General features: G+C 50.0%; 49 protein-coding genes and 1 tRNA gene (1 of these 50 only partly in view). 36 read left to right on the plus strand and 14 right to left on the minus strand.

The annotated features are described in order from the left end of the window. The first annotated feature begins 76 nt into the window (after window positions 1-76). From AC566Q_RS03095 to tldD, 25 genes are all read left to right on the plus strand, one after another. Window positions 77-1,027, plus strand: coding sequence for a type IV pilus biogenesis protein PilM (locus AC566Q_RS03095; protein WP_499613550.1), 951 nt, complete (start codon window positions 77-79; stop codon window positions 1,025-1,027). Continuing rightward, window positions 1,024-1,635, plus strand: a complete 612-nt coding sequence (locus AC566Q_RS03100; protein ID WP_499613553.1) for a hypothetical protein — start codon at window positions 1,024-1,026, stop codon at window positions 1,633-1,635. The genes AC566Q_RS03095 and AC566Q_RS03100 overlap by 4 nt, the downstream gene beginning before the upstream one ends. Then, window positions 1,632-2,279: a hypothetical protein gene (locus AC566Q_RS03105; RefSeq protein WP_499613555.1), complete on the plus strand. Its 648-nt coding sequence runs from the start codon at window positions 1,632-1,634 to the stop codon at window positions 2,277-2,279. The genes AC566Q_RS03100 and AC566Q_RS03105 overlap by 4 nt, the downstream gene beginning before the upstream one ends. Continuing rightward, entirely contained in the window at window positions 2,269-2,625 is a 357-nt protein-coding gene (locus AC566Q_RS03110) for a general secretion pathway protein GspB (RefSeq protein ID WP_499613558.1), read from the plus strand. Before AC566Q_RS03105 ends, AC566Q_RS03110 begins: the two co-directional genes overlap by 11 nt. 1 nt (window position 2,626) lies before the next feature. Then, a complete protein-coding gene (mshL, locus tag AC566Q_RS03115) occupies window positions 2,627-4,309 on the plus strand; it encodes a pilus (MSHA type) biogenesis protein MshL (protein ID WP_499613560.1) in 1,683 nt (560 codons plus the stop codon). 2 nt (window positions 4,310-4,311) lie between these two features. Then, a complete protein-coding gene (locus AC566Q_RS03120) occupies window positions 4,312-5,235 on the plus strand; it encodes an ExeA family protein (protein WP_499613563.1) in 924 nt (307 codons plus the stop codon). Next, entirely contained in the window at window positions 5,232-6,347 is a 1,116-nt protein-coding gene (locus AC566Q_RS03125; protein ID WP_499613566.1) for a tetratricopeptide repeat protein, read from the plus strand. The genes AC566Q_RS03120 and AC566Q_RS03125 overlap by 4 nt, the downstream gene beginning before the upstream one ends. Continuing rightward, on the plus strand, window positions 6,344-8,137 hold the full coding sequence (locus AC566Q_RS03130; protein WP_499613568.1) for a GspE/PulE family protein: 1,794 nt from the start codon (window positions 6,344-6,346) through the stop codon (window positions 8,135-8,137). Before AC566Q_RS03125 ends, AC566Q_RS03130 begins: the two co-directional genes overlap by 4 nt. Further along, window positions 8,130-9,353 (plus strand): type II secretion system F family protein, encoded by a 1,224-nt coding sequence (locus AC566Q_RS03135; protein WP_499613571.1) that lies wholly within the window; start codon window positions 8,130-8,132, stop codon window positions 9,351-9,353. Before AC566Q_RS03130 ends, AC566Q_RS03135 begins: the two co-directional genes overlap by 8 nt. A 2-nt stretch (window positions 9,354-9,355) precedes the next feature. Beyond that, entirely contained in the window at window positions 9,356-9,871 is a 516-nt protein-coding gene (locus tag AC566Q_RS03140; RefSeq protein ID WP_499613574.1) for a hypothetical protein, read from the plus strand. A 33-nt stretch (window positions 9,872-9,904) separates the two neighbouring features. Further along, window positions 9,905-10,549 carry a pilus assembly FimT family protein gene (locus AC566Q_RS03145; protein WP_499613577.1) on the plus strand — a complete coding sequence of 215 codons (645 nt, stop codon included), beginning with the start codon at window positions 9,905-9,907 and terminating at the stop codon, window positions 10,547-10,549. 68 nt (window positions 10,550-10,617) lie between these two features. Then, the gene (locus AC566Q_RS03150; protein WP_499613579.1) at window positions 10,618-11,112 is read left to right on the plus strand and encodes a prepilin-type N-terminal cleavage/methylation domain-containing protein; all 495 of its coding nucleotides are present in this window, start codon (window positions 10,618-10,620) and stop codon (window positions 11,110-11,112) included. A gap of 28 nt (window positions 11,113-11,140) precedes the next feature. Then, window positions 11,141-11,689 carry a type IV pilin protein gene (locus AC566Q_RS03155; protein ID WP_499613582.1) on the plus strand — a complete coding sequence of 183 codons (549 nt, stop codon included), beginning with the start codon at window positions 11,141-11,143 and terminating at the stop codon, window positions 11,687-11,689. Next, window positions 11,679-12,245: a type IV pilus modification PilV family protein gene (locus tag AC566Q_RS03160; RefSeq protein ID WP_499613585.1), complete on the plus strand. Its 567-nt coding sequence runs from the start codon at window positions 11,679-11,681 to the stop codon at window positions 12,243-12,245. The genes AC566Q_RS03155 and AC566Q_RS03160 overlap by 11 nt, the downstream gene beginning before the upstream one ends. Then, a complete protein-coding gene (locus AC566Q_RS03165) occupies window positions 12,242-13,102 on the plus strand; it encodes a PulJ/GspJ family protein (RefSeq protein ID WP_499613587.1) in 861 nt (286 codons plus the stop codon). Before AC566Q_RS03160 ends, AC566Q_RS03165 begins: the two co-directional genes overlap by 4 nt. Before the next feature lie 28 nt (window positions 13,103-13,130). Next, complete coding sequence (locus AC566Q_RS03170; protein WP_499613590.1) at window positions 13,131-13,517, plus strand: type II secretory pathway component; 387 nt, start codon at window positions 13,131-13,133, stop codon at window positions 13,515-13,517. A 13-nt stretch (window positions 13,518-13,530) separates the two neighbouring features. After that, a complete protein-coding gene (locus AC566Q_RS03175; protein WP_499613593.1) occupies window positions 13,531-18,600 on the plus strand; it encodes a LamG-like jellyroll fold domain-containing protein in 5,070 nt (1,689 codons plus the stop codon). A 280-nt stretch (window positions 18,601-18,880) separates the two neighbouring features. Continuing rightward, a complete protein-coding gene (locus AC566Q_RS03180) occupies window positions 18,881-19,924 on the plus strand; it encodes a rod shape-determining protein (RefSeq protein WP_073316955.1) in 1,044 nt (347 codons plus the stop codon). A 38-nt stretch (window positions 19,925-19,962) separates the two neighbouring features. Next, window positions 19,963-20,826, plus strand: a complete 864-nt coding sequence (gene mreC / locus AC566Q_RS03185) for a rod shape-determining protein MreC (RefSeq protein ID WP_499613597.1) — start codon at window positions 19,963-19,965, stop codon at window positions 20,824-20,826. Beyond that, on the plus strand, window positions 20,819-21,298 hold the full coding sequence (gene mreD, locus AC566Q_RS03190; protein WP_499613600.1) for a rod shape-determining protein MreD: 480 nt from the start codon (window positions 20,819-20,821) through the stop codon (window positions 21,296-21,298). Before mreC ends, mreD begins: the two co-directional genes overlap by 8 nt. Then, window positions 21,295-21,879, plus strand: a complete 585-nt coding sequence (locus tag AC566Q_RS03195) for a Maf family protein (RefSeq protein WP_499613603.1) — start codon at window positions 21,295-21,297, stop codon at window positions 21,877-21,879. Before mreD ends, AC566Q_RS03195 begins: the two co-directional genes overlap by 4 nt. After that, complete coding sequence (gene rng / locus AC566Q_RS03200; RefSeq protein ID WP_499613606.1) at window positions 21,876-23,342, plus strand: ribonuclease G; 1,467 nt, start codon at window positions 21,876-21,878, stop codon at window positions 23,340-23,342. Before AC566Q_RS03195 ends, rng begins: the two co-directional genes overlap by 4 nt. Next, the gene (locus tag AC566Q_RS03205) at window positions 23,339-27,226 is read left to right on the plus strand and encodes a YhdP family protein (protein ID WP_499613609.1); all 3,888 of its coding nucleotides are present in this window, start codon (window positions 23,339-23,341) and stop codon (window positions 27,224-27,226) included. Before rng ends, AC566Q_RS03205 begins: the two co-directional genes overlap by 4 nt. After that, the gene (locus AC566Q_RS03210; RefSeq protein WP_499613612.1) at window positions 27,213-28,046 is read left to right on the plus strand and encodes a carbon-nitrogen hydrolase family protein; all 834 of its coding nucleotides are present in this window, start codon (window positions 27,213-27,215) and stop codon (window positions 28,044-28,046) included. The genes AC566Q_RS03205 and AC566Q_RS03210 overlap by 14 nt, the downstream gene beginning before the upstream one ends. Continuing rightward, window positions 28,030-29,472: a metalloprotease TldD gene (tldD, locus tag AC566Q_RS03215; protein WP_499613615.1), complete on the plus strand. Its 1,443-nt coding sequence runs from the start codon at window positions 28,030-28,032 to the stop codon at window positions 29,470-29,472. Before AC566Q_RS03210 ends, tldD begins: the two co-directional genes overlap by 17 nt. On the opposite strand, the gene yjgA is transcribed toward tldD, so the two are convergent. Then, window positions 29,469-30,020: a ribosome biogenesis factor YjgA gene (yjgA, locus tag AC566Q_RS03220; RefSeq protein WP_499613618.1), complete on the minus strand. Its 552-nt coding sequence runs from the start codon at window positions 30,018-30,020 to the stop codon at window positions 29,469-29,471. The genes tldD and yjgA overlap by 4 nt on opposite strands. A gap of 70 nt (window positions 30,021-30,090) precedes the next feature. Here yjgA and pmbA point away from each other — a divergent pair, with 70 nt between their 5' ends. The 3 genes from pmbA (at window position 30,091) to AC566Q_RS03235 (ending at window position 35,410) form a co-directional block, all read left to right on the plus strand. Next, on the plus strand, window positions 30,091-31,422 hold the full coding sequence (pmbA, locus tag AC566Q_RS03225) for a metalloprotease PmbA (RefSeq protein ID WP_499613621.1): 1,332 nt from the start codon (window positions 30,091-30,093) through the stop codon (window positions 31,420-31,422). Window positions 31,423-31,571: 149 nt separating this feature from the next. Continuing rightward, on the plus strand, window positions 31,572-32,510 hold the full coding sequence (locus AC566Q_RS03230) for a choice-of-anchor A family protein (protein ID WP_499613624.1): 939 nt from the start codon (window positions 31,572-31,574) through the stop codon (window positions 32,508-32,510). Between the two features lie 77 nt (window positions 32,511-32,587). Continuing rightward, window positions 32,588-35,410: a tetratricopeptide repeat protein gene (locus AC566Q_RS03235; RefSeq protein ID WP_499613627.1), complete on the plus strand. Its 2,823-nt coding sequence runs from the start codon at window positions 32,588-32,590 to the stop codon at window positions 35,408-35,410. 136 nt (window positions 35,411-35,546) lie between these two features. Here AC566Q_RS03235 and arcA read toward each other — a convergent pair whose 3' ends face one another. From arcA to trmB, 6 genes are all read right to left on the minus strand, one after another. Then, entirely contained in the window at window positions 35,547-36,254 is a 708-nt protein-coding gene (gene arcA, locus AC566Q_RS03240; protein ID WP_070178677.1) for a two-component system response regulator ArcA, read from the minus strand. A gap of 140 nt (window positions 36,255-36,394) precedes the next feature. Next, window positions 36,395-37,990 (minus strand): sensor histidine kinase, encoded by a 1,596-nt coding sequence (locus tag AC566Q_RS03245; RefSeq protein ID WP_499613631.1) that lies wholly within the window; start codon window positions 37,988-37,990, stop codon window positions 36,395-36,397. A gap of 198 nt (window positions 37,991-38,188) precedes the next feature. After that, on the minus strand, window positions 38,189-38,521 hold the full coding sequence (locus AC566Q_RS03250) for a hypothetical protein (RefSeq protein WP_499613634.1): 333 nt from the start codon (window positions 38,519-38,521) through the stop codon (window positions 38,189-38,191). Further along, the gene (glgA, locus tag AC566Q_RS03255; RefSeq protein WP_499613637.1) at window positions 38,521-39,945 is read right to left on the minus strand and encodes a glycogen synthase GlgA; all 1,425 of its coding nucleotides are present in this window, start codon (window positions 39,943-39,945) and stop codon (window positions 38,521-38,523) included. The genes AC566Q_RS03250 and glgA overlap by 1 nt, the downstream gene beginning before the upstream one ends. A gap of 64 nt (window positions 39,946-40,009) precedes the next feature. Beyond that, on the minus strand, window positions 40,010-41,098 hold the full coding sequence (locus AC566Q_RS03260; protein ID WP_499613640.1) for a methyltransferase: 1,089 nt from the start codon (window positions 41,096-41,098) through the stop codon (window positions 40,010-40,012). Further along, window positions 41,095-41,814, minus strand: a complete 720-nt coding sequence (trmB, locus tag AC566Q_RS03265; RefSeq protein ID WP_499613644.1) for a tRNA (guanosine(46)-N7)-methyltransferase TrmB — start codon at window positions 41,812-41,814, stop codon at window positions 41,095-41,097. The genes AC566Q_RS03260 and trmB overlap by 4 nt, the downstream gene beginning before the upstream one ends. Before the next feature lie 136 nt (window positions 41,815-41,950). Here trmB and AC566Q_RS03270 point away from each other — a divergent pair, with 136 nt between their 5' ends. Continuing rightward, the gene (locus tag AC566Q_RS03270) at window positions 41,951-42,463 is read left to right on the plus strand and encodes an NUDIX hydrolase (RefSeq protein WP_499613647.1); all 513 of its coding nucleotides are present in this window, start codon (window positions 41,951-41,953) and stop codon (window positions 42,461-42,463) included. Here AC566Q_RS03270 and AC566Q_RS03275 read toward each other — a convergent pair. Continuing rightward, entirely contained in the window at window positions 42,452-43,135 is a 684-nt protein-coding gene (locus AC566Q_RS03275) for an alpha/beta fold hydrolase (RefSeq protein WP_499613650.1), read from the minus strand. The genes AC566Q_RS03270 and AC566Q_RS03275 overlap by 12 nt on opposite strands. A 99-nt stretch (window positions 43,136-43,234) precedes the next feature. Here AC566Q_RS03275 and mutY point away from each other — a divergent pair, with 99 nt between their 5' ends. From mutY to AC566Q_RS03305, 6 genes are all read left to right on the plus strand, one after another. Further along, on the plus strand, window positions 43,235-44,275 hold the full coding sequence (mutY, locus tag AC566Q_RS03280; protein ID WP_499613653.1) for an A/G-specific adenine glycosylase: 1,041 nt from the start codon (window positions 43,235-43,237) through the stop codon (window positions 44,273-44,275). 28 nt (window positions 44,276-44,303) lie between these two features. Beyond that, window positions 44,304-44,579 carry an oxidative damage protection protein gene (locus AC566Q_RS03285; RefSeq protein ID WP_499613656.1) on the plus strand — a complete coding sequence of 92 codons (276 nt, stop codon included), beginning with the start codon at window positions 44,304-44,306 and terminating at the stop codon, window positions 44,577-44,579. A 129-nt stretch (window positions 44,580-44,708) separates the two neighbouring features. Continuing rightward, a tRNA-Phe gene (locus AC566Q_RS03290) sits at window positions 44,709-44,784 on the plus strand. Window positions 44,785-45,269: 485 nt separating this feature from the next. Next, a complete protein-coding gene (gene istA / locus AC566Q_RS03295; RefSeq protein ID WP_105935683.1) occupies window positions 45,270-46,790 on the plus strand; it encodes an IS21 family transposase in 1,521 nt (506 codons plus the stop codon). Window positions 46,791-46,805: 15 nt separating this feature from the next. After that, window positions 46,806-47,579, plus strand: coding sequence for an IS21-like element helper ATPase IstB (gene istB, locus AC566Q_RS03300; protein WP_276309522.1), 774 nt, complete (start codon window positions 46,806-46,808; stop codon window positions 47,577-47,579). A gap of 187 nt (window positions 47,580-47,766) precedes the next feature. Beyond that, on the plus strand, window positions 47,767-49,176 hold the full coding sequence (locus AC566Q_RS03305; protein ID WP_458730159.1) for an IS66-like element ISAma4 family transposase: 1,410 nt from the start codon (window positions 47,767-47,769) through the stop codon (window positions 49,174-49,176). A gap of 100 nt (window positions 49,177-49,276) precedes the next feature. On the opposite strand, the gene AC566Q_RS03310 is transcribed toward AC566Q_RS03305, so the two are convergent. The 6 genes from AC566Q_RS03310 to AC566Q_RS03335 form a co-directional block, all read right to left on the minus strand. After that, a complete protein-coding gene (locus AC566Q_RS03310; RefSeq protein ID WP_499613659.1) occupies window positions 49,277-50,311 on the minus strand; it encodes a DNA cytosine methyltransferase in 1,035 nt (344 codons plus the stop codon). Window positions 50,312-50,317: 6 nt separating this feature from the next. Continuing rightward, window positions 50,318-52,126 (minus strand): ATP-dependent nuclease, encoded by a 1,809-nt coding sequence (locus AC566Q_RS03315; protein WP_499613661.1) that lies wholly within the window; start codon window positions 52,124-52,126, stop codon window positions 50,318-50,320. A gap of 326 nt (window positions 52,127-52,452) precedes the next feature. Next, the gene (gene tnpC, locus AC566Q_RS03320) at window positions 52,453-54,009 is read right to left on the minus strand and encodes an IS66 family transposase (protein ID WP_499611566.1); all 1,557 of its coding nucleotides are present in this window, start codon (window positions 54,007-54,009) and stop codon (window positions 52,453-52,455) included. 23 nt (window positions 54,010-54,032) lie between these two features. Next, window positions 54,033-54,368, minus strand: a complete 336-nt coding sequence (gene tnpB, locus AC566Q_RS03325; RefSeq protein ID WP_499611571.1) for an IS66 family insertion sequence element accessory protein TnpB — start codon at window positions 54,366-54,368, stop codon at window positions 54,033-54,035. Then, complete coding sequence (gene tnpA / locus AC566Q_RS03330) at window positions 54,368-54,652, minus strand: IS66 family insertion sequence element accessory protein TnpA (RefSeq protein ID WP_126874056.1); 285 nt, start codon at window positions 54,650-54,652, stop codon at window positions 54,368-54,370. The genes tnpB and tnpA overlap by 1 nt, the downstream gene beginning before the upstream one ends. A gap of 69 nt (window positions 54,653-54,721) precedes the next feature. Continuing rightward, complete coding sequence (locus AC566Q_RS03335; RefSeq protein WP_499613664.1) at window positions 54,722-56,356, minus strand: IS1634 family transposase; 1,635 nt, start codon at window positions 56,354-56,356, stop codon at window positions 54,722-54,724. Between the two features lie 366 nt (window positions 56,357-56,722). Here AC566Q_RS03335 and AC566Q_RS03340 point away from each other — a divergent pair, with 366 nt between their 5' ends. After that, window positions 56,723-57,671 carry the 5' portion of an Hsp70 family protein gene (locus tag AC566Q_RS03340; protein ID WP_499613667.1) on the plus strand. The gene runs 572 nt beyond the window's last position, so 949 of the gene's 1,521 nt are visible here — the first part of the coding sequence; it begins with the start codon at window positions 56,723-56,725; its stop codon lies off the right edge, out of view.

Raw genomic sequence — 57,671 nt, forward strand, 5'->3', positions numbered from 1 at the left:
GTGGTATCCGGCACTGGTACTTTGAGCTAAACTCTGTTGTAATTTAACTAATAATTATACGAAGTTATAAAAATATATGCGCATTGGTTGGCGTTCTTTCCTCAAACAAAAATTCCAAAAAAAATCTGGCTATCATGCAATCGGCATTGCAGTGTCGCTGGATTCGGTAACGTTTTGTGCGCTTAAAAAACAAAACGGCGAAGTTACCCTGGCGTTTGAAGAGACTGTCAGCTTTTCTCACTGGGGCGCTCACCTTGCCAAATGGGTCGATAAACACGGCCTGGCCGGCACCCCCGCTTATGTGGCGTTTTCAATTCATTGGTATCAGATTCTGCAAATTGACCGTCCCACAGTGGAAGCCGATGAAATCACCGCGGCATTGTCCTGGTCGGTAAAAGAACTCACCGGCAGCGATAAAGAAATGGCCATCGATTACACCGATTTACCGGTGCCGCTGGCCGGCAATGCCAGAATTAACGTGTTTGCCTTACCCAAAGACGATGTCGGGAATGTCAGCGAAGCAGTATTTAACGCAGGTCTGGTGCTCCAACTAATTACCGTTGAAGAACTTGCTACCTGCGAATTAGTCCCGGTGCAATCCGACCCCATCCTTACCGTGGTGCAGGAAGCCGGAGAGGAAATTTGTCTGAATATCATCAAAGACGGCCAACTGTATTTTAGCCGCCGACTCAAAGGCTTTGAGAACCTGGGTAGCTTTACTGAAGACGAGCTCAGAATGGGCATCGGTGAGTCGTTAAGTGTGCAGATTCAGCGCTCTATGGATTTTTATGAAAGCCAGTTACGCCAAGCTCCGGTAAGACAGATTATGATGCGCCTCGATACGCCTCACCGGGATGCCCTGGCCAACCAGATTGAGCAGGTAGTGAGCGCCACTGTCAGTGAGCTCATTCCCGCAGTGACCGCAGCCGAGCCGGGCATGTCGGTAACGCGGGTGAATTACTCAAGCCTCGGCGCAGCGATTTGCGGATCTGGGGAGCCACAGGCCAGAAACGAGGCTGCGGCATGAAGAACAGAATTAACTTTTATTCTGCCGAGTTTGCACCACGCCTCGACTTGCTCTCGCTCACCAGTGTGCTACTTGCATGGGGAGCAACCCTTACTGTATTGCTACTGATTTGGGCCGGTGTCGCCTGGTACGGCGCTTCTAAACGTACCGAGCTGGCAGTGGTACAGGACCAGCAACAGCAGTTATCAGCTACAGTCAACAATCTTAAAACCACGCTTGAGCAACGCAAGCCGGATGCCGGGCTTTCCCGCACGCTGGAACAACGTCAGCAGGAACTGGCAAATCGAGAACTGCTGGTGCGCGAACTCAGCCAGCGCGAACAAATTAAGCAGCAGGGCTTTGCCGGGATGCTCGATAGCCTGGCTCAGAAAGATGGTCAGGATATCTGGCTCGATACCATTGAAGTCAGCGAAAACATGATGGTACTGCAAGGGCAATTGAGTACCCCGCAGGCGATGCCCAAGTGGTTGCAACGTTTGGGACAGACTACTGCTTTCTCGGGCCGCACCTTTGATTCCACCCGACTGTACCGGGACGACGAGCAACTGCGCTTTGAATTAAACATGGCCCGGGTGCCGGAAACAACGCAACAAGGTGGTCTGCGGTGACTTTTGACCAGTACGAAGAAAAATTTGCCGCGCTGAGTCAGCGCGAAAAGGTGTTAATCTTTGCCTCGGGAATGGTGGTAGTCCTTGCCGTGCTGGTTTTTTTGCTGATTGAGCCTGGCATTAAGGAAAACGGTAAAACGAGCAGTAGTATTGAGATTGCCCGCAACGAAGTCACCACACTTAAAGAGCTGCAACTGGTTTATGAGCAGGCGCTGGCCGAAGATCCTGATGCCAGCCTGAAGCTGCAGATCGCCCAGGTAGATAAGCGGATGGTGCGCCTGGAGGAAAACTTTGCTGCACAGCTGGCTGATTTAATCCTGCCCCGGCAAATGCCCGCGCTCATCGAGCAGGTGTTTTCCCAGGCCGATGGGCTAAAACTCATCGAAATGGCCTCAGTCAGCCCGGAAAATATTTTTGCCGATAATCCGGCTATGGCAGAGGTCCCGCTTTATCAGCACGGCGTTACGCTGACCTTCGAAGGCCGTTATTTTGCGGTACGCGATTTTCTGGCCCGTCTGGAGCAATTGTCAGACAAACTGTACTGGCGCTCCATGGCCTATCATGTAAAGGAATATCCCACTGCTGAGGTAACCCTACAGGTTTACACTCTGAGTACTGAAAAGGCGTTTATAGGTGTTGAATAAAGTGTACCCTTTGTTGCTGATATCCATGCTTACAGGCCCTACGGGAGCGCAGGTGCTTGAGGATCCAACACGCCCGGCACGCACTGCCCCTCAGGCCAGTGCGGAGGTAGCATCTGCAGTAGTTGAATTGCAACTGGAAGCCGTGCTACAGCTAGGCGCGAGCCGGACCGCGGTGATAAACGGTAAAACGGTTAAACAAGGGCAGACAATAAAGGGCGCAGTAATCAAAGAAATCAATCCACGTAGCGTAGTGATGGCGCGTGATGAAAACGGGGTTTGGAAAACAATGACGTTATGGGTCAGCCAACGGGGCAACGTGAAAACCAATGCAGCAGAGAATTATTAAAATGAGTAGCATGACTAAACGTTTGATATACATCGCTCTGGCTATGGCACTGGCGGGCTGTCAGTCGACACCCGAAGAATCCGTGGTAGAACAATCATTAAAACAGCAACTGGCTGAACAAATTGCACATGAACAAGCCGAGCAGAAAAAGGCCAAAGCGTCACCGGATTCATTGCAGGACGTACCGGACAGTGTAACCAATCTACTTGGCGATGTGGCAACCACTGGTGAGCGCCCCTCGTTGTTCGGCCCGGAAAAATACGACATCGAAGCCGACGGCGTAGGCGTAAGAGCCTTTTTTACCGGCCTGGTGGCAGATACCCCCTACAGCGTGGCCATTCATCCGGACGTCAGCGGTGAAATCTCCCTGAGCTTAAAACAGGTCTCCATGGAGCAGGTGATGGAGCTGTTGGGCGACCTTTACGGCTTTGATATCAGTCGCAAGAGTAATGTGTTCAGAGTGCTGCCCGCCGGCATGCGCACTGAAACACTGGCCGTAAATTACCTGCTGATGAAGCGGGACGGCTCGACACAAACCAGCATTATCTCTGGCGGCGTTTCCCAGGCCGATAACAACGGTAACGGAAATTCTAATAGCAATTTTAACAATTTCAGCGGTAATTCGGCCAACAGTAACAATCTGGGTAACCAGTTTGGAAACAATATTAATGGCACCTCTATTTCAACCCGTACAGAGACCGATTTCTGGACCGATCTGAAAGCGTCACTGGAATCGATGGTTGGCACCGATGGCGGCCGTGCGGTATTTGTTACCCCACAAGCGGGCCTGGTTACCATTCGAGCTATGCCAGATGAGATCCGTGATATTAAACGTTTCCTGAAAACCTCCGAGGCCAGCCTGCAGCGCCAGGTGATTCTGGAAGCCAGAATTCTTGAAGTGGCTCTCGATGACGGCTACCAGCAGGGCATTAATTGGTCTGAGGTAGTGGCAAACGTTGGCAGCACCGACTTTACCTTCAGTAATACCGCGGCCACCATTGGTAATGAAATTTCAGCCTCGCTGGGTGGCGTTACCAGCTTATCGTTCCTTAACCAGGATTTCTCCGGGGTTATTTCACTGCTGTCTACGCAGGGAAATGTGCAGGTGTTGTCCAGTCCCAGAGTCACCGCGATTAATAACCAAAAAGCGGTGATTAAAGTGGGTGACGATGAATATTTCGTAACGGATGTGTCGAGTCAGAACACCATCACCTCCACCACCACATCGGTTGTTCCTAATATTGAACTTACGCCGTTCTTTTCCGGCATCGCGTTAGATGTAACGCCGCAAATTGATGAAAACGGCTCGGTGTTGCTGCACGTTCATCCTTCCGTTATTGAAACCCAGGAACAGGAAAAAGTGGTCAGCCTGAATCAGGAACAAATTGTCCTGCCGCTGGCGCAAAGCACCATACGTGAGTCTGATACCATCATTAAAGCGGCTTCGGGCGAAATTGTTGTGATTGGCGGTCTGATGCAAACCAGTCTGACCGATTCAGAGTCAAAAACGCCTTTGCTTGGTGATATACCGCTACTGGGCGAGTTATTTACCAACAAAAGCCAGCGTGAGACCAAGAAAGAGCTGATTATTCTGCTTAAACCCACCGTGATTGGTAGTGGTACCTGGGCAGAACAAATTGAATTAAGCCGTGAAAAAATGGCTGACTGGTTGTATGTAGAGTAATCATGTACCTGTATCACTTTGGTATCCGTGAACTGCCTTTTACGCTGACCCCGAATACCAGCTATTTTTTCGGTTTGCCCAGCCACAATGAGGCCATGCAGGTATTGCTGACGGCGCTGAAAACCGGCGAAGGATTTATCAAGGTTACCGGCGAAGTGGGTACCGGTAAAACGCTGATTTGCCGTAAGTTGCTGAATGAATTACCGGATTATTTTGTGGCTGCCTACGTGCCGAATCCGATGCTGTCACCCACCGAGCTACGGCGTGCGGTGGCCAATGAGTTAGGCGTGGAACTGGGCAGTGACTGTGATCAGCAGGAGTTCACGCAAAAGATTCAGCAGCGTTTGATTGCCATTCATCAGCAGCAGAAAAGTGCGGTGCTAATTATTGATGAGGCTCAGGCGTTGCCCACAGAGAGTATTGAAGCGTTGCGGTTGATGACCAATCTGGAGACTGAGTCGCGCAAGTTACTTCAGGTAGTGTTATTCGGGCAGCCGGAGCTGGACGAAAAGCTGGCCTTGCCGGAGTTACGCCAGTTACGGCAGCGAATTACCTTTAGTTACAGCCTGGCGCTAATGGATCCCGACCAGGTGTATCAGTATGTCAGGCACCGGGTCAATGTGGCTGGATATCATGGCACCGATTTATTTAATCGTCAGTGCTGCGAGCTACTTTACCGTGCCAGTGCTGGCACGCCTCGGGTGGTGAATGTGCTGGCCCATAAAGCGTTGATGCTGGCTTATGGCGAAGGCAAGTCCGCCGTAGAGCCTGAGCACATCGCTGCGGCGTCTGCCGATACAGAAGCGGCGCAAACGGTGAGTAGTAAGTGGTGTTTTAGTCCGCAGAGTAAATGGTTGCTGTTAGCGACCACAGTAGTAGTGATTGCGATGATTGCAGGGATATGGAACATGAGGGCGACACTGTGAGTGTAGTCAATAAAATGCTGAAAGACTTAGAGAACCGGGAAGCCAGTCAGCCTGCGCCGGCTAACTATCAGCCGCCGGCTAAAAAGTCGTCTTCAGTGCTGCGCATTGCTTTAATTCTGCTGCTTGGCGTAATAGCCATTGGCGCCGTTTACTTATGGCCGGTTGCCAACGAGGATAGTCAGCCACAAAGCCCCTCAGTAGGGCCGATTAACCAGATTGTACCTGATGCCGTGGCCGCCCGGGCAGTAGTGCCTGAAGAGCCGGAGCCACAAACGGCTGAGCCTGAAGAACCCAGACAGATTACCGTTTCACCAGCCACAAAGCCGCAAAATACCATGGGCGTAATGGATGGTCCGGTTGATATCAATGCGCTACCTGCACGCTCTGAATCCACTGCCGGAGAGTCTCAGCTCAGTGCGCTCGAGAGAGTGGCTGCGTATTCGGCCGACGACGCATCAGCATCAGAACCTTCCCCGACAGCAGCGCCAGCGCCTGATAAAGCGCCCGCTGAGCCGGTGATTAAGCCCAGTGCCGCGAATCCCGAAGAAGCCCTTAAAGCGCAAATCCGTCAGGCGCTGAGCCAGAATGATACGCCAATGGCTGTGCAGTTGTTACGTACGCTGATCCGCCAGCAACCGGATAACGTGGCGGCCCGTAAACGGCTGGCCGCCCTGTATTTTAGTGCTGGCCGCATTACCGACGCCCAGCAGTTACTGCAACAAACCGTGGCGGACATGCCCGCCGACAGCAGTGTCAGACTGATGTATGCGCGCTTGTTGGTGCAGCAAAACGAGACCAAGCTGGCGTATTACACGCTGCAGGACATTAATGACTACGCCCAGCCATCCATTGAACTGCTGGGTTACCGGGCATCGCTGGCGCAAAAACTCGGCCTGCTCGATGACGCGCTGCAAGACTACGCACAACTGGTAGTGCTTGATAGTCAGACCGCTAAATGGTGGCTCGGTCAGGCGGTGGTTGCCGACAAGCAGGGTTACACAGCCCTTGCGCTAAGCAGCTACCGGGAAGCGTTGTCACTACGACAACTTGAAGACGGTATTGAACAATTTATTCGCCAGCGCCTAGCTAATCTGACAGGAGTTTCATCATGAGTGGTGTAAAAGTCAGGCTAGGTGATCTGCTGGTACAGCAAGGGCTGATAGACGAGCCACAACTGATGTCGGCGCTGGCTGAACAACGCCAGACCGGCCGTAAGCTCGGCGCCACGCTGATAGCCATGGAGCTGGTTACCGAAAAGCAGTTGCTGGAACTGCTCTCCACGCACTTAAATGTGCCGCTGATCGACATTGATCACTTTAATGTCAGTCCGGCTGCAGTCAAACTGCTGCCGGAAGTACAGGCCCGTCGTTACCGGGCACTGGTGCTGGAAGATCGTGGCGATAAATTACTGGTGGGAATGAGCGACCCGGCCGACCTGACCGCCGTGGATAACCTTAGCGAGATCCTGCCCAAACCTATTGAAGTGGCTGTAGTAAGTGAACAGCAGTTGTTTGGCGCTTACGACAGTTTCTACCGGCGTACCGATGAAATTGCCTCTTTTGCCCAACAGCTGGCCAATGAGTACCGCGGTGAGCAGGAATTTGAGCTTACCGCCGGGCTAGAGGACGAGCAGGATACTGCCGTTGCCCGCCTGCTGCAGTCGATCTTTGAGGATGCGGTTCAGGCCAAGGCATCGGATATCCATATTGAGCCAGACGAACAACAATTACGCATCCGGCAGCGGGTTGATGGGGTATTACAGGAAACTGTTATCCCTGAAAATAACATTGCCGCAGCGCTGGTATTACGCCTAAAACTGATGGCGGGTCTGGATATTTCAGAAAAGCGTTTGCCGCAGGATGGCCGTACTCAGGTCCGCGTGAAAGGTCACCGGGTGGATGTGCGTTTATCAACCATGCCGGTACAAACCGGTGAAGCGGTGGTTATGCGTTTGCTGGATCAGTCAGCCGGGGTATTAACCCTGGATGAAACCGGCATGCCCAGGCCATTACTCGACCGTTTACGGGTATTACTGAAACGGCCTCACGGCATGATCCTGGTAACCGGCCCGACGGGTTCCGGTAAAACCACCACACTATATGGTGCCCTGAGTGAATTAAACCAGCCGCAGCGTAAAATCATTACCGTTGAAGACCCGGTTGAATACCGTTTGCCGCGCATTAACCAGGTGCAGGTAAACAGCCGTATCGGACTTAACTTCTCAAGTGTCCTGCGCACCACGTTGCGTCAGGACCCGGATATCATCATGGTGGGTGAGATGCGGGATCAGGAAACCGTGGAAATTGGTTTGCGCGGTGCGTTAACTGGTCACCTGGTATTATCTACGCTGCATACCAACGATGCCGTATCCAGTGCCATTCGTTTGCTCGATATGGGGGCGGCAGGCTACCTGGTTGCCAGTTCACTGCGAGGCATCATTGCCCAGCGCCTGGTGCGGCGGATTTGCGATAATTGCGAGGTAGCGCACCAACCTTCACACGATGAACTGTTCTGGCTCGGGCATATTGATAACAACCTGGATAACGTTACCTTTAAACGGGGTAAGGGGTGTCAGAAGTGTAACCATACCGGTTATCGCGGCCGGATGGGCGTGTTTGAACTACTCGAACTGACCGAGCCGATGATGAATGCTCTGAAAGCCGGTGACACGGTTGCCTTTGGTGAACATGCTTTACGCAGTCCGGGCTATAAGCCGTTGTCTCACGTTGCGCTGACCTATGCCAAAATGGGCCAGACAACGGTAGAAGAGGTACTGAAGCTGGTAGAAATGGTGGCTGAGCTGCCCCAACGCGACGAGCAGGATGACCAGCCTGCAAAGAGTGATTCTGGCAACAATGGCAATACAGGCGGCCTGAGTCTGGAGGGCTTACCGGATGCCTAGGTTCAGTTATACCGGCCGTGAGCCTGGTGGCGAAATGAAAAGCGGCATGCTGGATGCGCTTGACGCTAACGCGGCGGCTAAAATGTTGCTGGCGCGCAGCATTACACCAATTTCTATTAATCCGGTAGAAGGCGGGGCGACCCAGAGCGAGGTCAAGGTTAATTTCCTTACCCCTAAAGTGAGTCTTGATGAGCTGGTGATTTTGTCTCGTCAGATGTACTCCCTCACTCATGCCGGTATTCCGATTCTGCGAGCCGTAAGCAGCCTCGCCGAATCGTCATCGTCGCTACGCCTGAAAATAGCCCTGACCGATATCATCAGCCTGCTGGAAAGGGGGCGCACCCTGTCATCGGCAATGCACCAGCATAGCGAGATCTTCGACCGGTTATACGTAAGCGTGGTGCACGTGGGCGAGAATACCGGTCGTTTGGACGAGGCATTTTTGCAGTTAGCCGGCTACCTTGAGCGAGAACAGGAAACCCGCCGTCAGATTAAAGCGGCAACCCGCTACCCGATTTTTGTGGTGTTCGCTTTGGTGGCGGCGCTCATTATTATGAACATTTTTGTTATCCCGAAGTTCGCCGATATGTTTAATAAGTTTGGCGCCGAATTACCGGTAATGACCCGCTTTTTGTTGGGTATGTCTGACTTTTTTATCAATCAGTGGTACATATTGGTTGGTGCTATATTTGCTATAGCTTTTGGAGTACGTAACTACTTACAAACGCCTGATGGGAACCTGGCTTGGAGCCGCAAGAAACTAAAACTACCGATTATCGGAAAGGTTATTGAGCGTTCGCTGCTGGCCCGCTTCTGTCGCAGTTTCTCGATGATGCTGCAAGCCGGTTTACCGTTAACCACAGCGCTTAATCTGGTGGCTGAAGCGGTGGGCAACCGTTTCATGGAAACCAAAATAATTGATATGCGCCAGAGTATCGAGAAGGGCGAAAACCTGTCGAGGGTGACTCAGGCAAGCGGCCTGTTTACGCCCATGGTGCTGCAAATGGTCAATGTGGGTGAAGAAACCGGTCGGGTAGATGAACTATTAGCTGAGGTAGCCGATTTCTACGAACGTGAAGTCGACTATGACCTCAATAGCCTGACGGCCAAGATAGAGCCGGTACTGATTGGTATTGTTGCCGGTATGGTGCTGGTGCTGGCCCTGGGTATCTTTACCCCGATGTGGGACATGATGAGCGCAATTAAGGGGCGATGAGCTTGAAATCAAAAGACGTTGCCGAACATAACCTCAACCGGGTGCTGGTTAACCTGGCGGTAATTGTTGTGTTTACCATTTTAATGGCTACTGCGATTGTGTATGTGTACGACAGTGAACCGGATGTGGAAACAGAAATTATGCGGGGCTATGCGCGCCAGTTTGCTACCAGTGCCACCAATGCTCACTGGCAGTGGCAGGCCGAGGGTCGCCCGGAAATGATTATGCTGGTGCACTACGACAACGAAGGTAAGGAAGTCGGCCGCCGGCCGGTCAGAATGGCTCACTTTGGCTGGCCGAAAGTTGAGCCGAGTTCAGAGAGTTGTTTGCAGCTTTGGGAGCAATTACTGAATACGTCAACCCGGGTTGAGGGATTTCGGGTACTGGGTGATTACTACGCCAGCGACAATGAAGGGGAGCAAACACCGAATGCACGGTGTCGCTACCGGGTGAGTACCGGCCCCTATTTCGACTACAGTATTTTTACAGGTATTGTTCAACAATCAGGGAATGACTAGTTCGTGAGTAAATTGGGAGTTCAGGAGTTATCTATGACAAATTGTAAACGTCACAACGCGGGTAAACGGATCGCGGGTGTAAAAGGTTTTACCCTCATTGAGCTCACTATTGTAGTGGTCTTACTGGGGTTATTGGCAGCAGTGGCTATTCCACGTTTCCTGGATGTCACCGAGCAGGCTGAAGATGCTACTATCGAGGCGGTTTCAGGCGGCTTCGCTACCGGCGTTGGCCTGGTCAGAGCGGAATGGGAGCTTGAGGCCCGGCCGCGGGATAATCAGGGCACTAATCTGTCGTTTGTTACCATCGACGGTATTATTGTGGGTGTCGACCGCAATACCGGCTATCCCACCGGACAAGTAAACAACGATAACAGCACCGAAGACGATGCCATGTCAGCACTGGACTGCGAGAGTATTTTTAACCTGATCATGCAAAGTGCACCCACCATTACATCGAACTGGGCGAACCGGCCATTTGACAGTTTCCGTTATTTTACTAACTTCAGTAATGGGGCAGGCTCCGGTGGCAATGACCTGTGCTTTTACTATTTAAGTAAATCAGTGCGGAATTTACAGAATACACCCACCGATGACACCGTAGGGGATGGATTTATATACGATCCCAGAATTGGTCAGGTGGTCGTCTTTAGTAACAATACTAACAATTCGTCTAATTAGTACAGTAAACGCTGTACTCAATTGAAAAATAGTGAATAATAGAAAAACTTGTTTTGAGGGGAATTAACATGCAACAGCGTGGTTTTACTTTAATCGAACTGATCATCGTGATCGTGATCCTGGGCATTTTAGCTGTAACAGCCGCACCGCGTTTTATTGACTTCCAGAGCGATGCTCGGGCATCTACTCTTCAGGGTCTTAAAGCCGGATTACAAGGTGGCTCGCAATTAGTTTATGCAAAATCAGCGATCGCAGGCTCGCAGGGCATCGCAGCAACGACTGTTTCGATAAACGGCACCACAGTAAATATTAACTATGGTTACCCTGATGCGGATACGATGTTACTTACAGGGACTCCAACAATTTCAGCGTGGACTGATATCACCGATACGGACTGGGATGCTGTTGTTACAACGGCAGGGGATCAGACTTCTAGTCCTGAAGTTGCAGGTGTAATTACTTTTTACCCTGAAGGGACTACAGATAATACTTGTGCAGTAACTTATACAGAAGCAACTGATAGTGGTGTTCCTTCAGTCGCTTTAGTTGACACAGGTTGTTAACCATAATTTTTTGATTGTGGCTTGAACTATGACCGGTAAGGTCATTAAAAGAGCCGGTGGTTTTAGTTTAGTTGAACTAGTCACTGTAATAACTCTAATCGGCGTGCTGGCCGTTGTGGCCGGCACCCGACTTCAGAGCCGTCAGGGCTATGTTGAATACGCCTATCAGGACCGCCTCGTGTCCGCCCTTCGTAATATGCAAATCAGAGCCATGCAGGATACCCGTGACGGGTTTTGCTTTCGGCTTAACTTTCAATACGGCGCTAATAGCGCATACGGACCACCAGCACTCGATTATGCACCTGGTAACGGCAGTGCTACGTGCGGTAGCGGCATAGCCAGTGATGCTCCAGGGTTTCTGGCCACTGTGGGTACCGAGCTTACCGATGAGGGACTGAGCTTATCCAGTGCCGATGGCGCGCTGATTAACTTCAGTTATATCGGGTTTGATGCGCTGGGCAGGCCGCTGAACAATACGGCTAACTGTGGCACGGGCACGCCGTGCCGGGTAATTATCACTGGTGAGTCCAGCGTAGATGTTTGTATTGAAAGCGAGGGCTACATCCATGCCTGCTAGAGTGGTAAAAGGGTTTACCCTGGTTGAACTGATAATTGGTATTACTGTGTTTTCCATCATTATGATGGTGATCATTGGTTTGATTGGCCCGCAGTCGCGCCTTAGTGTGGAGCCCATCTGGCAGGTACGGGCCAGCGAGTTGGCGCAATCGCTGATGAGCGAAATTAATGCCCGCGCGTTCGATAACAACCTGGCTAACAGCAGCACCGGCGAGCGCTGCAATGAATCTATACCCTGTACGACTTCGGGAAATCTTGGCCCCGATGCCGGCGAGAGCCGCGCTCAGTATGATGATATTGATGATTACAACGGCCTGAATGAATCCGGGGCAACTATATTGTCGGCCCAGGGCCTGCCTGTGCTGTACAATGGCGAGAGCCTGTATACCGGTTTCTCTGTCGCCGTTCAGGTTTACTATGATGATAACGAAGACGGCGTCAATGACGATGCCGGCGGCAGCGGCGCGGTTATCGGCAACGTAAAGCGGATTGTCATAACCGTTACTACGCCCGGCGGTGAAGCAATAACCTTCAGCAGTTACCGGTGGAACGTATGATCAGCACCACCCTGCGCAACCGCGGATTTACCCTTATTGAACTGGTCACCGTTATTGTCATCCTCGGTGTGGCAAGCGCTGGCATTGCCAGTTTTGTGCGCGGCTCCATGCAAACTTATATTGATGTCAGTACTCGAGAGCAACTGCTGTCCGAGAGCCGTTTTGCTATTGAACGGCTTAAACGGGAGCTACGCAATGCCTTACCTAACAGCGTCAGAATAACCGGTAACACCAGTTATCACTGCATGGAGTTTGTGCCGATTAACTGGGCCACGGTGTATACCGACTTGCCCGATGCCGGTGATGCCACCTACGAAATCGACGTGGTTGCCCTGCACGATATAAACAATGTGCCCTATGAGCTGCCCGGCGGCGATAATTTTGCAGTAGTGTATCCTACCCGCAGTGAGGATGTGTTTGATGCCAATAATGGTCACCGGGTTACCGTGTCCGGTTGCAGCGATGATGGCGACGGCGACTGCACCACACTGGATGACAGTGATAATATCGTGCAGCTTGAGGTGACCGGATTACTGGCTCAGGAATCACCTGCTTCGCGCGTTTATCTGATCGACCGGGCCGTGAGCTACTGTGTGTATCAGAATCGCCTCATTCGCTATGAAAATGACTTACTGGTGAATCAGTTAGGGGCTTTCCCCGGTTTGCCGGTTATCGCCGGGCATGTGGCTAATGTATTATCGGCTGATCCGGTGAATAATCCGCAGGAGGATGACCCGTTCCGGATTATTTCTACCAGTCTGCAGAGTAACTCGATAGCCGAAATTCGCCTGCGCTTTATCGACAATAATGAACAGATTGCTTATCAGCAGGAGATCCACATTGCTAATATTCCCTGACAAACGCCAACGCGGGAGTATGTTGGTGATGACGTTGTTCATTATAATCATACTCGCCTTTTTGGGCATTACTATGGTTAACCTGCTATCGTCATCCAATCAGTCGGTGGTATATGAGGTGCTCGGCGCCAGAGCGAAAATGGCGGCTCAGAGTGGGGTACAGCGATTACTCAGCACCGCTTTTCCATTAAACAGTCCGGTGGCAAATTGCAGTACCACTATTACCAGTAATGCTGCCTTCAGCACCGGCGATGGGCTGGAAAACTGCAGTTATCAGGCAACCTGCACTACCACTCAGGTGGTAAAACAAAATGTCGATTATAATTACTATCGCTTTGAGAGTACCGGTATCTGCCGGGCGAATGATATTTGGGCCAGCCGGACCTTCGAGCTGGATGCGTTCGAAGAACGTTAATAAAGGGTAAGCAGTGACTGTATTGCGTTGTTGTATTCTACTGTTATGGTTGCCTGCCATGTTGGCGGCGGCTGCCAGCTGCTCCAGTGTTTTTCCCGATCCGGCCGGGTCCTATTCCTCTTCCGGTTATATTCAGTTTCAGCCGCAAACTTCGCTGGTTGGCAGTGACGGGCAAATAAGTTTTGCCAGTATGGTGGATAACAGCGGCGGCAGTAGCTGCGATACCGTCGCCTGTCAGCTGAGCGGCAGCAGTGCAGCGGGAATGGCCATTTCTGCTTACCAGTATTCGCCTTCGACCACCGATCGTTATATTCAGGACAATACCTCGGCAACACTCAACGCTGGCGGTTACCGTAATATCACCCTCGGCAACGGTTCGAGTCTTACCGCTGTATCCAGCAATAACACCTTTAAAATTAAATCGTTGTCGGTAAATTTCAACGCAGTGTTAACACTGCAAAGCGGGATCTATTGGATAGAAACACTTAACCTCGGCCAAAATGCGCAACTGCAGGTAGCCAGTGGCGCCAAAGTGGTAATCTATACCCGGGACTTTTCCACCAATATCAGTAATCAGATTAATACCAACGGCAACCCTGATCAGCTACTAATGTACTCCGAAGGAAATATCACCTTTGGTCAGTATTCTCAGGTAAAAGGCTATTTTTATGCTGTGGCGTCGGCGAGCTATAACACCGATGTGCAGCATACCGGCGCCGTTAATGCGCTGAATGTGATAATGCAGGACCGCGCAAAAATCACCTATGATCAGAGTGGGGTGTCGACCTTTGCCGCCGATAATCTGTGTACTCAGGCCGCTTTTCTGCCCACAGCTACCGCCCGCTGGACAATGAATGCCTGCGCTTTAACCGGCGCCAGTGGCGAAGTGGTGGATGCCATAGCCGGTATCAACGGCCAGTCATTTGAGGACCCGAGTATCGACAGCAATGGCAAACTTTGTCAGGCCGCTTATTTCAGGGGCGATGGTGATCATATCCGGTTACCCCACAGTAATCGCTATGAGGTCAGTGCGGGTACAGTATCGTTCTGGATGAAAGTCGACAACCTGTCTTTCGTCAATTTTGAGAATGCCCAGGCAGGTGGCATGGCACTGTTGTCAAAAGACAGTCGCAATAATTACAGTGGTCAGTTCACAATATGGGTTACTTCCACTGGTGCAATCAAAGTCAGTCAGGAGTCGCGCAATTCGACCTACCAGATAAATTCTACACCGGTGATTACCGAAGGGCAGTGGCATCATGTAGTCTACAGTGTGGGGGCTGCTGGTATGCAGGTCTACGTGGATAAAGTGCTGGTAGGCTCAAATAGCAGCTATACCTCAGGCTGGCAGAATAACAATCGCACCACGGTGATAGCGGCTAATGCCAACCGTCACGATGTGAATAATTCAGCTTACAGTGATATTGGTGATTTTTATCAGGGCCGTATGGATGATGTGCGCCTGTACAATTCGCAACTGTCGGAAGAGCAGGTTGCGCTATTGTTTGCTGAGTCCGAAGCTAGCTGTACCAGTTGTAGTTCAAATGCCACCCTGCTTTCGCACTGGAATATGGATGTGTGTAGCCTGAACGGCTCGTCTGGCGAGATTGTTGATGTAGTAAGTGGCATTAATGGCCAGGCGGTCGATGGTGCCCGGGCGGAAAATTACGGGCGTTTTTGTCAGGCGGTTGGGTTCGATGGCAATAACGATCATATTAATATTCCTCACCACCGTAGCTATGAACTCACAAGCGGCTCAATTTCTCTTTGGTTTAAAGTAGCAAATCTCGATCACAATCTTGATAGAAACGGCGAGTCATTCCAGGCGCTTTTTTCTAAAGACTCCAGGGGCCGTGATTATGGCGGACAACTTACAATTTATGTGAATCAGGAAGGCCGCTTTCTGTTTAAACACGAAACCCAGTCAACCACCTATAACGTATATTCGTTACCAGAGGTCGAGGAACGCGAGCGCTGGTACCATCTGGTGTATACATGGAGTTCCTCAGGGTTCAATGCATACCTGGATGGCGTCTACCTCGGCAGCTATTCAGTCAGAGGCCTGACATTACGCTATAACCGCGAACCTATCATCCTTGGCGCCAGCGCCGCCAATTCCAGTAATAATGCGTCTTACAGCAATGAACTTACCTATCATATGTTAGGCGATATTGATGATGTACGGATTTACGATGGCGAGTTGTCCACCGCAGACGTGCAGGGGCTGTATACCGCGTCAGATTACACCTGTACAAGCTGTACCGGGGCAGTGGCTAAGTTGCATTATCAGTTTGAGGAAGCCTCATGGGATGGCGCCGGCGCAGTAATTGATTCATCTGCTGAAGGGAATAATGGCACGCCTGTGGGCCGGGTAACCCCTGAACTACCGGCAAACGATATCTCATGCCGGGCTTTGGATGTGCCCTACAATAATCGTTACAACCAGCTCGACGAAGTGGATAGCAACCTGGACCTGAACACAATCGGGCCACGGGGAACGGTATCGTTCTGGTATCGCAGCGACAGTGCCTGGATAGGCGGCGGTCAGCGCATGCTGTTTGATGCAAGTCGCGGCGGTGCCAATAATGCTAGCGTCGACAAATACTTTTTTATGTCGTTAACCAATAACGGTGAGCTGGCTTTTGGCATGGAAGATAGAAACGATGGTGACATGCAGGTTAAGTCGCAATCGCTGGGTTATTCCGCTAACGAATGGGTACATATAGCGTTAAGCTGGGACGTCGCCTCTGAAGACGTTAATTTGTACGTCAATGGCAGTCGCGTGTACATGTACGGCAACTGGGCATTCAGTAGCTCTGAACTGGGCAATCTCTCGTCGGTTAAAATCGGCGATAGCTCAGCCAATTATTTTGTTTATGAAATGACGGCCAACTCGGCCAATGGTCAGATTGATGATTTCAGACTGTATGATTACGAACAGTCCAGAGAAGCCATCCGGGCAGATTTAAACAGCACGGTAGACTGCGTAAGCGTGCATCATTATGAAATCACTCACCCCGAGCAAACTCTTACCTGCAGTGCGGCCACAATTACCATTAAGGCCTGCGCCAATGCCAGTTGTTCGGAGTTAGTGACCGATCCGGTAAGTGTGAATTTACCCAACGGTGACTGGTCGGTGTCGATGCCGGTAACGTTTTCCGGCTCAGTAACAACCACGTTAGAGCAATCTGCAGCGGGCTCATTTCCTCTTTCAGTAACCGCTGCGAATACCGATTCTGCCCCGCAATCTCCCGCGGACTGTACAACAGACTGTAATATCGACTTTGTGAATGCTGGCTTTGAGTTCTACGACACGGCAGCACCTTACTCTAGCGTGCTGCCAGATGTTATTGCCGAAGCCGACCTTGGCCGCATTGGTCTCAGGGCGGTGCGCGATAATGCCGGCGTATGTCAGGCGTTACTCACGGGCAGTCAGTCAGTTTCGCTAAGCTACGATTGTATCGACGGCGGCACCGGGTACTCACCGGATCAGTGTTCTGTACCGTTAGCTGGCGTACCCGTTAATGGCTCAGGGGCTGGCCAGAATACGGCCAGTGTAACGTTGAACTTTAATGCCGACGGCGAAACCAGCCTGAGTGGCTTTTCATATGCCGATGCAGGCCGGGTTGCACTTGCTGCTACAGCCAGTGTTAATGGGGTCACTATTGATTCGGGCAGTGCGCAATTTGATAGCATTCCAGCCAGTATTTCCCTGGGTGCCACGGCAGCCTCTTCGCAAACAGCCGGCGCAGAGTTTACGCTTTCCATGTCAGCCCGAGGGGCTAACAACACCGTTCTGCCCGGGTACCAGCCTGGTACTATGCAGATGAGCCTGCTTAGGATTGCGCCGGTTTCGGTTAATGCGGCAGAGGCGCAGTTGTTTGTGGCGGCGTCACAGTCGGTGACCAGTGCTGCTAGTCAGGCCTGGTCTGATGTCAGTGTTGCCGCTTTCAATAGCGGTAACTGGAGCTTTGCCCAGGCTTATGTAAGTGAGGTGGGGTCATATACCTGGGATGTGCAGGATGCTGATTATCTGGGTAATGTTATTAGCGCCAACCAGGTGGGGCCGGGGCGGATCATCCCGGCGTACTTCGATGTTAGCGCCTCCACCACCCCGCAATTTGAAGATCAGTGCAGCAGCCAGTTTACCTATATCGGGCAACCTTTCGATTTTGTTACCGGCAGTGAACCTGAGTTATCAGTAACCGCCTATAATGCCAGAGACCAGGTGACCCGCAATTATTCCGACAGCCTGTGGCAGTTGAACCCGGGGAGCAGCGGTTTAAGTGCCATCAGTTTTGCTGATAACTCTGCTTATAGCGGCGCACTGAATATCCTGAATGCCGGGGATATACCCGTTATTACGGATCACACTGATTATGACGGTGAAGGTAAGATAACCGTGCTCAATACTCAGGTTAGCTACAGTAAAATTGCAACACCATCTGCAGGTACAGGCAATGGCTCTCCATTCACCGCTGATGCCGCGATGACATTTGCCGCGCCATTTCTAACCGATGCTGACGGGGTGTGTTACCAAACCGCTTATCCGGGCAGTTGTGAGGCATTCAGTTTTAGCTCAGTTCAGGGCACTGATCTTCGCTATGGCCGGTTACGCATAGAAAATACCTTTGGCCCGGAAACCGAAACCCTAAGGGCCCCGCTGGTCACGGAATATTATGATAACGGTAACTGGATGATAAACGTGCAGGACAGCTGTACTGCATTAAGTTTATCCCAAAGCAGTGGGCAGGTGTCGATTGCCAGCGCTTCTGAAGGTAACGATGAGCAGGATATTACCAGTCACCTTCCAGGCATTAGCAGTACTGGCGTGTTATCCGCGGGTAAAAGTCCGGACTCTATGATTAATCTGGGGCCGGCAATGCAGAACGGCGTAGCGCTTCGTGGTGCGGTAAGAATAACCCTGGAGCCCGGCGCACCCGGAGCGGACTGGGCCGGGTATCTCAACATCGACTGGGATGGCGACGGTGATATCGACACCGATGACAAACCAAGCGGAGAGGCCTTCTTCGGTATTTACCGTGGCAACGACCGCACTATACACATTCGGGAAGGCTACTAAACCACCTGGTGACAGGGCAACAGAGTAACCTTGTATAGGCATAAATACCTGCCGTCAGGTTAAAGCTTGTATAATAGTTGAACGCTGCGCATGCTCCATGGGCGAAGCGACAGGCAAATAAGGGTAATGGCTGGTTTTTTTCGGTTTAGTCAGGGAGTTTACTTGCTCAAAATAGCCCCCATTGTTAAAGTGTGCGGATAGTTGTTAAATCACGTCCAGCCGCCTTATTCCCGCACTTCACGGCGCAGTGACAGGTGCTTATTACAGGAAATACCACTTCATGTTTAAAAAACTTCGAGGCATGTTCTCTAACGATCTGTCCATCGACCTCGGAACAGCCAATACATTGATCTACGTAAAAGATCAGGGCATCGTGCTGAATGAACCCTCCGTTGTTGCTATTCGCCAGGAACGTGCCGCCGGCCCTAAAAGTGTTGCCGCTGTAGGTGCCGAAGCTAAGCGCATGCTGGGCAGAACGCCGGGTAACATTCGTGCCATCCGGCCAATGAAAGATGGTGTTATCGCCGATTTCTACGTCACCGAGAAAATGCTGCAGCACTTTATCAAGCAAGTGCACGACAATAACTTCCTGCGCCCCAGCCCTCGTGTACTGGTGTGTGTGCCCTGTGGTTCTACTCAGGTTGAGCGTCGCGCAATCAAAGAATCGGCGCTGGGTGCCGGTGCCCGTGAAGTGTATCTGATTGATGAGCCCATGGCGGCAGCCATCGGTGCTGGCTTACCAGTATCCGAAGCAACCGGTTCAATGGTGGTCGATATCGGTGGTGGTACTACCGAAGTAGCGATTATTTCACTTAACGGTGTGGTGTATTCCTCTTCTGTGCGTATTGGTGGTGATAAATTCGATGAAGCTATCATCAACTATATTCGCCGTAACTTTGGCTCACTGATTGGTGAAGCCACGGCAGAACGGATTAAGCACGAAATTGGTGCTGCTTATCCGGGTGAAGAAGTACGCGAAATTGAAGTTCGTGGCCGTAACCTGGCCGAAGGGGTACCACGCGGCTTTATTCTTAATTCAAATGAAATTCTCGAAGCATTGCAGGAGCCATTAACCGGTATCGTATCGGCAGTCATGGTGGCCCTTGAGCAATCACCGCCAGAGTTAGCCTCTGATATTTCAGAGCGAGGCATGGTGCTCACCGGTGGTGGCGCATTACTTAAAGATCTCGACCGACTCCTGATGGAAGAAACCGGTATCCCGGTGGTAATAGCAGATGATCCGCTCACCTGTGTGGCGCGTGGCGGGGGTAAAGCCTTCGACATGATAGACATGCATGGTGGGGATTTGTTTAGCTACGAGTAAATAGACAAGGCAACCTTCTCAGGTTGCCTTCTTGCATTATGGATACAATTTTTACCCGAGGTCCCTCACTCAATATCCGGCTGGCATTAGCTCTGGCAATGTCGGTGATGTTGATCGTGCTCGATTTTAAACTCGATGCGTTTTCTACCACCCGGGTATTTCTGAACTCCCTGGTTAGCCCGGTTCAGTATCTGGCTAATTTGCCCGGGCAATTGCTCAATGCCAGCGCCCAACGCCTGACCTCACAACAGGCACTGATTGAGGAAAACGAACAACTCACCAATCGTCTGCTGCTGCAAAACGAAAAGCTACAACGGTTTGAGGCGCTGGAGCAGGAAAACAAAGAACTGCGTCGCTTGCTCGATGCACCGGTGCGTCAGAATATGCGTAAAATGGTGGCCGAATTGATGGCGGTGGACAACACCCCTTACAGTCAGCAAATCGTCATCAACAAAGGCGCCATTGACGGCGTCTACCTGGGTCAGTCGATCCTGGATGAACGAGGTATTGTGGGCCAGGTGATGGAAGTGGGTACCACCAATAGTCGTGTGCTGCTGATCAGTGATGTAACCCATTCTATTCCGGTGCGCTCAATCCGCAATAACAGCCGCTTTATTGCCTCAGGTAGTGGCGCGATCGATGAATTGTATCTTATCCACGTGGCGCACAGTGCCGATATCCGCGAAGGCGATGTGCTGGTGTCCTCCGGGCTGGGAGAAGTGTTTCCGGAAGGTTACCCGGTGGCAGAAGTGATTCAGGTGATTCGCGATGAATCGCGCCCCTTCGCGCAGGTAACCATTGTCCCCCAGGCCCGCTTAAATCGCCTCAAATATCTGTTACTACTGTGGCCACAAACCTCCTCAGAGCCTGATGAACAGGCACCGGAGGCAACCGATGATTAAGGTGCGTCATTATACCATTGCTATCACATTGCTGATTGCCATGGTCTTTCAGATTATTCCGGTACCAGTACAATTAGACTTATACCGCCCGGACTGGGTATTAATTGTGTTGTCTTACTGGGTAATGGCCTTACCACACCGCGCTAATGTGGGGGTTGCCTTTACCAGCGGTCTGGCGCTCGACATTCTGCTTGGCACCGCCATGGGTGTGCACAGTTTTGCTCTGAGTATCTCCATTTACGTGTTAGCGGCTAATTACCAGCGCCTGCGTAATTACTCGGTGTGGCAACAAGCGGTGATTATTGGCGTAATATCGGCGTTGTACCATTCCTTACTGTTTTGGTTACTACGTTTGCTGACCGACGTTACCTTTCGTTTTGAGGAACTGTGGCCGGTGCTGACTTCGATGGCTCTATGGCCCTGGATTTTCTGGTTATTACGTAAAGTCAGACGGCAACTGAGGATTACATGAGTCAGCTTCGAAAACTGGTACTGGCCTCAGCGTCACCGCGGCGCGCCGAACTATTAACTCAGATTGGGGTCAAATTTAGCGTCAGGCCTGCGGACTTAGATGAGTCGCCATTAGCCGGTGAACAGCCCGAAGCTTTAGTAACGCGCCTGGCGGCCGAAAAAGCAAAGGCCGCTGCTCAGGTTCATAATGACACTGATGGCTGCGTGGTGCTGGCTTCTGACACCGTTGTGGTGCTGGATAACCAAGCGTTAGGGAAACCTGCCGATTGTGCCGATGCGACGGCCATGCTGAGTGCACTAAGTGACCGCACACATCAGGTGATGACGGCAGTCAGCCTGCTTGATGATAAAGGGCAAAAAACGATTTGCGTGACAACTCAGGTGCATTTTGGCCCTTTGTCTGCAACACAAATTGCCCGTTACTGGGCGACCGGAGAACCCGCAGACAAAGCTGGGGCTTACGGTATTCAGGGAATAGCCGGCCAGTTTGTAAAATCGATTGAAGGCAGTTACAGCGCCGTTGTGGGATTACCGCTGTATGAAACCGTACAACTACTGCAAGAGTTTGGAGTGATTGAATGAGTGCAGAACTACTGATTAACGTTACACCGTCAGAGTCACGTGTTGCGCTGATAGAAAATGGTATTCTGCAGGAAGTCCATGTGGAACGTCACACCAAACGGGGTTTGGTGGGCAATATTTACCGCGGTAAAGTAAGCCGGGTGTTACCTGGTATGCAGGCGGCTTTTGTGGACATTGGTTTGGATAAAGCGGCATTTTTGCATGCGTCTGATATTGTTATTCATAACGAAGTCGTCGGCGAAGTCTCAACCAGCCATATTGAAAAACATGATATCCGCGATCTGGTTCGCGATGGTCAGGATATTGTGGTACAGGTTGTGAAAGACCCCATTGGCACCAAAGGCGCACGGCTGACCACAGATATTACCATTCCATCTCGTTATCTGGTGTTTATGCCCAGCGTAACCCATGTTGGGGTATCTCAGCGCATTGAAGATGAAACCGAGCGCGAGCGCTTAAAAGAGCTGGTGGCCGAGTTTTGTGACGAGCAAGGCGGGTTTATCCTGCGCACAGCTGCCGAGGGCGTTAGTCAGCCTGAACTGAAAGCCGATGCCGCCTTTTTACGTCGCTTGTGGAGCAAAATTCAGCAGCGCTTAAAGAAACGTCGCTCCCATGTGCTGTACGAAGATTTACCTCTGGCTCGCCGCGTACTGCGGGATTTTGTCGGCACCGAACTGGACCGCATCCGAATCGACTCCAACCTGTCTCATCATGAACTTGGGCAGTTTACCAAAGAATACGTGCCGGAGATGCATACAAAGCTGGAGTATTACCCCGGCGACCGGCCCATTTTTGACCTGTATGATGTTGAAAACGAGATGCAGCGGGCGCTGGAGCGTCGGGTGGATCTGAAATCAGGTGGCTATCTGATTATCGATCAAACCGAAGCCATGACCACCATCGACATCAATACCGGCGCGTTTGTTGGTCATCGTAATCTCGAAGAAACCATCTTTAACACCAATATCGAAGCCACGCTGGCCATTGCCCGCCAGCTTAGACTGCGTAACCTGGGCGGCATGATCCTTATCGATTTTATCGATATGACCAATAACGACCACAAACGCCGGGTACTCAACAGCCTGGAAGCTGCTACCAGTAAAGACCGGGCTAAAATTAACATTCATGGCTTTACCTCACTGGGGTTGGTGGAAATGACCCGCAAGCGCACCCGCGAAAGCCTCGAGCATATTCTGTGCGGCGATTGTCCTGTTTGCAAAGGACGCGGCTCGGTGAAAACCATTGAAACCATTTGCTTTGAGATCATGCGTGAAATAGTCAGGGTAAACCGTGCTTACGATGCCGATATGTTTGTGGTTTACGCGTCGCCCACTGTGGCCGATTATTTGTTGGGAGAGGAGTCTCACATGTTGGCCGAACTGGAAGTATTCGTTTCGAAACAAATAAAAGTACAAACAGAAACCTTATACAACCAGGATAAGTACGATGTGGTAATGATGTGAATCGCCCCCTCTCTGTTGCCGCCTATATTGTTAAAAAACTCTGGCTGTTTTGTGCCATTGTTCTGGTGCTGTTTGCGGTTTTACTTAGCGCTCTGCGCTACACCCTGCCTTATCTTGACGAAGAAAAACAACTCATTGAAGATTACCTGAGTGTCCAGTATGGCATTCAGCTGACTATCGACAGCTTGTCTGCCGTCTGGCAAGGCACGGGCCCGAGCATAGTGCTCAATGGCGTTGAGTTTCAACAAAACGACCTGTCACCGGTAGAGCTTAAACTGGAGCAGGTTTATGTGGAAGTGGATTTCTGGCAAACCCTGCAACAACGGGAGCTTTCGTCCAAACGTTTCGATTTGGTTGGCCTGCACGCCCGGGTGGATACCCAGCGTATGGAAAAGGGCAGTGAAGGGGACTTCCCCATTGTTGAAGCGCTACGCAGCCTGTTTCTCGACCAGTTACAAAGTTTCTCGTTATTGCATGGCGAGGTGACGCTGGTCACGCCGGCCGAAGAAGAGGTTATTGAATTATCCCAGTTGTACTGGGTTAACCGCGACAGCCGCCACCAGGGGCGGGGCGAGATTCGGGTGCAGGATATCGCCAATAACTCGGCCGCTTTTGTCATCGACTTGTACGGCGGTAAATCAGACCTGTCTGGTACCCTCTATGTCAAAGGGGAGTCACTGGACATTTCACCGTGGATCAGCGCTCTGTTACCCACGCGCTCTCCGGTGGAGCGTAGTCGCGGCAATTTTGAGGTCTGGGCGAGTCTGCAGAATAATCATATTGATGCCGTCCAGGTGGAGTTTGACGACAGTGACATCGCCTGGCGACTGGCCGGGGATAATAATATCCTGCAATCGCAGATCCTTGGCGGCAGTATCCAGGCTCTGCCATCGGCAGATGGCTGGTCAGTCAGGGTCGACCAGTTAATTCTGCAAGCCGACAACAATACCCTGGTTACCGATCTGGTCGGGCGTCTGAATGACGAAGGGGATTTAACCATCAATACGGTTAAGCCTATCTCGCTGGCCCCTATCATGGCCCTTGCACCGCTATTTACTGAAGGGAACAGCGGGCAGCTGGTTAAGCAGCTTAACCCAACCGCCGAGCTGGCTACCTTACAGTTACAATGGCAGCAAAAAGCCCTTTCTGTTGCGGCGAAAATATTTGATATGCACTGGAATCAGAGCGGTAAAGTGCCCGGACTCAGTGCCATTGATGGTGAGTTTTTCTGGCACCATGACCATGGCGTACTTGAGCTGGAAGCCAGTGAATCAGAGCTCAGCATTAATAACCTGTTACCGCAGAACCTGACCCTCGACAGAATTCGTGGCCGCGCCTATTTTTACCCTGAATCTGAGGGCGATTGGGTGCTGAGCCTGCATAATATGCAGGTGGAGAGTGAGCTGTTGAGCTTTACCCAGGATATCCGCTATCAGTTTGGCAGTGGTGTACTGAGTGCCGCCATGGAAATTGAGCGCATGGCATTAAAAGACGTGCCGGGGTTCTTTCCGGCCGCCTACATGGGTAAGGGAACGGTTAATTACCTGCAGCGGGCTTTCAGCGATGGTGGTCAGGTACAACATGCCAGCGTACTGTGGTTCGGTAATCCCGCACAATTTCCCTTTGCCGACGGGCAGGGCGTGTTTCAGGCCCGGGTAGACGTCGCTGACGCCGGATTTACTTTTGCACCGGACTGGCCGGCGCTGGCAGATCTTAATATGCGGCTGATGTTTGAAAATGAATCATTAACCATGACCAGCCCCGCCAGTCAGTTAATGGACATCGAACTGTCAGACCTGTACGCACGTATTCCGCGCCTTAGTGGCTCTTCAGTGCTGACCATCGACGCGAAGGGGCAAGGCTCCGGCGAGCAGGTGGCCGCACTGATGCGTAATTCGGGTTTAAAGGATTCACTGGGTAAAATTCTAACTCAGGATGTGGTGGTTAGCGGACCGGTTGCCAGTGAGGTGAAGCTGGAAATCCCCCTGAACGGCAAGAATGTGAAAGCTACAGGCATAGCCCGGCTTGACGGAAACCAGGTTAACGTTAACAGCCTGGATCTTAAGTTTGACCAGGCCAGCGGTGAAGTGGGCTTCTCTAACGCCAATATTTCGATTAACGGTTTGACTGCTTCGCTGTTTGGCCAGCCGGTGGCGTTAGAACTTGCCGGCAATCAACTGAGTGATGAGTATTTACTGGATATTGAACTCAGCGGGAACTGGGCCGCGCAGCCGTTAATCGAAAAGGTCAATCCGGCATTTGCCGACTACCTTAGCGGCGATGCGCAGTGGCGAACAGATGTATCGGTATCACTGGGCAAGGATGGCTTTCAGTATAATGCCAGTATGACCAGCGAGCTGGCTGGCGTTGAATCGCGCCTACCTGCGCCGTTTTACAAAGATTCTATGACAGTGAAAGAGCTCATGGTGTTGGTGGATGGTGATCAGGATGCGTCAGATATTACTCTGAGTGTGGGTAATGATATTAATTTTTCCGGCGTGCTGCCCCATGATACCAAACAGTTTGCCGGTGCCCATCTGGCCCTGGGCAATAGTGATATTGTGGGGCTCGGTACAGGGTTTAGTATTTCTGCGGCCATGCCGGATGTGGATGTAGCCCGTTGGTATCACGTCATTGATTTACTGATTGGTGGGCTGTCGTCAGACGCCGGCCAAACCGCTAAGACCACACAGCGGCCGGGCTACTTCTCGGTACCGCAACGAATATTTGTCGAAGCCGAAAACCTGATTGTGGCCGGCCAGACCCTCACCGATGTAACCATCTCGGCGCGCCAGCAGAGTAATAACTGGTCGCTGAATGTGCTCTCGTCCCAGGCTAAAGCAGAAGTAAAACTGTTTGATGCGTGGCTGGAACAGGGCATCGAAATTGATGCCGATTTTATCCGCCTTGCCGAGTGGCAAACCGATGAAAGTGAACAGGAAAAGGTGGAATATGATTACCAGCCCGATGCGCTGCCTCCCATTCGCTTTCACTGTGATGCTTGTAACCTGCTCGACAGAGATTTCGGAACGGTAGACTTAGAAGTGACCCGCACTGATAACGGCATGTTAATCAACCGCTTTGATGCCACCAACGATTTTGGCGAATTGCGGGCGTCCGGCAGTTGGTTAACGGCTGACAATAACACGTCAGTAACCCACTTCGAAGGCGACATTAACAGTCACAATATAGGCGGGATGTTGTCAGAGTTAGGCGTTAACTCCGGCATAAAGGACTCTAAGGCGAGCATTGAGTTTGTGCTTAACTGGGATAACTCGCCGTTTAATTTCGCCATGGAATCGTTAAACGGAAGTGTGCAAACCGAACTTACCGACGGCTACCTCACCCAGGTAAGCGACAAAGGCTCACGTATCTTTACCCTGTTCAGCCTTAACTCACTGGTCAGAAAACTGAGTCTCGATTTTCGTGATGTGTTTGCCCAGGGCTTTTTCTATGATGATATCAAGGGTAGCCTGGAGATTGTTGATGGGGTGGCAAATACAACCGACACTGTGATCGACGGAGGGGCCGGTGAGATTGAAATCAAAGGTTATACCGACCTTGCCAATAAGACACTGAATTACAACGTTAGCTTTGCGCCCAACGTAACCGGCAACCTGCCTTTGCTGGTGTACTTTATGGTAAATCCGCCAACAGCGCTGGCCGCACTGGCACTGGATCAGGTCTTGACCTCAGCCAAGGTGATCTCTAATGTGAATTATCACATTACCGGCACCATCGATAACCCGGAACTGGAAGAAGTCGGCCGCGATAGCACCGACATTGAGCTGCCGGCGCAACGTCAGCCAGCGCCGCCCGAGAGTATCGATAATGAGCCGGTAGAACCCGCAGAGTCAAAGGAGCCTGTAGATGCAGACAGTTAATCTTGCCGCCCTGCAAATGACATCCGGTCCGGATGTTGATGCGAATCTGGACTTTGTTGAAGCCCAACTGGCAGAAGCCGCATTACCCGCCCATACTGTGGTAGTGCTCCCCGAGTGTTTTGCCTGCTTTGGCACCCGTGACGGTTTCTTACTGACTATCGCCGAGTCACCTGGTGACGGGCCCATACAAGCCCGGCTGGCTAAGATTGCGGCCAGATTCGAATGTTACCTGGTGGCCGGAACGATTCCGGCAGCTTGCGACGACGCACAGAAATTTACCGCTTCCTGCTTTGTGTTCGGCCCGCAGGGTAACACGCTCGACTGCTATCAGAAGATCCATCTATTTGATGCCGCCGTGGCCGATAACACCAAGGCCTACAAAGAGTCGAAGTACACTCAGGCGGGCGAGCGGGTAGTGGTCATTGATACCCCGCATGGGCGAATCGGCGTTGCGGTGTGTTATGATGTGCGCTTTCCCGGCTTGTTCGACGCCATGGGCGATATTGATGTACTGGTGTTACCTGCTGCGTTTACCCAGGTTACCGGTGCGGCGCACTGGCATACGCTATTGCGTGCCAGAGCAATTGAAAAGCAGTGTTTCGTAGTGGCCGCTAACCAAACCGGCACCCATGAAAATGGCCGTGAAACCTACGGCCACAGCGTGATATATTCGCCGTGGGGAGAGTTGCTGGCAGAGCGTGAAACCGCAAAGGGCATCTTGCAGCATGCCGTGTCTCTGACGGACATCAATAAATACCGACAAGCCATGCCTTTGGCTCAACACAATCGTTTCAGGAGTCACTTTGATAAATCAAGTTGAAACTAATTTGCTGGCTGATTCAGGGTTATCCCGACAATCGCTGGATACCGCACTTGCTTCGATTCATTCTCATCAAACCGATTACGCCGACCTGTATTTCCAATCCAGTCAACATGAAAGCTGGGTGATGGAAGACGGCATTATTAAAGAAGGTAGCTTCAATCTGGAGCGCGGTGTAGGTGTGCGCGCGGTAAGCGGCGAGAAGACTGGCTTTGCGTACTCTGATGACATCAGTGTGGAAGCGATTACCAAGGCTTGTACCGCGGCCCGCAGTATTGCCCCCGCTGGTGGCCAGATAAAGGTTGGCACCTTAAGCGATATTACGCCGGCGCCACGGTACGCGGCTGATAACCCTATTCTGGCCATGGCTGAGGCGGAGAAAATTGCCCTGCTGAGAGCCGTAGACGGCTATATCCGCAAACAGGACAGCAGCATTAATCAGGTAGTAGTGTCACTTAGCGGCGTATATGAAGAGGTGCTGGTGGCTGGCAGCGATGGTACGCTGGCTACTGATATTCGCCCTTTGGTGCGTCTTAACTGCTCAGTGCTGATGGAAAATGGTGACCGCCGTGAACGCGGCAGTGCCGGTGCCGGTGGCCGGCACACTTATGCATTCTTTACCCGTCAGGAAGATGGTCGTCCGTTTTACGAACAAATCGCCGATGATGCATTGCATATGGCCAGAGTCAACATGCAGGCAATAGCTTCACCAGCCGGCCTGATGCCAGTGGTGCTCGGCAGTGGCTGGCCGGGTGTGTTGCTTCACGAAGCGGTTGGCCATGGCCTTGAAGGTGACTTCAACCGCAAGGGTGCTTCAACCTTTGCCGGCCGTATGGGCCAGCAGGTGGCCTCTAAAGGTGTTACGGTGGTGGATGACGGTACCCTGGATAATCGCCGTGGCTCGTTAACGGTCGATGATGAAGGCACACCAACAGCGCATAATGTGCTGATAGAAGACGGTATTCTTACCGGCTACATGCAGGACAAAATGAACGCCCGTCTGATGGGCGTTAAACCTACCGGGAATGGTCGCCGCGAGTCCTATGCCCATTTACCGATGCCGCGCATGACCAACACTTATATGCTTGGTGGCAAGTATACGCCGGATGAAATTATCAGCTCGATTGATAAAGGCATTTACGCGCCAAACTTTGCCGGCGGACAGGTGGATATTACTTCTGGTAAGTTTGTGTTCTCCAGTGCCGAGGCCTATTTAATCGAAAACGGTAAAATTACCGCGCCGGTGAAAGGCGCTACGCTAATTGGTAATGGCCCGGAAGTGATGCAAAAGATCTCCATGATCGGCAATGATGTTGCGCTGGATCGTGGCGTTGGGGTATGCGGTAAGGATGGCCAGAGCGTGCCGGTAGGCGTGGGTCAGCCCACCTTAAAAATAGACGAGCTAACCGTCGGCGGGACCAGTTAATCCTGGTCCAGCATATGTTCTTTAAGATATTGAAATAACTCGCGATAAGCTTTTGGTGGCGCATTTTTACTGCGCTCCTTAGCGATAGAGCGATGGAACTGCCGGAGTTTTTGGCGCTCCAGGGTCGGGTGCTCATTGAGAGCCTCCTGGATGGCATCGTCGCCTCGGTCGGCAATCGCATCGCGGGTTTTTTCTAATTGATGGAAGCGTGCATTTTGCGCCTGGTGCTGGTGTTGCAACTTGGCCAGGGCTTCTTCAATAGGTGTTAAATCGCGACTGCGCATTAACTTACCGATAAACTGTAACTGGCGGCGAAAACCATCTTTTTTACGGTTTATTCTGCGGGCCAGTGTTACGGCATCGGCCAGTTCATCATCCATAGGGATGGTTTTAATATGCGCGTCAGACAAATTTACGAGTTGCTCGCCAACCTGCTGACGTAAGGCAGACAGGCGTTTAAGCTCAGATTTACTAACGAATTCATCGTGCTCGGGATAGCTGTCGTCGTTATCCCAATTCGCGTCATCATGCTGACTTGGGTCGTTCATTGGACTCTCGTTCATAACTGATAATAGTGGATTGTAGCCATGAACAACGGACATTTATAGCGAAACTTCTATGCAGATCGAACAACAACTAGCAGAAACTCAATCGAAAGTGGCTGATACGCTTAAGTTAGCGCTGAAAAAAGGCGCTACACAAGCCGAGGCCAGCATGTCGAAGGTTGAGGGAATTTCGGTTTCCTCTCGCTTACGGGAAGTGGAAAATATTGAGTTCACTAACGATGGTGGTCTGGGGATCAGCGTTTACGTGGGGAAGCATAAAGGCAGCGCCTCAACGGCTGACCTCAGTATGGAGGCCTTAGCACTGGCGGTTGAGAAGGCCGTGGATATTGCTAAGTATACCAGTGAAGATCCTTGTACCGGACTGGCGGATGCTGAGTTAATTGCCACTGAATTTCCTGATTTAGACCTCTATCACCCCGTTCCACTGGATCCCCAGCAAGCTATTAAGACTGCCGTGGCAGCTGAGTCGGCAGCACTGGATTATGATCCCAGGATCACCAATTCCGATGGAGCCAGCTATAACGCCAATATGGGTATGCGGGTGTACGGTAACACCCATGGCATAAACGCAGGGTATACCAGCAGTCGTTACAGCCTGAGTTGTATGGTGATCGCCAGTGACAACGACGATATGCAACGCGACTATGCTTATACGGTTAGCCGGGATGCCAGCAAGCTGGACTCAGCGGAAGCGGTAGGACTGGAAGCAGCGCAATGCACTGTGGCCCGCCTTGGCGCTCAGAAAATTAAAACTGCCACCGTACCGGTGTTAATTGATAAGCAACTGGCTTCCAGTTTATTTGGCCACTACGTTGGTGCCATCAGCGGCGGTTCGTTATATCGCCGGTCTTCATTCCTGCTCGACAAGCTCGGCAGTCAGGTATTCCCTGAGTGGCTGAACATTGTTGAGCGTCCGCATATAAAAGGTGGACTGGCCAGCAGTAACTTTGATCACGAAGGCGTGGCCACCAAAGACATGACCATCGTCGATGGCGGTAAATTATCGACCTACCTGTATACCAGCTACTCAGCCCGTAAACTTAACACTGTGTCTAACGGTCATGCTGGTGGTATTCACAACTGGATTGTCAGTGATTCCGGTCAGTCAGACGCAGAGCTGCTGAAAACCATGGACACAGGTTTGTACGTGACTGAAATGATGGGGCAGGGCGTTAATATCGTAACCGGCGATTACTCCCGTGGCGCCGCGGGTTTCTGGGTGGAAAACGGGGTGATTCAATACCCGGTACACGAAGTGACCATTGCCGGCACTTTGCAGGAAATGTTCGCCAATATTGTTGCCATTGGTGCCGAACGTGATGCGCGGGGAAGTGTTAGTACCGGTGCTGTGTTGCTCGAAAAAATGAAAATTGCCGGGGCGTAATTGCCGACTCTATTGTCGGCATCTTTTACACTTTAGGGGAACTGGTCTGCTCTCTTTGTCATAATGTACTACAAAACAAAGAGTTAACTTTGTGGTTTGCATTTTGCATTAGGCTGACTAGTCCAACCCATAATGAAAATTTGAATAAAATGAAAATGTTAAGTCGTATTAGTGGTCTCGTTTTATGTGCTTATGCTGCATCTGGCTTTGCCTCAGTAGATAACGTTGGTACTTACAACTTAATATTGAAAAACGATCTGAATACGTCCAGCGATATTGAAGGGCGGATCATGATTGGTGGTGATATTAATATGGCTGGCAAGTCGCTGGATGTCGGAAGCCGAATTCCGGCCGATCCTCTGGTTGATGCAGTAACCGTCCTTGGTGATATCACTGCAAACGATGTTAAAACGCAGAACGGGAATATCGTTTACGGTGGCAGCGTGGGTTCAACCACTCTGATTAACAACGGCACCGGCAGTGCTTTCCAATTGGCTCAGGGCTTACTGCAAACTCGCTTCGATGACATCTATCAAAGCGTGATTGATGACAGTGACTATTACAAGACGTTAACCGCAAACGGTACGTTCAATACATCAGACATGAACAAAAAACTGTTTGAATCATCCAGCAGCGACGATTTGCTGGTGTTTAATATTAGCGGTAATGATTTACAAAGCGGTGGCCTGGAGTTTGGTTTTACGCCAAGCGTACCGATGATCATTAATGTATCAGGTAGCGGCACACTGAATATCAATGCGAAAGCACAGGGCAACTTCGACAAGAACACAGTTTCACCACTGGTGCTTTGGAATTTCTACGACTACACCGGTCTTAACTTTAATGGTGATGGCTGGAATGGCTCAGTATTGGCGCCTTACGCTGATATCACCAGCTATACAGGTAGCCTGGATGGTGGTATCGCCGCACTGTCTTATACAGGCGGTGTAGAAGTTCATAATAAACTTTTTACCTACGAACCCCCGCAGGACGAACAAACGCCAGTATCAGCGCCTTCAGCAGCAGTCTTGTTGTTTGGCGGAGTGTTGTTAGTCATGCGTCAGCGTCGTAAGCACGCCGCGGTATGAATTACCCGGGCTCATCCGTGAGGCACGGGTGAGCTATTGTCTGCCGAATCCTTCCAGATGTTCCAGGTTAGCCGCTTGTGAGTTGTATTAATGTGACCGGACGTTTATTTTTCGCTGCTTTGTGTTGGTGTAGTTTTCTTGCGCAGGGGCTGGCGCAAAGTCAGCAAGCCGAAGCTGTGGTGATTGACTGCGAGAAAGCAGAGTTTGCTTACCTTGATGGTAATTCCGAAGAAGCGCTGATTTACCTGAAACGATGCCGTCAGCAACTCCCTGATTACCTGCCCGCACTTACCCTTTTGGCCAAAATACAAACCGAGTATGGCCGTTATAACCTGGCTGTGGATACCTTCCAACAAGCCCTGGAGCAAGGGGCTGACGCTGAACTATTCGCCCGTGAGTGGTCACGGTCACTGATTGCAGCAAGACAGTTTGAATCGTTAATCAGCTTTACCGGTTTTAAGGCGTTTACACCAACTATGCGTGCAGACTGGCTCAAACAACGTGCAGTGGCTTGTCGGGAAACTAACAATGACAACTGCGCCAGGGAAAGTTACGCCGCTCTGCAGTTGCTGGGGGAAGAGCTCGAAGCCGCACTGGGCTTTGCCGAGTTGGCGATTGAGAACAAGGCCTGGCAGGAAGCAGAAAAGCAACTTGAGGTAGCGGCCTCTATGGCACGCAACGATATACGGGTATTGCTTGCCAGCGGGCGTTTAGCGCTTTATCAACAACATTATGACGAGGCGTTTGCTTTTGTGGATAAGGCCTCGGTACTTGCACCACAGGATCCGCTGGTGTTACGCACGCTGGTAGACGTTTATCTTGCAGCGAATCAACGCGCAGAAGCGGCCAATACGCTGGACCTTATCCTTAGCCTTACCCCGGAAGATCCTTTCGCCATGTTGGTGCGCAACAGTCTCAACCCAACTGACAAATACGCCGAAATCCTCGCAAATTATAAAGCGCGTATCGAGCAACTGGATAAAACCACTAAGGCAAATAATCAGACCCTGTACTATCTGGAAGGCTTAGTTGCTTATCAGTCCGGGAGTTACGAACAAGCCCTCAAGGCATTCACATTTTTAGTCAAAGAGCGGGCCTTTTACCCGCAGACATTAACGCTGCTGGCCAGAACGCATGTTGCTTTAAAGCAACCCGGACAGGCGATTGTTCTGCTGGACCCAGCGCAGGATACATTGCTGGCAGAAGCGCCAAAGTCCATGGCGCTGCTGATTGAACTGTTTATCGAAGACGGTAAGGTATTTAAAGCCCTGCCGGCCTGGCGCAGTTTTGCCAACCGGTATCCACAGCGCCTGGAAACCGGTTTACTGGAGGTCAAAATTCTGTTTGCCAGGGGTATGCAAGACCGTGCAATACAACGACTCGAGCAATTGCAGCAGAGCTTTCCTGAGTCGGAAGAAGTAGCCCGCGTATCAGCTGTGGCCCTGAGTTTCGCCGGCGATTACGCAAAAGCGCTCAGAGTGGTGGAACAGCAATTACAACACTCAGCACAAACGCCGGTGTGGCTTAATTTTAAAGGTACTTTGCACCTGATGTCGGGAGACGCCGGTAATGCCAGAATGGCATTTGAAAAGGCGCTGAGTCGTGAGCCCAACATGGTACCGGCTCAGGCTAACCTGGCCTGGCTGGATTTTTACCAGGGCAATAAAAGCTCAGCCTTGCAAAGTGTTGAGGAACTGGTGGCGCAATATCCCGCCCAGCTGCCATTGCAACAAATGTATGCCGGCATGTTACTCTCGTCTGGCCAGACAGAGTTGGCCCAACAACGTTATGAATCTTTGTATAAACAGGACGGTACCGAACGTTCAGTGATTGAAAGCCTGATAGCCATCTATCAGCAAGAGGGTAATACGGCGGGTGCCATCAAAATGCTTACCAGGCTTATTGCACTGGAGCATGATACTGCCAGAAACCTGCTTAGACGAGCGCAGCTGTATGTGTCTCAACAAGAGTCTAATCGGGCTGACCTGGATATCTACAAAGCGCTGCCGCTGAGTAACGGTGATGCCACCTTGTTGCTGGGGATTGCCAATATAAGTATTCAGTCAGGTAATCAGCGTCTGGCGGTTAAGTCATTGCAACAGGCCCGGTTGATTAATCCTGATGATCCCTTACCGCCTGTAAAACTGGCCGAGTTATACCTTAATCAGAATCAGACTGAAGAGGCTGGAAAGGTACTTCAGGCAGCGTCTGATATGAACAATATCCCAGAATTATGGTTATTAAAAGGACGCCTTGCAGAGCAGCAGGGCCAGGCTGTTAAGGCCAGCGAATACTACCATCATGCCTTACGGTTAAACCCTGAATTTGAACTTGCCTATGCCAAACTATACGGTTTAACCCGGTATGATATTGGCAAAGAAGCGTTCGAAGAGGCTCTTAAAAAGCGTGTCGCAGCGGCACCGGATAACGTATTCAGCCGTAGTTTGCTGGGCCAGTATTATTATTATGAACAGCGTTTCAGAGAAGCTGAACCTCACTATGAACAGCTTTACCTGACTGCGTCAGAGGATAGTAAGAAAGCGGGTTACGCGCGCCGTCTCGCCCAGTTATATTTTCATTTTGATCCGCAAAAAGCTATTGAGTATGTGGCTGTTGCTGAGGCAATTAATCCGGCTGATCCTTATATACTGCCGTTAAAAGGCTGGGGGCTGGTGCAACGTAACCGCATGGAAAGCGGCCTTAAACTGTTACGTGAGGCATATACCCGCAATGGTCAGGATGATGATACACAATATTTTCTCGCTCATACCCTCAACGCTCTGGGCATGCGTGAAGAAGCACGCAAATTTCTTACGCCGTTGGTAGACACGCAGGCACCATCAAGCTATCCCCTGGAGATTCAGCAATTACATCAGCTGCTAATGACTGAGCCTGACTGAGTTCATAGAGCAAAGGAGTTTTGGGGGCGGTCGCACCAGGAAAGAATGATGTAGTAAATCGCAGACACTAAAACAACAGCAACAAGCTAATGCCTGTGCTGTTGTCCCAGTACGTAAATGAGCGCTTTGGGGTGTTTTAGCTGTCTACCGAACCACAGAAGCGATAGCCTTCACCGTGAATGGTGACGATCAATTCTTCTTCATTTGGCTCTGATTCAAAATGCTTACGAATACGGCGAATGGTAACATCCACGGTACGGTCGTTCGGACGCAGTTCACGGCCGGTCATTTCCATAATCAGCTGTTCACGGGTAAGTATCTTACCCGGGTTGCTCAGGAACAGGTGTAAAGCACGGAACTCACTGCGTGGCAGGCGGAATTCATTACCGCTTGGCGCAATCAGAGAGCGGCTGTCGCCGTCCAGAGTCCAGCCGTTAAAGCTAACACGGCTTGGTAAATCATCGTCTTCAGTGCTGCTGGTGGTACGGCTCAGCAGGTTGCGTGCGCGGATGGTCAGCTCACGTGGGTTGAATGGTTTGGTGAGATAATCATCTGCACCAATTTCCAGACCCAGGATACGATCCACGTCGTTATCGCGACCCGTTAAGAAAATCAGGCCAATATTTTTACGGTCGCGTACTTCGCGAGCCAGAATCAATCCGTTTTTACCAGGCAGGTTAATGTCCATGATAACCAGATTGATTGTGTGATTTTCAAAAAAATCATGCATTTGTTCGCCGTTTTCGGCTTCGAAAACGTTATACCCTTCGGCTTCAAACAAACTTTTCAATGTGGTTCGGGTGACCACTTCATCTTCTACAATTAATATGTTGGGCGTCTGCATGTTCACACTCTATTTACAAAAATTAGTACTCTGTACAAAGTTTATCAGATTTTATTGTTATCGATCTTTTTATCTTGCAAATTAATTGCCACATTCGTAAAAGTACGCTTAAGGGCAGGTTAAGTCCAAGAAAAAATGTGTTAAATAACGGTTTTATGGTTTTTTACTGTTACCGGGAACGTTAGCGTAAACTCAACGCCGTTTCCTTCTTCGCTTTCTAACTTTATATTGCCATTAAGCGCCTGAGTTACCAAGTTAAATACTAGATGCATCCCTAATCCGGAGCCACCCTGGCCACGTTTTGTTGTAACAAAGGGATCAAAAATACGCTTCTTGATGCTGGCCGGTATACCGCTTCCGTTATCCTTGTAAATTATTTTCAGTTTTTGCTCTTCCGTCAACCTAGCTATGACGTCAATTTTGCCGTTTTCAACCGTTTCGAAGGCGTGGATCAGTGAATTCATGATTAAATTGATCAAAATCTGATTTAACGGCCCGGCTTTACACATAACATTCAGTGTTTCAGGGCAATCAATATTAATGGTATGAGTGACCTTTTTCAGCCGCGGCCGCATCGACATCAGGGTTTCTTCAATCAACTGCTTAACATTGACTTCCCGGGCTTCTTCACTGGTTTGATCCACCGCTACCTGTTTAAAGCTCGAGATTAACTGTGCGGCCCGGTCGAGGTTGCGATAAATAATATTCAGGTTTTCCCGGCTTTCATTGATAAAGCGCTCCATGGCACTGGCCTTGAGTGTTTTATCCCTAAATTGCTGGTCGATAACCGCCAGCCGGTCGAGCATCATGGTCGAGGCTGTAATGCCCAGTCCAATGGGTGTATTTACCTCATGGGCAACACCTGCCACCATATCGCCGAGTGATGCCATCTTTTCATTTTCCACAATCTGGCGCTGAAATTGATGCAGCTTCTCCAGTGTTTGAATCAGTTCGCCGTTCGCACTCTTCAGCGCGACTGTACGTTGATTGACTTCTTCTTCAAGGCGGCTGTTGAGGGTTTGTAACTCCCGTTCGGCCTGCTGTTGTTTGCTGATATACTCCTCAACCCGCGACAGTAAAATGTTGATGGAATCGAGCATATGGTCGTACTCGCGGACATTGCTGGCTGAGAATCTCAGGGAGTAATCGCGACTGCGGGCAACCTTCTGCAACATCAGGTTGGTATCCTGGATCGGATTAGCCAGCATCTGGCCGTATTTGAGCGCAACCAGAAAAGCGGCAATGATAATCAGCACTATTGTGGCCACTTGCACCATTCGGGTGCCACTGACGTAGCTGAAAAATGATTCGGGTGACATCCGCACGTACACATAGCCAAGGGTTTGTTCTTCTATGTTGATGGGGCGGATAATTTCTATTACCTGGTTATCTTCGTCTAACCGGGCGGTGAAGTAGCGCGCCATGTCATTAATCTTACTCTCGGCAGCAGTACTGGTTGATTTGGTATATAACGCGAGCATTTGCGGTGTCTGCCCGTTGATCAGAGCACTGTAAATATGCGCGTTTAATACGTCCGGAAAACTATCGAGCCCTTGCAGCATAGTGGCGAGCTGATCACTGCGGGTCATCTCTTCGTCTAAGTCGGTGGGGGTGACAGCCATGATGGGACGCACGTTACTGGCTACCATATCGGCCAGCGAACGCACGTTTTGTAGCAGTTGCTCTTTAACCTCTGCGTGTTGCAGATAGTTTGTCACCAGGGTGGATAACAACATAGCGCTGCCCGATACGACAATAACAAGCCATATCATGATACTTTTGATCGATAGTCTGGCGGCCGACAGCGACATGAGAAGGTTAAATAAGCCCACAAGGATTAGTCATTTAATAGTGGCTCATAAAGGCTAAAAAATAAAGTATTGCGGGAGTTTAAAGGTGTGGTTTTGGGTTATAAAAGCCCTATTTATGCCAGACTACTGGTTATTTTCTGCCGCCCAGTCTGGTGCCGGTATTGTCAATAGCTGAAAAAGTGCCTGCGGTGGCAGTGCATACTCGCGTGCTATGCTGGTAAAGGCAGCTTGCTGGCGGCTGGCCGGTAAATCGGTGAGGTCGGATAAACACAGGCACACCATTGAGCCCTGATTAATGGCCAGTGACGGCACCGCAACCCGCGCTACCCGATACAGGGTGTGCGGGCAGGCCGTTTGTCGCTCCGGCGCCTGAATGCATTCCTCAGGCACCTCGGCCCACCCTGCAGGACTCGCCAGGGCAAAGGCTGCTAACAGTAATGATGCCCATCGTGACATTAATGGATGCTCTGGTATAGCGCCAGGTATTGTTCAGCGGCTTCCTGCCAGGTAAAGCGCGTGTGCATGCCCTTTTGCTGCATGGCCCGGAAAGTCACCGGACATTCGTAGTAAGCTAATAGCGCACGGCGAATACAGCTGAGTAAGGCCTCGCCGCAGGGGTCTTCAAATACAAAACCGGTTGCCGTATCAGGAGAGTATTCGGGATCGACCACGGTATCTTTAAGGCCTCCCACCGCGCGCACAATGGGCACAGTACCGTAGGCCAGGCTGTACATCTGATTAAGTCCGCAAGGCTCAAACTGAGAAGGCATTAAAAAGAAATCCGCGCCAGCTTCAATCAGGTGGGCATGTTCGGTACTGAAGCCGTTAATAAAGGAGAACTGCTGGGGATGTTGCTCGGCAAACTCGCCAAGATCCTGACAAACCCTGGGATCGCCAGTACCAATAATCACCAACTGCAGTTTGTGTCGAATAAGGCGGTCGAGGATGGGGATAAGGTAACCAAACCCTTTTTGTTCGGTGAGGCGACATACCATACCAAATACCGGCACGTTAGGCTCTTCCGGTAAGCCGGATTTACGTTGCAGAGCCTGCTTACATTCGGCCTTGCCAGTAACATCATCAGCGTTGAAGTGGGCAGGTATATAGGGGTCTGTCATCGGATCCCACTGACTGTAATCACAGCCGTTTAAAATACCGGATAGGTCATTACTGCGCTGCATCAGCCGGTCGTGCAGGCCATGACTGCCCAGGTCGGTGAGGAGCTCAGAGGCATAATTAGGACTTACCGTGGTAATTTTATCTGCGCACTCGATGGCAGACTGCAAAAAGTTAATGTAGCCGCCATGGACCTGCTCAAAGATGGCCGGGTGATGACGCAGGTACGGAATTTCTTCTATGCGGTGCACACCCTGAAACGCGGCATTGTGAATGGTAAATACCGAACGGGTGTTGCCGAAATAGCCGCTGCGATCGCTGCGAAGTAAAAACGGCAGCATGGCAGTATGCCAGTCGTGACAGTGGATGATATCCGGTGCCATGCCAAGCGCCTGAATAGCACTTAAGACGGCACCACAAAAGAAACTAAACCGCTCGCCGTTGTCGTGATAGGCCTCATAAGCACTGTTATACAGACCTTCCCGGTCGAAGTATTCCGGATAGTCAATAAAGTAAACGTCGATACCGTGCCAGTTAAGCTGGCGAACGGCATAGTGGTAAACCTTACTTTCGGCAAACAGGGTCTGGCTGCTACAGGCTTCAGAAAGTGAGAATTGCTCGGCAATTGCCCGGTAATAGGGCATAAATACGCTAACGGTATGCTCGGGCGATTTCAGTGCCAGAGGCAGCGCTTTGCCCACATCGGCCAGGCCACCGGTTTTAACCAGCTCTTCAACTTCAGAAATCGCAAAAACAATGTTCACACTACTCTCCAGCGTTTAATTTGATGCTTTACACAAATTATCACACAAGACAGGGATTTAAACGCTAACTTTGTGCAAAATACACAGAAAATCGATTGTCCTGGGTGAGCACTGATGGGCTTGAAAACTGTTCCGCGAGCAATTCCGCATAGGGTAAGAAGCGGTTGGCGACCAGATAGAGTTTTCCCTTTGGCTGCAGATGTTGCCGGGTAGCCTGAATAAATTCTCGGCTGATGCGGTAATCGGTTTTAACTCCGGTATGAAACGGCGGGTTTGTTACAACCGTATGGTACTTGGCGCTGACACCCTGCAGTGTATCGGTGGCGATGATAACGCCTTGCTGATTATTCTCATGCAATGTGTGGGCGCTGCACCACAGTGCCAGAGCACTGACATCCAACAGTTCCACGCTCGCCTTACTGCCGGCACTTAACAAATAGCTGGCGATTACTCCGGCACCACAAGCAAAGTCGAGAACCTTGCCGGACACCGACGAGGGCAGTTTATCCAGCAACATGGCAGTGCCGGCATCCAGCTCGCGATGAGAGAATACGCCGGGTAAGGAACACACGGTCCACTCAATACCGTTACGGCTGTAGGTATCGCGGCTCATATAATCGTTAAGCGTAAACGGAGCAGGCGTCTGGTTGAGATGACAGGTTAACCAGCTGCAATGGCGGGCAGAGTCTATTTTATCTACATCCCCATAAGATTGAATGGTTTTACCGGCACTTTTAATACCACCCCGATTTTCACCAATCACGTGTACACGGTTACCGTCGCCTGCCAGCGCAGCCGCCATGGCCATCAGCATCGCCAGATGCGCTTTGGCTTTGGGCATAAAAATCAACACATCAGTAATCGCATCTACATCGCTAATTGCTGGTGCAAAGGTATGTGTGTGATTGCCAGTGGTGGCGGTGAGGGCGAAGTTACTGTTATTGCTAATCAGGTCGCGACTGTCAAAACGGGCCGCTTCAGTGCGCCGGGCACACTGTTTAAATACATCGTAATACTGATGCAAAACGGTGAGTTTTAGCTCACCTAAGGCGCTGAAAAGCGCTGCATCGTCGGGATTGATAACCAGCCAGTTGCCCTGCTCAAACTGCTCTTCGTTACGCAGTATTAACTGGCTTTGCGGTGACAGGCTCATGCTGTGCGCTCGTAAATCAGATCCCAAACGCCGTGGCCAAGTTTCTGGCCGCGTACCTCAAACTTGGTGGTGGGGCGGTAATCAGGGCGCGGTACGTAATCACCCTCAGCAGCAGTGTTAGTGTAACCCTCTGCTGCGTTCATGACCTCAGCCATGTGCTCTGCGTAGGGCTCCCAGTCTGTGGCCATGTGGAATGAGCCACCAACAGCCAGTTTGGTGCGAACTAATTCAGCAAAGTCCGCCTGCACAATACGGCGTTTGTGGTGGCGCTTTTTATGCCAGGGATCGGGGAAAAACAATTGCAGGCGATGCAGGCTGCCATCCGGGATCATGTTTTTAAGCACTTCAACGGCATCGTGTTCCATAGCGCGCAGATTCTCTACGCCAAGTTCGCCGGCATCCGCCAGACAAGCACCCACACCCGGGCGGTGAACCTCGATACCAATAAAGTTTAGCTCAGGGGCTTCATGGGCCATGGTGACCAGTGACTTACCCATGCCAAAACCGATTTCGACGACTACCGGCGCCTCACTGCCAAATACTGCTCCAAGATCCAGCGGCGCGTTTTGGTATTCGATACCTTTAGTTGGCCAGAATGCTTCCAGCGCGCGGCCCTGGGCTTTAGTTAAACGCCCTTCGCGCTTTACAAAACTCTTTACTTTACTGATATAAACGCCGGCCGCTTCGGCTTCGGCCTGGGAATTAAATTTTGCCATGATAGTCTGTCACCTGTTAATTGCCGCGGCATTATCCACGACGCGTACAAAATTGCAACGGTCTGGCGTGCAGCCACGACGGGTCGCTGGTTGTATGATAGCGTAAACCTGGCTCAAACGAATGGAAACTCACTTAATGTCAGCTCACTTTTGCCCTCAATGCGGCCAGCAGGCTCTTACCAGTCAGGACAACAACTGTTATCAGTGCAGCCACTGCCAGTTTGAAGTGTTCCGTAATGTGGCTGCAGCGGTAGGCGGGATTCTGGTGTATCGGCAACACATGTTGCTGGTAAAACGCAGTAAAGCCCCGGCTGCCGGAGAGTGGGATTTGCCGGGCGGATTTGTTAATCCCGATGAGTCGGCCGAACAGGCGCTGCGCCGTGAGTGCCGGGAAGAAACCGGCATCGACCCTGGCCAGTCATTGCAATACCTCGGGGCATGGCCGAATCAGTACCCGTATAAAACACTGGTATACCCAACCATGGATATCTTTTTCGCTGCCGAATTACACAACAAGCCTGACTGCGAAGTGGATAACAGTGAGGTAAGTGGCTTTAGCTGGCGGCCATTATCTGACTGTGCAGAGCTTAAACTGGCGTTTCCCTCTGCACAGCAGGCCCTCAAGCGTTACCTTAGTTTAAGCCAATAGCTCGTTGAGCAGCGCCGCCACACTTGCTGGTTGTTCCAGCATCATCATATGACCGCTGTCTTCAACCGGCAGCAACCGGGCACCGTTAATTTTTTGCTGAGCGGTTTGCATCGCCGGGAATGGTGCCACTGCGTCCTGACGGGCGGCAATTAAATTTACCGGGCAGTTGAGCTGGCCGAGCTTAGCAGTGAGGTCTTTTCTGGGTGTGGTGCTTTGAACATGCGCCCGTAATGTCGCCGTGCCTAAATCGCTGGCCATATCGGTGAGTATTGGCAGTATCTCATCACTGTGTTCTGGTAGCATCATGTTAGCCAGATAGGCTTTAGCTGTGACATCCACCTTGCCGCCTTTTAACTGCTCAAGTAAGGTTTTACGCCGTTTTAACTCCCGGTCTGATAAACCGGTAGGGGCATAGCCCATCAGCGTTAACGAGGCGACTTTATCCGGATAGGTAAGCGCCCACAACGCAGCGACATAGGCCCCCATAGAATATCCAATCAGGTGATTTTTACCGTCCGGGTCGGTGCGGTCGCTGGTGAGCGCTAACATTTCTTCTAAACTATTTGCCCACTGCAGCGGTACATATGCACGGGCAGAAAGACTGAGTTGCTTCCAGACGGGCAGCCACACACGCTCATCACATAGGGTACCGGGTAAAAAAACGTATCGCATGAAACGCTCCTGGGAAAAAGTTGGTCAGAGCCTATCAGGCTCTACGGGATTGGTGCAATCACTGTTACACTGCGCCGCAGTAATTGGGAGTAAAAAGTTGTGAATTCATTTTCTACACGGGTATTAAACTGGTTTGACGAACATGGTCGTAAGCATCTGCCCTGGCAACAGGCCATTTCTGCTTACCGGGTTTGGGTGTCTGAGATCATGCTGCAACAAACGCAGGTGACAACGGTGCTCCCGTATTTTGAGCGCTTTATGGCGCGTTTCCCCACCGTGATAGAGTTGGCCGAGGCGCCGCAGGACGACGTGCTACATCTGTGGACGGGCCTGGGGTATTACGCCAGAGCACGTAATCTCCACAAAGCGGCGCAGCAAATTGCTACACAATATAATGGCGAGTTTCCGCCTACTCTGGATGAGGTAGTAGCGCTGCCGGGTATTGGCCGTTCCACGGCGGGGGCCATTTTATCCATCGCCTGCGGGCAGTCACACCCTATACTCGACGGTAACGTTAAGCGTGTACTGGCTCGTTATTATGCCGTGGAGGGCTGGCCCGGCAAGCGTCAGGTAGAAGAACAGCTCTGGCAGTATGCTACGCAGAATACGCCGGACGAGCGCACCAATCATTACACCCAGGCCATGATGGATTTAGGTGCGATGATCTGTACCCGGAGCAAACCGGCCTGCGATCGCTGCCCGTTACAAAGTGATTGTATTGCCTATGCGCAGGGGAATCAGACTGACTACCCGGGCAAAAAGCCGAAAAAGACCCTGCCAGTAAAAAGCACTGTGATGTGGATCCCGTTTTACCAGGGCAGTGTGCTACTCAGGCAACGCCCGGCAACCGGCATCTGGGGCGGGCTCTGGAGCTTTATTGAAAGCGAAGACGCTGATAGCGTGCCAAAGGATGTTGCGCAGTTCATCGGTAGCGAATTCGATGCACAGCTGCTTACGCCATTCAGACACACCTTTAGCCACTATCATTTAGATATTCAGCCTAAGCTGTTACATTGCGAGTCGTTAAGCGCGGTGATTGCCGAGACGGGTCACAGCTGGGTGTCGTTACATAAGCCATTGCAATTGGGCGTGCCTACACCGGTAAAAAGACTTCTAACTGATTTAACGAAACAGTTATAATCACAACAAATTAATGCGGAGAATAACAATGCCCAGAACGGTACATTGTGCACACTACGACAAAGAAGCCGACGGACTGGATTTTCAGCTTTACCCAGGCGAGCTAGGTAAGCGTATTTTCGACAGTATCAGCAAAGAAGCCTGGGCCGAATGGCAGAAAAAGCAAACTATGCTGATTAACGAAAAAAAGCTCAATATGATGGAGCCAACCGATCGCAAGTTTCTGGAAGAACAGATGGAAGCCTTTCTGTTTGAAGGGAAAGAACCGACGATTGAAGGCTATGTTCCGCCCGAAAAGCCGTGATTTTGCACAGATTGCACAAAGAACATGCAGTTGATTAAAATATTCAAAAAAGTGGTTGACTTAAAAGCGCGAAACTCGTTAAATACGCACCCACAGCGAGACAGCAACATTTATCGCTAACCAGTTTTAGCCTCGATAGCTCAGTTGGTAGAGCAGCGGATTGAAAATCCGCGTGTCCCTGGTTCGATCCCGGGTCGAGGCACCATTCATACAGAAGCCCTGATCAGAAATGGTCAGGGTTTTTTGTATCTGCCTGCCAGTCCCGAGTTTCCAAATAAATCCAGTTTTCCATAAACTATTTAGAAGGCTTTACCTTAGTGCAATATTTTTAAAGGCTAATAATTCGAACATCCAACTCTTCACTTTATCTTCAATTTGGCATGCCAAATTGAAGAAGAAATGAGAGGGTTTTGGGATCAGTAATTGTCAGCAATTTAATGAAACTAGCTGTAGTAGTCTTTTGGGCTATACTCTTCCGAAGAAATCTAACTGGTGTTAATTGGCACCGCTATGGATCCATTCCATTGGCGGCGTAATGGATCCACCCCATTTGCACCGTAATCGATCCACCTGATTTGCGGCGTAATAGATCCACTTTGGCCTGATTTTCCCCTCAAACTTCTGTTTAACTCGCGTATCGTTGACTGTTTTTCAGTCAGGAGAATACGCATGGCAAACCGGAGGTTTGAAATGTACCAATACCGACAGATCCTCGTTCGAATGCGAATGGGGGAATCCAATCGTGCGATTGCAGACAGTGGTGTCGCTGGCCGTAATAAAGTGAAAGCGATTAAGCGTATCGCTCTTGAACGTGGCTGGCTTGAGCTGGATAAAGATCTGCCTGACGACACGCAACTCGCCACTATTTTCGGCGAAAAGCCACCCAACCCGACAACCACTTCATCCGTTGCACCTTACGCCGATAAAGTCGATAAGTGGTATCAAGATGGCGTGCAAGGCACGACCATCCATCAGGCGTTGGTGGATAAATATGGTTTCACTGGCAGTTACTGGTCGGTGATCCGCTATCTAAAAGCGCTGGCAGAGAAAACACCTGTTCCCACTACTGTTATTGAGTTTGCGCCTGGCGATGCCGCACAAGTGGACTTCGGGGCGGGTCCACTCATTGTGGATACCCGGACCGGCGAGTTGCGTAAGAGTTGGATCTTCGTCATGACACTGGCCTGGAGCCGGCATATCTACGCTGAATTCATTCGCGATCAAAGTACTGCTACCTGGCTGGCCTGCCATCGTCGTGCGTTTGAATGGTTTAACGGTGTGCCCAAACGGGTCGTTATCGACAACCCTAAATGTGCCATCACCAGGGCCTGCTATCACGATCCTGAGGTGCAGCGCGCTTATGGTGAATGTGCCGAAGGCTATGGTTTCTTGATTGCCCCATGCCCCGTGCGCGATCCGCAGAAGAAAGGGCGTGTGGAATCTAACGTCAAGTACATCAAAAATAGCTTCGTACCGCTAAAAGAATTTCGCAGTCTCAGTGATGCCAATGCACAGCTTAAAAGTTGGTTGCTGTCCGTCGCCGGTAATCGGAAGCACGGTACCACAAAATGTCAGCCACTTGAGCGTTTCACTGAGATCGAGCAGGCATTGCTTAGTCCGCTACCGGAAGTGCCGCCAGAACAAGCCGTCTGGGCTAAAGTAAAGGTACACGGTGATGGGCACGTACAGTTTGAACACTGTCGTTACTCAGTACCTTACACTCTGATCCGAGAAACACTGTGGCTGAAAGCCAGCGATACCATGGTGCGCATCTATCAAAAGCATGAGCTGAAAGCCACGCACGCCCGAATGCATCATCAGGGTGGCCGCGCTACGGTGCCTGAACATCAACCGCCCGCCGCGCAAGCTTACAACATGCAGGATCCGCAGTATTGTCTGGCTCAGGCGCAGCGGATTGGTGAGTCCTGCCATGTGTTTATTAAGCGCCTGTTTGCCAGCCGCGTACTGGATAACCTGCGTGCTGCACAAGGCGTTGTGGGCCTTGCCAAACGCTACGGTGACAAGCGCCTTGAAGCCGCCTGCTTACGCGCACTGACCTTCGACAATGTGCGTTACAGCGCCGTCAAACAGATCCTTGAAAAAGGACTGGACCAGCACCCTGATGAATCGAGCACCTTCGATACGTTAAGCGATGTTTACACCGGCGGTGGTCGCTTCCACCGAGATCCCAACAAACTTCTCCCTCACTAAAACAAGGAAAAACACATGATCAACCCGATCCCCGAACTCACACCGTTACTGAAACAACTACGCCTCTCTGGTATGACGGACTCATTAGCGATGCGTAATCGTGAGGCCATTGAACATCAACTGAGTTATCCCGACTTCCTGGCTTTACTGGTACAGGATGAAGTGGCCAGACGCGACCAGAAAAAGTATGCCACACGTCTGCGTCGTGCAGGCTTCAGAGGTAATAAAACACTGGAAAGCTTCGATCTGAACGCCAATCCCAACCTGAACCGCGCTTATATCAATGAACTGGCCGATTGCCGATTTATTGATGAATATGTGGCGGTGCTGATCGCAGGGCCGTGCGGCACGGGTAAAAGTCATCTGGCACAAGCCATCGGGCATTGTGCTGTGCAACAAGGCATTGATGTATTGTTCTTTACTCAGGCAAAACTGCTGGCGAACTTGCATGCAGCCAGAGCCACGAACACCTATGAGAAACGCTTCCAGACGTTAGCTAAAGTAGACCTACTCATCATTGATGACTTCGGTTTAAAGCCTCTCAAATCCCCTCAGGATGAAGATTTACACGACTTAATCGATGAACGATATGAACAAAAATCAACGATCATCACCAGTAACCTGGACTTCAGCGAATGGGGTCAGGCCTTCCCAAATAAACTGCTTGGCGCTGCGACGCTCGATCGACTCAGACACAATGCTTATCGACTGGTTTTAGAGGGCGAAAGCTATCGCAAATTACGTGAGCACAATGATCAGACTGGACGGGGAGGAAAAAGCGAGAAATAATCACCTTGTTTGAGGGCGAAAATGACGGTTTTAAGTGGATCCATTACGCCGCAAATGAGTGGATCTATTAGGGTGCCAATCGACAACGTAACCGTTCACCAGGGCCCTATTGACAGTTAGTAATATTTATTTTCAATGATCGTGGGGATCCTATTGATTGATCCCGCCAGTCTGTCAGAGTGGTTTTATGCCACGTAAAAAGCAGCCCACAAAGCCACCCGTCGCTACTAATCTCGATGATGCCAATGAGCTCATTAGTACACTCTGGGACAGGCTAAATGACCTCGAAGACCGACTGAATCAAAACAGTCGTAATTCATCGCGCCCGCCATCGTCTAATGGGCCGGGGGCGTCCTCTTCTGCGCCAGCTAAAAAGCCGACAGGCCGTAAGCGCGGTGCGCAATCCGGCCATAAAGGTAGTAAGCGGATGCTGGCCGATACCGTTGATGAGACGCGCACCTATTATCCCGACGATACTTGTGCTTGCGGTGGTGACATTGCTATCAATGATTCCCCTTATCGTCGGCATCAGGTATTTGATATTCCCAGCCAGGCATTCTCTGTAGTCGAACATCAGTTGCATCAGGGCCAGTGTTGTCAGTGCAGTAAAACGGTAAAAGCCACACTACCCGACAACGTGAATCAAGGGCAGATGGGCAATAACCTGCTGGCGTATGTGGCGATGCAGTCGGGTCAGTTTCACCAGAGTATCAGTAAAATCCAGCAACAGCTCGAGCAAAACTTTGGTTTATCGTTCAGTCGCGGTGCTATCTCTGAAGCACAAGGCCGCGTCAGTGCGGTGCTGACGCCTGCCTATCAGGATATTAAAGAGACTATGCATAATGAGGCAGTGGTTCATTGTGATGAAACCCGTCATCAGCGGGGCAATGAAAACCGCTGGATGTGGCAGGTATGCACAGCAGAATTATCATGCTTTATGACGCACTTCTCACGTGGCGCCTGGGCGGCAAAGAAACTACTCGGCGATAATCCGGAAAACATTGTTGTGACTGACCAGTATGCCGGTTATCACTACATCGATTCAGACCACCGTCAATTGTGCTGGGCGCATATCTTAAGAAACATGAATGCGCTGGCGGAAAGCTGGGGTACGAATAAAACCTATGGAACAACGTTAGTCAGGCTCATTCGCATACTGTTCCGGCTGCAACACCGGTATGAGAGTAACGCACTAAGTGAAAAGCGATACCTGGACCGGATGGAAAAACTACGCATCGCCTGGCGAGAGCAACTTGAACTGGCATCAAGACGCTGTGTGACTCCCCGCTATCAGAACCGGTGTAAGCTACTGCTAAAACACGATGACATGTGCTGGGTATTCCTCAGTCACGATGGCGTCCCTCTCACTAACAATGAAGCCGAGCGTTCATTGCGAAGCTATGTGCTGTGGCGAAAAGGCAGCTATGGTGTGTGGTCTCACCGAGGGGAACTGTTCAGACAACGTATACTCACCATCGTCGAAACCTGCCGGAAACAAAAGCTGAATCCACTGAATTGGCTCCGCGCCATTCTCGAAGCGACGCTGAACAAAACGTCCTATCCTCTGCTCGACGACTTCAAAGCTGCCTGTCAATAGGGCCTTGGTGAACGGTTACATCGACAACTGGTAGGTACTATGTTGAATAGCCTTTGTTTTTCATAACAGAAAATCTATTGGCGAATGTGAAAAGCAGAGGTTACACGTTCTGATAGTGCATCTTTATAGTGGTTCCTAACTTCTGTGCCATTAACGGCGGTACCGCATTACCAATTTGCCTCGCTCGTGAGGATAAACTCCCATAAAAGCGATAGTTAGCAGGAAATGTTTGTAAATTAGCTGCCTCCCTAATTGAAAGCGCTCTATTTTGAGATGGGTGACCAAAGCGCCCATTTGAGAGACTAATACACCGCGTTGTTAATCCACTAGCAAGCTTTTTCCAGTGAAGTCTGCCATAAACATCACTATGCCCGCTGTAGTTTTTATGACACTCTAACTTCAATTCTTCGGGCCAGTTTTCTCTAGTACCACCTTCTGGCGTAGCTTTGATTCTCTCAAGGTTTTTAGGTGAAAGCTTTGCGGCTTGGTGCTGTGAGTCTTTCTCACAAGTCTCACCCGCTGCGATAGGTGGTAATTCTCTAATCCAATCTTCCACACAGCTATAAGGAGTTGATGATTCCGGGCCATGTGAAGGGGCTGGGAGTGCAATTGGAGCTTTATTAGAGGCAATTAGTACTAGCCTTTCTCGGCGCTGTGGGACTCCATAATTAGAAGCTGGTAAAACATCATAGTCGTGGTGGTAGCCGAGCTTTGATAACAGAACTAGAAAATTATGAAATGGACCTTTGCTAGTTAATTTTTGAATCCCTGGTACATTCTCAATAAGAATATAGCTCGGAGTCCAATATTCAACAAACCGAGAAAACTCTACCAACAAATTTTTTCTTGGGTCATTACTGGATTTTTGTCGATTCTGCTTTGAGAACGGCTGGCATGGTGCGCAACCACAGAATAGTAAATTTTCTCTGTCATCACCAATAATTGAGGTCAAAATATCTGGCGACAAAGTCTCTATGGGAGCACAAACAGTCTGAGCCTTTGGGAAGTTGGCTTTAAATGAATCAACTGCATCTTTATCGAAATCTAATCCCATAGCTATGTCAAAACCAACAGATTCCAAACCGCTACTAGTGCCACCGCAACCGGAAAAAAAATCAAAAACTTTTAATGACATAAAATTCTACTCACCGCTTTCGCTCAAAAAGTGTACCGCTTTATTTGCAACTTCTTCTAACTCAATAGACGGAACTTTAGCTAAATATCTTTTTTGAACATGAAAAATATCTTCCCCTGAGAGGGTCTCAAATTCAGCAAGATCTAGTTCGAGTCTCGTTAAGCGCTCAAACCTTTCTTTATAAGAAAGTTCTGAGACATCAACCTGAGGAAGAGCACAACCACCCTTGTCCCATATGAAAGCTTCTGGATTTTCGCTAGGTAGATATTCTAAATACTTATCGCAAAACTTGATAGTCTTTAGTTTCTGATCTATTAGTTGATCTTCCCTAGGGCCGCCGCTACCACCATCTACTTTGTAGTCTGGTGATGAATGAAGAAGTCTTTGAACTTCACGATCAATTTGTTCTGTGTCTAAAGCTTCTAAACTGCAGTCGAAAGCTCTTTCCGTATCAGGCCGCTGATCCCCATCAAGCAAAAATAAACAATCTAAGCGATTTGTCGTAGCGTATGCAGGTAAGTAGTGACTCAACAGTACACTTGCCCCTCCCGCCATGAACTTGATATCAAAACTGTCAAATACAGCTTGGCCTTTTATCTTTAAAGCCTTTTTGACTATTTCCGTAGCAAGCCTATCTTCAACAAAAATCGTTTTTCGTTGTGTTCTAACACCGAGGTGAAAGAACGCTTCTTCACTGAGGGTTTCGTTAGTTGCCTGTATTTTGCCTGTGATAGGGTCTGTAAATAGTGTCTTTACTGCACTTTTCGGCAAAGTTCTGATAATGAAAGGAGAGTGTGTTCCAATTACAATCTGATGTTTATTTTTCTTTATCCTTTGCTTTAAAAAATCCACCAATCTATCTTGTGCTCCTGGGTGGAGAGAAACCTCTGGTTCATCAAGAATAATAAGCGAGGAATCCTTAGCATCGCAGATCTTATTCACTAACATTACTACTGCAAACTCGCCACTACCAGCAAAAGCTTCACTATATTGAAAGTTTTGAGAGGAGAGGATGACAGACTCACCAATCCTTGCAAAAAAGCGATGTTCAATTATCCTAATCTCAGAATAATTCCTACCCAATATATCTGAAATTATTTCAACCTGTTCTCTTGGAAGAATATCGTTATTTAAAATTTGTTCTTTACTTCCACGGTACATTTTCTTCGATTTTAGGTTTTTTTCTATAGCCTCTCTTATAAGCTGAGATTTATTCCTTATATAATCTTGCTTAGTGTGGTGCCTTAATGTCTTCTTCAAATCCCCATGATAAAAATATCTATCAAATGCACTAATCTCGCTTCTAAAATCCATAAAAATTACGTCTTTTTTAATGAGGTTCCACCTCGTTTTTTTTCTTCCCTTTAAAAAACCGTCGTCTTCAGGCATAGGCTCCATTTTATCAGAAATGATTGGGCGGGAAGGCTCCCAATAATCAGGGTTAACTCTCGTTTTTTTACCGTTCTTTTTATAAGACCTTTGAATTCTGGTTTTGATTACTTCAACTTCTTTCTTTGCATCTGGTTGAAAATATGAATAAATAAATCTAGGTCTTCCTTCATTCTCTAATATTGGATCTAAAGCTGTAGAGAACCAAAAATTGCCTACGTTGTAGTCTTCTGGACAGCCATAAATAGCGCGAAGTAGAGAACTCTTGTTTGTTCCATTTTGACCAACTATCGCCGTTAAGGGAAAGTCAAAGTCAATTCTAAGGTCAGTTTCCAAGTTTCGATAGAAAGGAAATCTTATATAATTGATATATGGTTCAAGTTTCTTATTTTTTTTCAGATTATCTAATACTAAATTTAAATCCATTTTCTCGTACTTTTTACTAGTTTTTAAAAAGGCTGCTTTCTTGCATAGAATTAGTCACTGAAAATACTAGAAAAATTCAAATAAATAAACACTTGGAGCCTATCTTTTCGCTGCGCTCCAAGAGAGGCTATACCTCCTGCCACCAGAAGGTTTTAGGATTTTTCTCCTTGCTCTCCACTATCGGTAGAATCTGCTAGGTTCTTGCCCCCTTACGCGTTGGAGAGACACACCTATGACGACCTGCACTTACTTTAATACCCGACATTCCGCATCAAATTCAGGAATAAATCTCTTGGTATAATGTAAGCGATCAATATAGACCCGGATCACCCCATTTTATCTAAGTCGCTCGTTAATTTTTTGTCCGTGAATCTCTCTTTCCAGACTCTTGGCGTCAGGTCGAGTACGTCTTTGGCCGGATGCAGTGCTACACGCTGCAATACATCCACGAGGTAGTGGTAGGGATTCACGCCTTGCAGGCGGCAGGTCACCATCAGGCTTTGTAATATGCCCAGTTGTTCAGCTCCGAGTTCAGACCAACAGAACAAATAGTTTTTTCTGCCCATGGGAATAACCCGCAGTGCCCGTTCGAGATGATTGGTGTCCATGGGTAACGCGGGGTTACTCAGGAACACCTTGAGTTGGCTTTCTCGCTCATGCGCATAGTGAAGCGCCTTGGCGAAGGGGGATTTGGGTAGTAAATCAGTGCGCTGTCGTTGTTGGTAGACCCACCGGAAGAAGTCAGTCACGAGTGGTTCGCTGTGTTGTTGCCGGTAAGAATGGATATCGGCCAGGTCTGATTGTTTATCCCGGATGTGTTTTTCATGCCGGTAGAGCGCAGCGATAATATCCAGTGCCTGCTGTGCGGCTTGCGGCTCACTGTCGAGGGCTTTTTCAAAGCCTCTGCGCATGTGTACCCAGCAGGCAGCGTGCACAATCTGTTGTTCTTGTTGGTTTATCTGCTCAACAGTTTTGGTATAAGCAGCATAGCCGTCGGTCAGCAAGGTACCGGTAAAGTCCTGTAACTGTGCTTTGGCATGCAACATGCCTCGGCTGTGACTCCAGGTAAAGGCCACTTCATCACTGTCACCGTACATCGGCCAAAAGTAAGTTTGTTTCATGTGTCCGGGTTTTCGACCCGCGCCTTTGGTGCGCCCGGCTTTAATGGGCACTTCATCCATGGCCAGTATGTTACTTTGCAGGATGTGTTGCCACTGGGCTTTGGCAATGGGCCGAAGCAGCTCAATGCCTTGTTGTATCCAGTTGATTAAGGTAGCCCGGCTAAGGGTGATACCGCTATCAAGCATGCGTTGATGTTGGCGGTGAAGCGGTAAGTGATATACCGCTTTATCCACCATCAGCCCAGCGAGTAGTGAGACATCGCAGTAACAGCCTTCCAGTACATTGATGGGGGCTGGGGTATCCTTAAGGGTTTGCGTGGTTTTATGACGCACGACCTGACGACGATACACCAGTACCACATAACTGCCGGGCTGTTGTGCTAAGCGACGGGTTTCTTTGATATCCACGACATCATACTGGTCGGCATCCGCCCCCTGTAACTCAGGCGCAGGCACATCAATAATCAGCTGAGGCACCGTCTCATCAAAACGCAGGCCTTCATCATTCACATCCGAGTCGCGACGTTGCTTTTGTGAGGAACGGGTATGGGCCTTCACCGGTTTGGTGTCTGCCGGTAAGGCGTGTGTCTCACCCTCATCAAACAAACTGCTCTGCGCCGGATTATCCACTAACACCTTTTCAGACTTACGCCCGAACAACTGGCGTTTAAGCCAGTCGAGTTGATGCTTTAATTGTGCAACTTCATCGGATAAAGCCGCAATTTGTGCATCTTTTGAGGGATTGTCTGAGGACGTTTTCATGGCGTAAATTATAACAAAATCAGTTAATTAAATCGTCTGTTTTGTTTGCCTTTTTGCCAGTAAATCCCATCAATCAAACACTGTAACTGGGCACTGTTGAGAGAGGTTTTTGCTTTGCCGTCAGTCACTTTGGCGAAGGTGCCTTTTTCTAACCGTTTACTCCACAAACAATAACCGCCCTGGTAGTAATACAACACCTTGAGCTGGGTGCGGCGCTTATTGATAAACACAAACCAGTCACCACAATGCGCTTGCATCCCCAGTTTGCCCTGTACCAGTGCCGCCAGCCCATCAAACTGTTTGCGCATATCCGTATTTCCGGTATACAGCCAAATACGCCCATTGGATAAGGGTAACATCAGGCAGCCCGGTTCATCCGCAGCACCACACCACCGGGTAATGCCAGTTCAATCTCCCAGGCAGAGCCTGCGCTCTGGTTCGCACTTGCTGGCATATCAAAGGCAAGCCAGTTATCTTGCTGCGCAAGCGATTGGCTATCATCGCTCAGTTTTTTACGCCACAGATAGAAGTTTGATACTGTTAACGCATGCTGTGCACAAAATTCACTGACCGACAGTTCGCTTGCTGCTTGCTTATCAACCAATACCTGCCATTGCTCGCGTGTACGTCTTTTTGTTGCCATCGATTAAGTCTCCGTGAGTAAAATCTACGGGGACCATTTTACGGGGTAGCTCCGCCGGGAAAAGACGGTCTAAATTGATCGCTTACGGTATAATGTGCCAAGTACATCAATGATCACCTGCTGGCGCTCCTGTTTGTCTGTGATTACGGGGGGAGAGTCACCAATGCTGACTTCGTGGATCCCACTAAAACACAGAAATACCCATCGTGCCGTTGGCTTCTGGGACGGTTTCTTTTTCATGTCAGGGAAGTATTGTTGTCTTTCTTTTAATGACGTTCGGATCCGGTGTTCAAGGGCGGCGTATATCATCAGACTGCACGTCATCACCATGAGCAGCGCTTCAATCCTTTCCGGTTTCTTTAGAAACAGTGAGGATGTCAGAAATTCCGGACTTTTGAGAAAACGAAATCCCCGCTCAACATGTTGCTGGGATTTGTAGGTATCTAACACTGTCTGCATACTGAGTTCCCCGCTACAATCATTGGTTGCGAGGATAAACATCCCGGTTTGCGCCTGAGCTATTCCAACTTTATCCAAACAGGTGGCTATCAGCCCATCGAGTTGGTATTCATAGTATGCTGGCTGTTGTCCTTTTTTGGGGCGACCTTTACCTAAGAACACGGGGTGGGCTATACAGTCAAACTCACTGATGCGGGTTGTTTTTAACGTCTTGCTAAAGACTTTCATTGCCGTCTCGGCATCGGTCTGGCAGGCAAAGCGTTGCTTACACAATTTAATAAATTGCTTGTGCTCTTTTTCACTGCTTTTAAGTAAATTGCGGGCCAGTGTCTGCTGCTCCCGTTTAGTCGCCTGCTCACTGCGCAGAATCAACCATTTCTGTTTCACTCCGGCATAGTCTGCATCCACCCAACAACCGTGGTAACCGTTACCCATGGCAGTGAGACTGGCTTCCGTCACGTTGCTTACGTGCTGCCTGGCGTCTTTGATGGTCATGGGGACTCGTGAGATAAACAATTGGTTCTGTGTTGCCAGGGCAGTGATAGATTCTTCAGTATAAAGCGCCGCATCGGCAACAAAATATCGGCATTGTTGTGCGGCCTTTAAACACTGAATATGGTGACGGGTGACTTCTGCAAAAGCTTTCTGGTCATTCGTATTGCCACTTAAAGCCTGCATATAGACAGGGATACCGGCTTGATTTTCACAAATCAGCTCCAGTATCACCTGGTTTAATTCTGGCCGGTGGTCCCGGCTGTAACCTTTAACCAGCTCAATGCGTTTAGTCTCGCTATCTTGTTCATCAACAGCGTATTCACCATCGACATGAAAACTGGTGATATCCAGGTGCACAGCGTTACTGGCTAACCCCAGCGTGTCGACCACTCGCTCAGCCATGACTTGATATAGCGACGACACGTCTGCTTCATAGAGGGCATCAAGACACCGACCAAGTACATCATCATTCAGGTGCTTGGCCTGTACACCCGGACCAATCAGGCGTTCAGTGGGTTTGTCAGCGAAAAAATCTGCAAACATGTGTAGGGTGCGACTGTGAAAACCCAAACCATTGAGAAGCATGGCGACAAAGGCTTCTCCATGAGTCACCTTATGCTCATTGTTTTTTGGGATAACCGCGTCAATCATCTTAGCGATACCAAGCTCCCGACACATACCGGATACTAAACCAAGATGGTCCATGCGTTTGATAGTTAACCCTGATAGGGAGGTAGTAGAAATAGCCATTTTGCTGCACCCAAAGATGAGTAATAGATCAAAATGGGGGATCGGTGTCAAGAAAAATAAATCAGTTAATTAGGTGCGGAATGACGGTAATACCCATCTGTTGACTAGATTTCCTTGCCATTTTTTGTGTGGGGACCGCGGTTGTTCCCCCGCTGCCTACCGACCAATGGTATCAATCCATCGGTGACAACACGCTGGCCGATGACACAACTATATTAGCCAATGGGTTCGCTTTTACTGAGCAAAAATGCAGAAAAATGGATTGCACTTTATTATCAGTCCGTCATGATCCCCGACAATAATGAGCATGTACAAGCTCACATACTTGATAGAGCAAAACGTTAATCTCAGTAATACAGGCAAAGCATGGCGGCAATAGGTATTGATTACGGTACGTCCAATTCAGAAGTGGTATTTTTTGACGGTAATCATCACTCCCACGTAAAACTCGATCCTCAGGTAAAAGACGGGAATAAAATTCGCTCGTCGATTTTTATTTATTACCCGGACGAATTGCCCACGCCGCCCAATGAGATTGTCGAAGCCAAAGTGGCACAGCTACAGCGAGTTATCGGTGAGCAAATCGAAAAAGAAAAGCAGCGTTTTTATGAAGCTCAGGATCCTAACGAGCAACAGGTATATAGCGACAGAATAGAAAGCCTGCGCGGTCAGTTTCACGACCGCCCTGGGTTACAAAAGCGCGCCATTCAATTACTGCTGAAAGATCTCACCGTCCAGAATTTGTCGCTCAAGCAGTTAGTCGAAACCGGTACTTTTGCCTTTGGTGAAGAAGGCTTCAGACGTTTTCTGGCCACACCGGAGAAGGGCCGGTTAATCTATTCACCAAAGAACTTCCTGGGCGCGAGCTTAGACAGCCAGCAGCAGGAAGCGTTTGTTGGAATGATTGCCAAGCAGCTTGGTTATTTTCGCCAGTGTGCAGAAGCACAACTTCAGCAAGCAGTCGATACGGCGGTAATTGGCAGGCCGGTCAAATTCCACGGAACACGCGGAGAGACCGGCAATATGCAAGCGATAAGTATTATGCAACAAGCTGCTGTATTGGCCGGGTTTAACAACATTAGCTTCCTTGAAGAGCCCATCGCGGCTGCCTACAAAATTGAACGCACGTTAGCGAGAGAAACCACCACGCTGGTGGTGGATGTGGGCGGCGGGACAACCGATATTTGTTGTATCCGATTAGGCCCTGAGTCAGCGCAGCCAGAGCAGCACGACAACCCGGTACTCGGCGTTACGGGCAAGCGCCTGGGCGGAATGGAGTGCGATAAAAATCTGGTGCTAAAAGCCATTGCGCCGC

This window comes from Alteromonas sp. H02 (assembly GCF_059682525.1).

Excerpts from the sequence above, each read along its gene's own strand:
- tnpB (WP_499611571.1), bottom strand. The coding sequence starts at position 54,368 with ATGTTACCCTTATCCAATGGGCGTATTTGGCTGTATACCGGAAATACG.
- AC566Q_RS03285 (WP_499613656.1), top strand. The coding sequence starts at position 44,304 with ATGCCCAGAACGGTACATTGTGCACACTACGACAAAGAAGCCGACGGA.
- AC566Q_RS03130 (WP_499613568.1), top strand. The coding sequence starts at position 6,344 with ATGAGTGGTGTAAAAGTCAGGCTAGGTGATCTGCTGGTACAGCAAGGG.
- AC566Q_RS03230 (WP_499613624.1), top strand. The coding sequence starts at position 31,572 with ATGAAAATGTTAAGTCGTATTAGTGGTCTCGTTTTATGTGCTTATGCT.
- yjgA (WP_499613618.1), bottom strand. The coding sequence starts at position 30,020 with ATGAACGACCCAAGTCAGCATGATGACGCGAATTGGGATAACGACGAC.
- AC566Q_RS03250 (WP_499613634.1), bottom strand. The coding sequence starts at position 38,521 with ATGTCACGATGGGCATCATTACTGTTAGCAGCCTTTGCCCTGGCGAGT.
- AC566Q_RS03270 (WP_499613647.1), top strand. The coding sequence starts at position 41,951 with ATGTCAGCTCACTTTTGCCCTCAATGCGGCCAGCAGGCTCTTACCAGT.
- AC566Q_RS03180 (WP_073316955.1), top strand. The coding sequence starts at position 18,881 with ATGTTTAAAAAACTTCGAGGCATGTTCTCTAACGATCTGTCCATCGAC.
- trmB (WP_499613644.1), bottom strand. The coding sequence starts at position 41,814 with ATGGCAAAATTTAATTCCCAGGCCGAAGCCGAAGCGGCCGGCGTTTAT.
- AC566Q_RS03150 (WP_499613579.1), top strand. The coding sequence starts at position 10,618 with ATGCAACAGCGTGGTTTTACTTTAATCGAACTGATCATCGTGATCGTG.
- AC566Q_RS03260 (WP_499613640.1), bottom strand. The coding sequence starts at position 41,098 with ATGAGCCTGTCACCGCAAAGCCAGTTAATACTGCGTAACGAAGAGCAG.
- AC566Q_RS03195 (WP_499613603.1), top strand. The coding sequence starts at position 21,295 with ATGAGTCAGCTTCGAAAACTGGTACTGGCCTCAGCGTCACCGCGGCGC.
- AC566Q_RS03245 (WP_499613631.1), bottom strand. The coding sequence starts at position 37,990 with ATGTTGTTATCCACCCTGGTGACAAACTATCTGCAACACGCAGAGGTT.
- AC566Q_RS03165 (WP_499613587.1), top strand. The coding sequence starts at position 12,242 with ATGATCAGCACCACCCTGCGCAACCGCGGATTTACCCTTATTGAACTG.
- AC566Q_RS03095 (WP_499613550.1), top strand. The coding sequence starts at position 77 with ATGCGCATTGGTTGGCGTTCTTTCCTCAAACAAAAATTCCAAAAAAAA.
- tnpA (WP_126874056.1), bottom strand. The coding sequence starts at position 54,652 with ATGGCAACAAAAAGACGTACACGCGAGCAATGGCAGGTATTGGTTGAT.
- AC566Q_RS03120 (WP_499613563.1), top strand. The coding sequence starts at position 4,312 with ATGTACCTGTATCACTTTGGTATCCGTGAACTGCCTTTTACGCTGACC.
- tnpC (WP_499611566.1), bottom strand. The coding sequence starts at position 54,009 with ATGAAAACGTCCTCAGACAATCCCTCAAAAGATGCACAAATTGCGGCT.
- mshL (WP_499613560.1), top strand. The coding sequence starts at position 2,627 with ATGAGTAGCATGACTAAACGTTTGATATACATCGCTCTGGCTATGGCA.
- AC566Q_RS03315 (WP_499613661.1), bottom strand. The coding sequence starts at position 52,126 with ATGGATTTAAATTTAGTATTAGATAATCTGAAAAAAAATAAGAAACTT.
- AC566Q_RS03305 (WP_458730159.1), top strand. The coding sequence starts at position 47,767 with ATGCCACGTAAAAAGCAGCCCACAAAGCCACCCGTCGCTACTAATCTC.
- istB (WP_276309522.1), top strand. The coding sequence starts at position 46,806 with ATGATCAACCCGATCCCCGAACTCACACCGTTACTGAAACAACTACGC.
- mreC (WP_499613597.1), top strand. The coding sequence starts at position 19,963 with ATGGATACAATTTTTACCCGAGGTCCCTCACTCAATATCCGGCTGGCA.
- istA (WP_105935683.1), top strand. The coding sequence starts at position 45,270 with ATGTACCAATACCGACAGATCCTCGTTCGAATGCGAATGGGGGAATCC.
- AC566Q_RS03210 (WP_499613612.1), top strand. The coding sequence starts at position 27,213 with ATGCAGACAGTTAATCTTGCCGCCCTGCAAATGACATCCGGTCCGGAT.
- mreD (WP_499613600.1), top strand. The coding sequence starts at position 20,819 with ATGATTAAGGTGCGTCATTATACCATTGCTATCACATTGCTGATTGCC.
- AC566Q_RS03275 (WP_499613650.1), bottom strand. The coding sequence starts at position 43,135 with ATGCGATACGTTTTTTTACCCGGTACCCTATGTGATGAGCGTGTGTGG.
- AC566Q_RS03100 (WP_499613553.1), top strand. The coding sequence starts at position 1,024 with ATGAAGAACAGAATTAACTTTTATTCTGCCGAGTTTGCACCACGCCTC.
- AC566Q_RS03335 (WP_499613664.1), bottom strand. The coding sequence starts at position 56,356 with ATGGCTATTTCTACTACCTCCCTATCAGGGTTAACTATCAAACGCATG.
- pmbA (WP_499613621.1), top strand. The coding sequence starts at position 30,091 with ATGCAGATCGAACAACAACTAGCAGAAACTCAATCGAAAGTGGCTGAT.
- AC566Q_RS03160 (WP_499613585.1), top strand. The coding sequence starts at position 11,679 with ATGCCTGCTAGAGTGGTAAAAGGGTTTACCCTGGTTGAACTGATAATT.
- AC566Q_RS03145 (WP_499613577.1), top strand. The coding sequence starts at position 9,905 with ATGACAAATTGTAAACGTCACAACGCGGGTAAACGGATCGCGGGTGTA.
- rng (WP_499613606.1), top strand. The coding sequence starts at position 21,876 with ATGAGTGCAGAACTACTGATTAACGTTACACCGTCAGAGTCACGTGTT.
- AC566Q_RS03135 (WP_499613571.1), top strand. The coding sequence starts at position 8,130 with ATGCCTAGGTTCAGTTATACCGGCCGTGAGCCTGGTGGCGAAATGAAA.
- AC566Q_RS03310 (WP_499613659.1), bottom strand. The coding sequence starts at position 50,311 with ATGTCATTAAAAGTTTTTGATTTTTTTTCCGGTTGCGGTGGCACTAGT.
- AC566Q_RS03170 (WP_499613590.1), top strand. The coding sequence starts at position 13,131 with ATGACGTTGTTCATTATAATCATACTCGCCTTTTTGGGCATTACTATG.
- arcA (WP_070178677.1), bottom strand. The coding sequence starts at position 36,254 with ATGCAGACGCCCAACATATTAATTGTAGAAGATGAAGTGGTCACCCGA.
- AC566Q_RS03155 (WP_499613582.1), top strand. The coding sequence starts at position 11,141 with ATGACCGGTAAGGTCATTAAAAGAGCCGGTGGTTTTAGTTTAGTTGAA.